This is a genomic window from Bacillus rhizoplanae, assembly GCF_917563915.1.
In the GTDB taxonomy this organism is placed as follows: Bacteria; Bacillota; Bacilli; order Bacillales; family Bacillaceae_G; genus Bacillus_A; species Bacillus_A rhizoplanae.
In genome coordinates this window covers 1-56149 of sequence record NZ_CAKJTI010000019.1, presented here as the reverse complement: position 1 = coordinate 56149, position 56149 = coordinate 1, and the positions used below count along the sequence as shown (strand labels likewise).

Annotated in this window: 71 protein-coding genes and 3 pseudogenes (1 of these 74 cut by a window edge); 18 read left to right on the top strand and 56 right to left on the bottom strand. The window is 36.6% G+C overall.

The genetic code is table 11. The features are described 5' to 3' along the window. Positions 1-207: the 5' portion of a sigma-54 interaction domain-containing protein gene (locus LRP84_RS15960; protein WP_230575982.1), read on the bottom strand. 1866 nt of this gene lie to the left of the window's left edge; the window shows 207 of its 2073 coding nt (coding positions 1-207); it begins with the start codon at positions 205-207; its stop codon lies off the left edge, out of view. Between the two features lie 138 nt (positions 208-345). Here LRP84_RS15960 and LRP84_RS15955 point away from each other — a divergent pair, with 138 nt between their 5' ends. Then, the gene (locus LRP84_RS15955) at positions 346-579 is read left to right on the top strand and encodes a DUF2627 domain-containing protein (protein ID WP_230575981.1); all 234 of its coding nucleotides are present in this window, start codon (positions 346-348) and stop codon (positions 577-579) included. A 219-nt stretch (positions 580-798) separates the two neighbouring features. On the opposite strand, the gene LRP84_RS15950 is transcribed toward LRP84_RS15955, so the two are convergent. Then, positions 799-1527 carry a glycerophosphodiester phosphodiesterase gene (locus LRP84_RS15950; protein WP_230575980.1) on the bottom strand — a complete coding sequence of 243 codons (729 nt, stop codon included), beginning with the start codon at positions 1525-1527 and terminating at the stop codon, positions 799-801. A gap of 143 nt (positions 1528-1670) precedes the next feature. On the opposite strand from LRP84_RS15950, the gene LRP84_RS15945 reads away from it, so the two are divergent. Beyond that, complete coding sequence (locus LRP84_RS15945; protein ID WP_230575979.1) at positions 1671-1817, top strand: YycC family protein; 147 nt, start codon at positions 1671-1673, stop codon at positions 1815-1817. A 208-nt stretch (positions 1818-2025) separates the two neighbouring features. On the opposite strand, the gene spo0A is transcribed toward LRP84_RS15945, so the two are convergent. From spo0A to accB, 14 genes are all read right to left on the bottom strand, one after another. Further along, positions 2026-2820: a sporulation transcription factor Spo0A gene (spo0A, locus tag LRP84_RS15940; RefSeq protein WP_230575978.1), complete on the bottom strand. Its 795-nt coding sequence runs from the start codon at positions 2818-2820 to the stop codon at positions 2026-2028. Positions 2821-3254: 434 nt separating this feature from the next. Further along, positions 3255-4556, bottom strand: a complete 1302-nt coding sequence (spoIVB, locus tag LRP84_RS15935) for a SpoIVB peptidase (protein WP_230575977.1) — start codon at positions 4554-4556, stop codon at positions 3255-3257. 140 nt (positions 4557-4696) lie between these two features. After that, positions 4697-6436: a DNA repair protein RecN gene (recN, locus tag LRP84_RS15930; RefSeq protein ID WP_230575976.1), complete on the bottom strand. Its 1740-nt coding sequence runs from the start codon at positions 6434-6436 to the stop codon at positions 4697-4699. 423 nt (positions 6437-6859) lie between these two features. After that, on the bottom strand, positions 6860-7309 hold the full coding sequence (gene argR / locus LRP84_RS15925; protein WP_154712129.1) for an arginine repressor ArgR: 450 nt from the start codon (positions 7307-7309) through the stop codon (positions 6860-6862). Between the two features lie 156 nt (positions 7310-7465). After that, positions 7466-8305 (bottom strand): TlyA family RNA methyltransferase, encoded by an 840-nt coding sequence (locus LRP84_RS15920; RefSeq protein ID WP_230575975.1) that lies wholly within the window; start codon positions 8303-8305, stop codon positions 7466-7468. A 3-nt stretch (positions 8306-8308) separates the two neighbouring features. Further along, the gene (dxs, locus tag LRP84_RS15915) at positions 8309-10201 is read right to left on the bottom strand and encodes a 1-deoxy-D-xylulose-5-phosphate synthase (protein ID WP_230575974.1); all 1893 of its coding nucleotides are present in this window, start codon (positions 10199-10201) and stop codon (positions 8309-8311) included. Between the two features lie 261 nt (positions 10202-10462). Continuing rightward, positions 10463-11356, bottom strand: a complete 894-nt coding sequence (locus tag LRP84_RS15910) for a polyprenyl synthetase family protein (RefSeq protein WP_230575973.1) — start codon at positions 11354-11356, stop codon at positions 10463-10465. Further along, positions 11356-11586, bottom strand: coding sequence for an exodeoxyribonuclease VII small subunit (locus LRP84_RS15905; RefSeq protein WP_230575972.1), 231 nt, complete (start codon positions 11584-11586; stop codon positions 11356-11358). Before LRP84_RS15905 ends, LRP84_RS15910 begins: the two co-directional genes overlap by 1 nt. Continuing rightward, complete coding sequence (xseA, locus tag LRP84_RS15900; protein WP_230575971.1) at positions 11576-12934, bottom strand: exodeoxyribonuclease VII large subunit; 1359 nt, start codon at positions 12932-12934, stop codon at positions 11576-11578. The genes LRP84_RS15905 and xseA overlap by 11 nt, the downstream gene beginning before the upstream one ends. Before the next feature lie 27 nt (positions 12935-12961). Beyond that, the gene (gene folD / locus LRP84_RS15895) at positions 12962-13822 is read right to left on the bottom strand and encodes a bifunctional methylenetetrahydrofolate dehydrogenase/methenyltetrahydrofolate cyclohydrolase FolD (RefSeq protein ID WP_230575970.1); all 861 of its coding nucleotides are present in this window, start codon (positions 13820-13822) and stop codon (positions 12962-12964) included. A 330-nt stretch (positions 13823-14152) separates the two neighbouring features. Then, a complete protein-coding gene (nusB, locus tag LRP84_RS15890) occupies positions 14153-14536 on the bottom strand; it encodes a transcription antitermination factor NusB (protein WP_230575969.1) in 384 nt (127 codons plus the stop codon). Positions 14537-14884: 348 nt separating this feature from the next. Further along, complete coding sequence (locus LRP84_RS15885) at positions 14885-15277, bottom strand: Asp23/Gls24 family envelope stress response protein (RefSeq protein WP_230575968.1); 393 nt, start codon at positions 15275-15277, stop codon at positions 14885-14887. 22 nt (positions 15278-15299) lie between these two features. After that, entirely contained in the window at positions 15300-16652 is a 1353-nt protein-coding gene (gene accC, locus LRP84_RS15880) for an acetyl-CoA carboxylase biotin carboxylase subunit (protein ID WP_230575967.1), read from the bottom strand. A gap of 17 nt (positions 16653-16669) precedes the next feature. Further along, the gene (accB, locus tag LRP84_RS15875; RefSeq protein ID WP_230575966.1) at positions 16670-17152 is read right to left on the bottom strand and encodes an acetyl-CoA carboxylase biotin carboxyl carrier protein; all 483 of its coding nucleotides are present in this window, start codon (positions 17150-17152) and stop codon (positions 16670-16672) included. A 458-nt stretch (positions 17153-17610) separates the two neighbouring features. On the opposite strand from accB, the gene LRP84_RS15870 reads away from it, so the two are divergent. Next, entirely contained in the window at positions 17611-17754 is a 144-nt protein-coding gene (locus tag LRP84_RS15870; RefSeq protein WP_230575965.1) for a DNA recombination protein RecO, read from the top strand. 224 nt (positions 17755-17978) lie between these two features. Here the strand turns inward: LRP84_RS15870 and LRP84_RS15865 are convergent, their stop codons facing one another. From LRP84_RS15865 to LRP84_RS15825, 9 genes are read right to left on the bottom strand one after another with little or no spacing between them, the layout of a single operon-like run. Continuing rightward, a complete protein-coding gene (locus LRP84_RS15865) occupies positions 17979-18521 on the bottom strand; it encodes a SpoIIIAH-like family protein (RefSeq protein ID WP_230575964.1) in 543 nt (180 codons plus the stop codon). Between the two features lie 12 nt (positions 18522-18533). Then, a complete protein-coding gene (spoIIIAG, locus tag LRP84_RS15860; protein WP_230575963.1) occupies positions 18534-19178 on the bottom strand; it encodes a stage III sporulation protein AG in 645 nt (214 codons plus the stop codon). Next, on the bottom strand, positions 19171-19800 hold the full coding sequence (gene spoIIIAF / locus LRP84_RS15855) for a stage III sporulation protein AF (protein WP_230575962.1): 630 nt from the start codon (positions 19798-19800) through the stop codon (positions 19171-19173). Before spoIIIAF ends, spoIIIAG begins: the two co-directional genes overlap by 8 nt. Before the next feature lie 12 nt (positions 19801-19812). Beyond that, positions 19813-20985: a stage III sporulation protein AE gene (gene spoIIIAE, locus LRP84_RS15850; protein ID WP_230575994.1), complete on the bottom strand. Its 1173-nt coding sequence runs from the start codon at positions 20983-20985 to the stop codon at positions 19813-19815. Positions 20986-20996: 11 nt separating this feature from the next. Next, positions 20997-21395, bottom strand: coding sequence for a stage III sporulation protein AD (gene spoIIIAD / locus LRP84_RS15845; RefSeq protein WP_230575993.1), 399 nt, complete (start codon positions 21393-21395; stop codon positions 20997-20999). A 9-nt stretch (positions 21396-21404) separates the two neighbouring features. Further along, a complete protein-coding gene (spoIIIAC, locus tag LRP84_RS15840) occupies positions 21405-21608 on the bottom strand; it encodes a stage III sporulation protein AC (protein WP_020061584.1) in 204 nt (67 codons plus the stop codon). A gap of 12 nt (positions 21609-21620) precedes the next feature. Continuing rightward, positions 21621-22136 carry a stage III sporulation protein SpoIIIAB gene (spoIIIAB, locus tag LRP84_RS15835; protein WP_230575961.1) on the bottom strand — a complete coding sequence of 172 codons (516 nt, stop codon included), beginning with the start codon at positions 22134-22136 and terminating at the stop codon, positions 21621-21623. Continuing rightward, entirely contained in the window at positions 22133-23056 is a 924-nt protein-coding gene (spoIIIAA, locus tag LRP84_RS15830; RefSeq protein WP_230575960.1) for a stage III sporulation protein AA, read from the bottom strand. Before spoIIIAA ends, spoIIIAB begins: the two co-directional genes overlap by 4 nt. 21 nt (positions 23057-23077) lie before the next feature. After that, positions 23078-23359: a YqhV family protein gene (locus LRP84_RS15825; protein WP_154712110.1), complete on the bottom strand. Its 282-nt coding sequence runs from the start codon at positions 23357-23359 to the stop codon at positions 23078-23080. Positions 23360-23562: 203 nt separating this feature from the next. On the opposite strand from LRP84_RS15825, the gene LRP84_RS15820 reads away from it, so the two are divergent. Then, a complete protein-coding gene (locus tag LRP84_RS15820) occupies positions 23563-23883 on the top strand; it encodes a hypothetical protein (protein WP_230575959.1) in 321 nt (106 codons plus the stop codon). Positions 23884-24074: 191 nt separating this feature from the next. Here LRP84_RS15820 and efp read toward each other — a convergent pair whose 3' ends face one another. The 4 genes from efp to LRP84_RS15800 are packed head-to-tail and all read right to left on the bottom strand — an operon-like array spanning position 24075 to position 26696. Continuing rightward, on the bottom strand, positions 24075-24632 hold the full coding sequence (efp, locus tag LRP84_RS15815; RefSeq protein ID WP_230575958.1) for an elongation factor P: 558 nt from the start codon (positions 24630-24632) through the stop codon (positions 24075-24077). A 20-nt stretch (positions 24633-24652) separates the two neighbouring features. Beyond that, entirely contained in the window at positions 24653-25714 is a 1062-nt protein-coding gene (pepQ, locus tag LRP84_RS15810; RefSeq protein ID WP_230575957.1) for a Xaa-Pro dipeptidase, read from the bottom strand. Between the two features lie 3 nt (positions 25715-25717). Beyond that, entirely contained in the window at positions 25718-26158 is a 441-nt protein-coding gene (aroQ, locus tag LRP84_RS15805) for a type II 3-dehydroquinate dehydratase (RefSeq protein ID WP_230575956.1), read from the bottom strand. A 52-nt stretch (positions 26159-26210) separates the two neighbouring features. Continuing rightward, complete coding sequence (locus LRP84_RS15800; protein ID WP_230575955.1) at positions 26211-26696, bottom strand: YqhR family membrane protein; 486 nt, start codon at positions 26694-26696, stop codon at positions 26211-26213. Positions 26697-26934: 238 nt separating this feature from the next. On the opposite strand from LRP84_RS15800, the gene LRP84_RS15795 reads away from it, so the two are divergent. Both LRP84_RS15795 and LRP84_RS15790 read left to right on the top strand, forming a co-directional pair. Then, on the top strand, positions 26935-27858 hold the full coding sequence (locus tag LRP84_RS15795; protein ID WP_230575954.1) for a DUF1385 domain-containing protein: 924 nt from the start codon (positions 26935-26937) through the stop codon (positions 27856-27858). Between the two features lie 81 nt (positions 27859-27939). Beyond that, positions 27940-28344: an SA1362 family protein gene (locus LRP84_RS15790; protein WP_230575953.1), complete on the top strand. Its 405-nt coding sequence runs from the start codon at positions 27940-27942 to the stop codon at positions 28342-28344. A 16-nt stretch (positions 28345-28360) separates the two neighbouring features. Here the strand turns inward: LRP84_RS15790 and LRP84_RS15785 are convergent, their stop codons facing one another. The 3 genes and pseudogenes from LRP84_RS15785 to LRP84_RS15775 form a co-directional block, all read right to left on the bottom strand. Then, positions 28361-29017: an HAD family hydrolase gene (locus tag LRP84_RS15785; RefSeq protein ID WP_230575952.1), complete on the bottom strand. Its 657-nt coding sequence runs from the start codon at positions 29015-29017 to the stop codon at positions 28361-28363. A 105-nt stretch (positions 29018-29122) separates the two neighbouring features. Further along, positions 29123-29551 (bottom strand): transcriptional regulator MntR, encoded by a 429-nt coding sequence (mntR, locus tag LRP84_RS15780; protein WP_230575951.1) that lies wholly within the window; start codon positions 29549-29551, stop codon positions 29123-29125. Between the two features lie 207 nt (positions 29552-29758). Next, positions 29759-29851 (bottom strand): annotated as a pseudogene (locus tag LRP84_RS15775) (spore photoproduct lyase family protein); the annotation flags it as partial. A gap of 240 nt (positions 29852-30091) precedes the next feature. Between LRP84_RS15775 and LRP84_RS15770 the strand changes: the two are divergent. Further along, positions 30092-30952 (top strand): RNA-guided endonuclease InsQ/TnpB family protein, encoded by an 861-nt coding sequence (locus LRP84_RS15770; protein WP_230575950.1) that lies wholly within the window; start codon positions 30092-30094, stop codon positions 30950-30952. Between the two features lie 183 nt (positions 30953-31135). On the opposite strand, the pseudogene LRP84_RS15765 reads toward LRP84_RS15770, so the two are convergent. Beyond that, positions 31136-31333: pseudogene (locus LRP84_RS15765) on the bottom strand (spore photoproduct lyase family protein); the annotation flags it as partial. 571 nt (positions 31334-31904) lie between these two features. On the opposite strand from LRP84_RS15765, the gene LRP84_RS15760 reads away from it, so the two are divergent. Beyond that, positions 31905-32747 carry a hypothetical protein gene (locus LRP84_RS15760; RefSeq protein ID WP_230575949.1) on the top strand — a complete coding sequence of 281 codons (843 nt, stop codon included), beginning with the start codon at positions 31905-31907 and terminating at the stop codon, positions 32745-32747. A gap of 28 nt (positions 32748-32775) precedes the next feature. On the opposite strand, the gene LRP84_RS15755 is transcribed toward LRP84_RS15760, so the two are convergent. Further along, positions 32776-33612, bottom strand: coding sequence for a lipoate--protein ligase family protein (locus tag LRP84_RS15755; protein WP_230575948.1), 837 nt, complete (start codon positions 33610-33612; stop codon positions 32776-32778). 168 nt (positions 33613-33780) lie between these two features. Between LRP84_RS15755 and LRP84_RS15750 the strand changes: the two genes are divergently transcribed. Beyond that, positions 33781-34170, top strand: coding sequence for a rhodanese-like domain-containing protein (locus tag LRP84_RS15750; RefSeq protein WP_230575947.1), 390 nt, complete (start codon positions 33781-33783; stop codon positions 34168-34170). Between the two features lie 35 nt (positions 34171-34205). Here LRP84_RS15750 and LRP84_RS15745 read toward each other — a convergent pair whose 3' ends face one another. Continuing rightward, entirely contained in the window at positions 34206-34790 is a 585-nt protein-coding gene (locus LRP84_RS15745; RefSeq protein ID WP_230575992.1) for a DNA polymerase III subunit delta, read from the bottom strand. A 265-nt stretch (positions 34791-35055) separates the two neighbouring features. On the opposite strand from LRP84_RS15745, the gene LRP84_RS15740 reads away from it, so the two are divergent. From LRP84_RS15740 to LRP84_RS15715, 6 genes are all read left to right on the top strand, one after another. Further along, positions 35056-36033 carry a LacI family DNA-binding transcriptional regulator gene (locus tag LRP84_RS15740; RefSeq protein WP_230575946.1) on the top strand — a complete coding sequence of 326 codons (978 nt, stop codon included), beginning with the start codon at positions 35056-35058 and terminating at the stop codon, positions 36031-36033. Between the two features lie 105 nt (positions 36034-36138). Then, positions 36139-36720 carry a TetR/AcrR family transcriptional regulator gene (locus LRP84_RS15735; protein ID WP_230575945.1) on the top strand — a complete coding sequence of 194 codons (582 nt, stop codon included), beginning with the start codon at positions 36139-36141 and terminating at the stop codon, positions 36718-36720. 68 nt (positions 36721-36788) lie between these two features. Next, complete coding sequence (locus LRP84_RS15730; protein WP_230575944.1) at positions 36789-37121, top strand: DMT family transporter; 333 nt, start codon at positions 36789-36791, stop codon at positions 37119-37121. Positions 37122-37123: 2 nt separating this feature from the next. Continuing rightward, the gene (locus tag LRP84_RS15725) at positions 37124-37438 is read left to right on the top strand and encodes a DMT family transporter (protein ID WP_098307688.1); all 315 of its coding nucleotides are present in this window, start codon (positions 37124-37126) and stop codon (positions 37436-37438) included. 39 nt (positions 37439-37477) lie between these two features. Next, complete coding sequence (locus LRP84_RS15720) at positions 37478-37708, top strand: DUF3975 family protein (RefSeq protein WP_230575943.1); 231 nt, start codon at positions 37478-37480, stop codon at positions 37706-37708. Positions 37709-37767: 59 nt separating this feature from the next. Next, positions 37768-37926, top strand: coding sequence for a hypothetical protein (locus LRP84_RS15715; protein ID WP_230575942.1), 159 nt, complete (start codon positions 37768-37770; stop codon positions 37924-37926). Between the two features lie 39 nt (positions 37927-37965). Here LRP84_RS15715 and LRP84_RS15710 read toward each other — a convergent pair whose 3' ends face one another. The 5 genes from LRP84_RS15710 to gcvT form a co-directional block, all read right to left on the bottom strand. Then, a complete protein-coding gene (locus LRP84_RS15710) occupies positions 37966-38157 on the bottom strand; it encodes a hypothetical protein (RefSeq protein ID WP_098307694.1) in 192 nt (63 codons plus the stop codon). A gap of 59 nt (positions 38158-38216) precedes the next feature. Continuing rightward, positions 38217-38441, bottom strand: a complete 225-nt coding sequence (locus tag LRP84_RS15705) for a DUF3929 family protein (protein ID WP_098307696.1) — start codon at positions 38439-38441, stop codon at positions 38217-38219. Between the two features lie 271 nt (positions 38442-38712). Beyond that, positions 38713-40188: an aminomethyl-transferring glycine dehydrogenase subunit 2 gene (gene gcvPB, locus LRP84_RS15700; protein ID WP_230575941.1), complete on the bottom strand. Its 1476-nt coding sequence runs from the start codon at positions 40186-40188 to the stop codon at positions 38713-38715. Next, entirely contained in the window at positions 40185-41528 is a 1344-nt protein-coding gene (gene gcvPA / locus LRP84_RS15695; RefSeq protein WP_230575940.1) for an aminomethyl-transferring glycine dehydrogenase subunit GcvPA, read from the bottom strand. Before gcvPA ends, gcvPB begins: the two co-directional genes overlap by 4 nt. Positions 41529-41548: 20 nt before the next feature. Beyond that, a complete protein-coding gene (gcvT, locus tag LRP84_RS15690) occupies positions 41549-42649 on the bottom strand; it encodes a glycine cleavage system aminomethyltransferase GcvT (RefSeq protein ID WP_230575939.1) in 1101 nt (366 codons plus the stop codon). Between the two features lie 260 nt (positions 42650-42909). Between gcvT and LRP84_RS15685 the strand changes: the two genes are divergently transcribed. Then, positions 42910-44592, top strand: coding sequence for a DEAD/DEAH box helicase (locus tag LRP84_RS15685; RefSeq protein ID WP_230575938.1), 1683 nt, complete (start codon positions 42910-42912; stop codon positions 44590-44592). Further along, positions 44579-45373, top strand: coding sequence for a YqhG family protein (locus LRP84_RS15680; RefSeq protein ID WP_230575937.1), 795 nt, complete (start codon positions 44579-44581; stop codon positions 45371-45373). Before LRP84_RS15685 ends, LRP84_RS15680 begins: the two co-directional genes overlap by 14 nt. Positions 45374-45550: 177 nt before the next feature. Here the strand turns inward: LRP84_RS15680 and LRP84_RS15675 are convergent, their stop codons facing one another. The 4 genes from LRP84_RS15675 to LRP84_RS15660 form a co-directional block, all read right to left on the bottom strand. Next, complete coding sequence (locus tag LRP84_RS15675; RefSeq protein ID WP_098308035.1) at positions 45551-45697, bottom strand: hypothetical protein; 147 nt, start codon at positions 45695-45697, stop codon at positions 45551-45553. Positions 45698-45789: 92 nt separating this feature from the next. Further along, a complete protein-coding gene (locus tag LRP84_RS15670) occupies positions 45790-46011 on the bottom strand; it encodes a hypothetical protein (protein WP_098307708.1) in 222 nt (73 codons plus the stop codon). Between the two features lie 305 nt (positions 46012-46316). Further along, complete coding sequence (locus LRP84_RS15665) at positions 46317-46760, bottom strand: TlpA family protein disulfide reductase (protein WP_230575936.1); 444 nt, start codon at positions 46758-46760, stop codon at positions 46317-46319. Positions 46761-46781: 21 nt separating this feature from the next. Continuing rightward, a complete protein-coding gene (locus tag LRP84_RS15660) occupies positions 46782-47324 on the bottom strand; it encodes a peroxiredoxin (protein ID WP_230575935.1) in 543 nt (180 codons plus the stop codon). 598 nt (positions 47325-47922) lie between these two features. Between LRP84_RS15660 and LRP84_RS22495 the strand changes: the two genes are divergently transcribed. Continuing rightward, a complete protein-coding gene (locus tag LRP84_RS22495; protein WP_302850608.1) occupies positions 47923-48048 on the top strand; it encodes a hypothetical protein in 126 nt (41 codons plus the stop codon). Positions 48049-48518: 470 nt separating this feature from the next. On the opposite strand, the gene LRP84_RS15655 is transcribed toward LRP84_RS22495, so the two are convergent. The 12 genes and pseudogenes from LRP84_RS15655 to LRP84_RS15605 form a co-directional block, all read right to left on the bottom strand. Further along, the gene (locus LRP84_RS15655; RefSeq protein ID WP_230575934.1) at positions 48519-48719 is read right to left on the bottom strand and encodes a YqzE family protein; all 201 of its coding nucleotides are present in this window, start codon (positions 48717-48719) and stop codon (positions 48519-48521) included. A gap of 36 nt (positions 48720-48755) precedes the next feature. Next, positions 48756-49253 (bottom strand): shikimate kinase, encoded by a 498-nt coding sequence (locus tag LRP84_RS15650; RefSeq protein ID WP_230575933.1) that lies wholly within the window; start codon positions 49251-49253, stop codon positions 48756-48758. Between the two features lies 1 nt (position 49254). Next, positions 49255-49632, bottom strand: a complete 378-nt coding sequence (gene comGG / locus LRP84_RS15645) for a competence type IV pilus minor pilin ComGG (protein ID WP_230575932.1) — start codon at positions 49630-49632, stop codon at positions 49255-49257. Further along, entirely contained in the window at positions 49629-50075 is a 447-nt protein-coding gene (comGF, locus tag LRP84_RS15640; RefSeq protein ID WP_230575931.1) for a competence type IV pilus minor pilin ComGF, read from the bottom strand. Before comGF ends, comGG begins: the two co-directional genes overlap by 4 nt. Continuing rightward, a complete protein-coding gene (gene comGE, locus LRP84_RS15635) occupies positions 50062-50379 on the bottom strand; it encodes a competence type IV pilus minor pilin ComGE (RefSeq protein WP_230575930.1) in 318 nt (105 codons plus the stop codon). The genes comGF and comGE overlap by 14 nt, the downstream gene beginning before the upstream one ends. After that, complete coding sequence (gene comGD, locus LRP84_RS15630) at positions 50369-50803, bottom strand: competence type IV pilus minor pilin ComGD (RefSeq protein ID WP_230575929.1); 435 nt, start codon at positions 50801-50803, stop codon at positions 50369-50371. The genes comGE and comGD overlap by 11 nt, the downstream gene beginning before the upstream one ends. Beyond that, positions 50800-51105, bottom strand: a complete 306-nt coding sequence (gene comGC / locus LRP84_RS15625) for a competence type IV pilus major pilin ComGC (RefSeq protein WP_230575928.1) — start codon at positions 51103-51105, stop codon at positions 50800-50802. The genes comGD and comGC overlap by 4 nt, the downstream gene beginning before the upstream one ends. Positions 51106-51117: 12 nt before the next feature. After that, the gene (comGB, locus tag LRP84_RS15620; RefSeq protein WP_302850607.1) at positions 51118-52158 is read right to left on the bottom strand and encodes a competence type IV pilus assembly protein ComGB; all 1041 of its coding nucleotides are present in this window, start codon (positions 52156-52158) and stop codon (positions 51118-51120) included. Then, positions 52145-52753, bottom strand: a pseudogene (locus LRP84_RS15615) (ATPase, T2SS/T4P/T4SS family); the annotation flags it as partial. The pseudogene LRP84_RS15615 and the gene comGB, both read right to left, overlap by 14 nt. Positions 52754-52796: 43 nt before the next feature. Further along, positions 52797-52928: a hypothetical protein gene (locus tag LRP84_RS22490; protein WP_302850606.1), complete on the bottom strand. Its 132-nt coding sequence runs from the start codon at positions 52926-52928 to the stop codon at positions 52797-52799. Between the two features lie 94 nt (positions 52929-53022). Then, complete coding sequence (locus LRP84_RS15610) at positions 53023-53262, bottom strand: chromosome segregation protein SMC (RefSeq protein ID WP_230575926.1); 240 nt, start codon at positions 53260-53262, stop codon at positions 53023-53025. A gap of 1013 nt (positions 53263-54275) precedes the next feature. After that, the gene (locus tag LRP84_RS15605; protein WP_302850610.1) at positions 54276-56066 is read right to left on the bottom strand and encodes an ATP-binding protein; all 1791 of its coding nucleotides are present in this window, start codon (positions 56064-56066) and stop codon (positions 54276-54278) included. Positions 56067-56149 lie beyond the last annotated feature (83 nt).

The window sequence follows — 56149 nt, the reverse complement described above, 5'->3', positions numbered from 1 at the left end:
ATCAAAGATGGCATCAATATCCTCTCGTATAAACGCTTCCCAATCACTTCCTGTAGAAATATAAAGACCCTTTGCAAGTTGTATACCTTTTGCCTTTTCATCAATATCCACAATCGCAACCACTTCAAATATATTCGATTTTTGCAGCAGACCTAGAATCGCACTACCTCCAGCACCTGCTCCAATAATTAATGCTCTTTGTCTCATATGCCACCAATCCTTCCGCAGCACCTCTGCAAAATTTTTCACACCTCTATCTTACTTGTTCCGAAACCTCTTGACAAACGAATACAAATTATAACATCATTTTGTATATACTAAATTGTCTGAAAAGGAGTTTTCCGCATGCAGCGTTACCTCGCTCTTCTTTTAGCTGTTATCCCTATTTTACTAGCTGTGGTAGGCATTAAACTGATGAGAGATACTGTCTTCGGTATTCTTTTCTCTCCAATCCCTGTATTATGGTTACAATTTTTAATTGGAGCACTCTGCTTTGCGATTGGTTTTTATATTTTTGGCGGCTTCGTTTTATATCGTGACCGAAAACGAAATAAAGTACAAGCTCGCTTTCGAAGATAAAGTGAAACTTCCATTCGAAGGCGCTTTCCCTTCGAATGGTTAGTTGAACCAATCGGGCGCATGCCAGCAGTTATCCCACACCTATCTTCTTCGCTTCTCTCTCCATCTTGAGGTGTGGATCTTACTGCTCGCGAATAACCGAATAGAATTCTTCACCTTGAAATATTCCACAATATCAAACGTTCATACGAAAAATGAGACCTTCTCTGAAGAAAGGTCTCATTTTTCACCTTGCAATAGCTTTTTCACGCGCTCTGGATAGTCTGTAATAATAGCGGTCACATTCATCCTCAAAAACTTTCTCATTACTTCTTCATCATTAATCGTATATGGACGCACCGCTACACCATTTATCATCGTTAATTCTATAATCCCATCCGAAATATAACGATAGTTCGGATGAATAGCACTGGCTCCCATCTTTTTCGCATAAGCCCACGGACTATGCAGCCCTTCTTTATATAAAATTGCTGTTTCAATATCAGGAGCCATCATATGACACTTTTTCATACTATAATGATTAAAAGAAGATAGAATAATTCGCTCCTCCATATTATATTTTCGAACGAGCGTAATCACCTCTTCTTCTAACCCTCGATACGGCACCTTATTATTCTTTAATTCGATATTAAGAAAAAGGTTGTTTGTTTCTAGCCATTCTAACACATCTTCTAATAAAGGAATGCGGCACGCACCGACCTTATCATAAAATGTATAACTGGCATCTAGCGCACGCAAATCTTCATATAAATAATTCCGAACTGCACCTTTTCCATTCGTCGTTCGATTTACTGTTTCATCATGAATAACAACAATTTTTCTATCTTTTGTCAACTGAACATCCAATTCAATTCCATCCGCTCCGAACTGCTCCGCCGCTTGAAAAGAAACCATTGTATTTTCTGGGTATGTTCCCGCAGCCCCGCGATGTCCAAAAATAAGCGTCATCTTCTCACCTCAAATCTTATCTGCTCTAACGGCTAGTAAGAAATCATTGCAGGTTACAAATCTTACGAGCTACTACCATTAGTGAATCTCCCGCCAATGGAGACTTCTCATTATGTTATACTATACAAAAAGGAGGTACTTTTATGAAACCATTACAACTTTCACCAGACACAGCTATTAAGTTATCTAAAGCTCTCGGTGTTCCACTTGAACAGCTTATGCATATGCCTCAGCATATTTTAATTCAAAAACTTGTTGAATTAGAAAAACAAAATCAAGATAAAGAATAAACAGTCCTGTTATGTACAGGACTTTTTTTATAAAATTTCAACCCGCTGAAACAATAAAAATGAACATTCCTTTCATGATGGTTATCTAAAACTACCATAAAAGGAATGTTCATCGATTTGTATATCAATGTTTTATTGATTAAAAAAGAAATTTATTGCTGAACTTACTTTTATAAACAAAACCTCTTCATCTATTGATATCGTTAATTCAGCTCGCCTTATGCTCAAGCCTTAATTTACCTGCAACCATCGCGATGAATTCACTGTTCGTAGGTTTCGCTTTTGACATGGACACAGTATAACCAAATAAAGAAGAAATAGATTCAATATTCCCTCGGCTCCATGCAACTTCAATCGCATGACGGATTGCACGTTCTACACGGCTTGCCGTTGTATTATATTTCTTTGCGATATCTGGATATAGTACTTTTGTAATTGACCCAAGCAACTCAATGTCGTTATATACCATTGAGATTGCTTCGCGCAAATACATATACCCTTTAATATGAGCTGGTACACCAATTTCATGAATGATACTTGTAATGCTCGCATCTAAATTTTTCGGTTTTCCATCAGACGTTGTTACAGAACGAAAAGCTGAAAATGGGCGTTTAATTGTTGTGCTTGATTTCCCACTCACTTGACGAATGTGACTTGTTAAGTTTTCCATATCAAATGGTTTTAATATAAAATATGATGCACCTAAATCAACAGCTTTTTTTGTCACATCCTCTTGTCCAAACGCTGTTAGCATAATAACATTTGGCTGTTTGGAACGGTCAATATGACGCATTTTTTCTAACACTGCGAGTCCATCTAAATGTGGCATAATAATATCAAGGACCAGTACATCCGGTTGTCTCTCTTTTAATAAATTTAAGCACTCTTGACCATTGTAAGCTACCCCAATCACTTCCATATCATCTTGAGCGGCAACATAACTCTCTAACATAGATACAAGTTCTTTATTATCATCCACGAGACACACTTTAATTTTCTCCACAGCTCTTCCTCCCTACTAATGATTTCTCCCGACATAAAGTATTAGCTTCTAGACTACATGAATTGTTCGACAATTATGTGAAAATCCCCTTTAAAACTTTCTTAAATTCCGAAAAAATCACAAAAAAACATCTTTATCGTTCATTTCTTAGTTTTCTTTTACATATTCCATCATATGATTACAACTGGATATACATACTTTACTTTTATTTTACAACAAAACACAACCATTGCGAAACTTTTGTAACTTTTCAACGACTTTATAAAGTGAAACCTCCTTTCATGAACGCTTTTTTCATGAAAGGTTAGTTGAACCAATCGGGCTTTTACGGGCAGTTATCCCCCATCTATCTTCTTCGCTTTTCTCTGCATCTTGAGGTGGGGGTTTACTGCCCGTTAATGCGGGATAGATCAAAAAAAGCAAGCTGAATAAATTCAGCTTGCTTTTTTCTGATCAGTATAAATATTAATACCCGCTTCATGCAGCATCCATTCAATATGAACACCATATCCAGATGTTGGATCATTGACAAATACATGTGTTACAGCTCCAACTAATTTCCCATCTTGTACAATAGGACTACCACTCATTCCTTGTACAATTCCACCTGTTTTTTCTAATAGACGTTTATCTGTAATCTTAACAACCATCCCTTTTGTTGCAGGGAATTTTTGCGGAACTGTACTTACGATTTCTATATCGAATGCTTCCACTTTATCTTGCTCAATAACCGTCAAAATTTTTGCGGGTCCCTCTTTTACTTGATAAGAAAGAGCAATTGGAATTGCTTCATCCATAATTCCATTTTTCATTCCTGTATTTAACTTACCAAAAATACCAAATGGACTATTCGTTGTAATATTACCAATAATTTCATGATCTGGTGAAAATCTTGCTAGTTTTTCACCCGGATCACCATTACTACCACGTTCAATGGATGTTACTGTCGAACGAACAATTTGTCCATCTTCAACTTGAATTGGTTTTTTCGTATCATTGTCAGAAATAACATGACCAAGTGCACCGTACTTCATTGATTCTGGATGAATAAAAGTCATTGTTCCAATACCTGCAGCTGAGTCACGAATATACAACCCAATTCGATATGACTGTTCTCCCCCATCTTTTTGCGGAGTTAATTTTGTTCGAATATATTTTCCATCTCGCAATAAAACAAGATTAAGCGATTCCCCTGTTTTCCCGCTATCATGAATAAATGGTGCAATATCACTCATTCGTTCAATCGTCTTACCATTTATTTCAGTAATCATATCCCCTACTTGCACACCTGCAAGTTCACCCGGAGATACTTTTCCTTTTTCTGTTTGGATTAAATGATGCCCTACAACAAGTACCCCTTTTGCATTTAACTTTACTCCTATTGATTGCCCGCCTGGAACCACCTTAAAATCTTTTAATACTTTTACATTTACTTTTTTCACCGGCAATCCTGCAAGCTCATAAACCATATCAGCTTCTCCGCTTTGATGCGGATTTACTGCAATTGTTTTTTCACCAGCATGTTGAGAAACAATTGTAAAAATCGTTTCATCTGTTGACTTTGTTTGAAATACAGGTAAAGAAGATACTTGTGAATCTTGATTTTGAAACATAACAAGTTGCTTCGGAAGTGAAATAAACTCGCGAAGCGGTTTATAACACCCAATAAAGACAAGCGAAACAAGGAGACAGATTCCTATGATTTTTCGAAATTGCTCTAATTTCAATCTTTTCACTCTCCTCGCTCCTAACCCACATTCAGCCAAGCGGCTTCACTTTTTAATCTCCCCTTGCTACCCTTTCTTTATAACCGGAAGAATTAAGAAATCATTGTTGTTACCTAAGAAATCATTGTTGTTACCAAAAAAGCTATCCATTATTGGATAGCCTCTGCTGCTTGTTTAAAACGATGCGCTTGCGAGAGTAACTCTCTTGCATGCTCTGTTGTTAAATCAGTAATTTCTACACCAGAGATCATGCGAGCAATTTCTGTTACTTTTTCGTCCTGACTTAGTACAGTAACAGATGTAACTGTTCGTTCATTGACAATTTGTTTACGAATAAACAAATGAGAATCTGCCATAGACGCGACTTGTGGTAAATGTGTAATACATAGCACTTGTGAATTGACGGAAACACGATAGATTTTTTCAGCAATTGCCTGTGCAACACGCCCGCTTACTCCAGTGTCTACCTCATCAAAAATAACAGAAGCAACACCTTGATGTTTAGAGAAAATACTCTTTAACGCTAATATAATACGGGATAATTCTCCTCCTGAAGCTACTTTAGAAAGCGGCTTTAACGGTTCTCCTGGATTTGTAGAAATATAAAATTCCACATAGTCATACCCACCTTGGGTCATTTTTACAGGAGCTCCTTCGACAAGAGGATCGTCAATTGTCCCTTCTTTTTTCTTTATCATTACTTCAAATTTTGTTTTTTCCATGTACAGCTCTTTTAATTCTTGATGAATTGCTGTTGTTAATCGGTTCGCAAGATTATGACGCATGTCACTTAATAATTTTGCTTCTTTTACTATAAGCTGTTCTACTTCTTTTAATTTTTTTCTCGTCGTTTCAATGTGTACATCTTTATTTTCAATAGTAAATATTTCTTGTTCAATTTCATCCGCATACGCTAAAATTTCTTCTACAGTATTTCCATATTTACGCTTTAACATACGAATTTCATTTAAACGCGTTTCAATTTCATCTAAACGATTAGGGTCATACTCCATCATATCTAACTTTTCACGCAGCTGATAAGCGACCTCTTCCAATAAATAATAACTATTTGCAATCGCATCATAGTTTTCTTGATATGCTATATCCAAATCCGTAATGCTCTCCATTTGATTCATTGCATTTCGTACATGATCTAAACCAGAACGGTCTTCAGTTAAAGAACGATACGAATCACCCAACGCCTTATAAATCTTTTCGAAGTTCGAAATCTTCAATCGTTCTTCTAATAAGTTTTGCTCTTCATCTATTTTCAAGTCTGCATTTCGAATCTCTTCATGTTGAAATTGAATCAAGTCTAAACGATGGGCCATTTGTTGCTCGTTCTCTGTTAAAGAGAGCAATTGTTTTTTTAATTGCTCGTATTCTCTATAAACATTTTGATACTTTTCTAACTGAACTAAAATATGGTCCCCATCAAAATGATCAAGCATAAATAAATGACGGTCTTCATTCATTAAATCTTGTGTTTCATGTTGCCCATGAATATCAACAAGCGTTTTCCCAATTTCCTTTAATACACTTAATGTAACCAGTTTTCCGTTTACGCGGCATACACTTTTCCCGTTCACAGAAATATCCCGTTTTAAAATCATCATGCCATCTTCAATTTCAATATCAAGTTCTTCTGCTTTCATAACGCAAGGATGATTTTCATCCTCAATATAAAATAACCCTTCAATTTCAGCTTTATCTGTCCCATAGCGCACAAATTCCGCAGAACCGCGTCCTCCAACAAGAAGACTAATCGCATCAATAATGATGGATTTCCCTGCACCCGTTTCACCACTTAAAACAGTCAGCCCTTTTTGAAAAGAAATATTTAATGATTCAATAATAGCAAAGTTTCTAATCGACAATTCTGATAACAATGCCTCATTCACCTCGTTATCTAATTCACACTCCATACTGGAGGCTTAAACTATTCTCACATACATTCTTCTATTAATTCTTTTCTTGATGAAGAATATATTATGTAATCTGCTTCATTGTACCAAACATTTGTTTTTACGGTCAATGTAACAATAATGATATTTCGATATGGAAATGTGTATTTTTACGTGCCATTTTGGATTTTTATCCCGCATTAACGGGCCCCCCGCCTGAAAATTTTGGGGAATCTGAAGAAGGATAGGCGGGGATAACTGCTGGCATGCGCCCGATTGGTTCAACTAACCATCAGTGGTGGATGAATCCCCCCACTGATGGAAGTTTCACTTTATATTTCTTCATAACAAAAATATCTTGCTTACTTTTCACTCTTCTGAGCAATAAAGCAAACAAGATTCTTTTTGTTACAGCATATTTAAAAAGCGATTCGATACAACTCCTGTATCTTCAGGTGTACGGCAAATAATTAAACACGTATCATCACCGCAAATTGTGCCAATAATTTCATCCCATTCTAAATGATCAATAAGTGCACCAAGAGCATGTGCGTTACCTGGCAATGTCTTTAACACGAGCATATGACCAGCTGAATCTAATTTAACAAACGAATCGATAAGATTGCGTTTTAATTTTTGAAGCGGATTAAATCGTTGATCGGCTGGTAAGCTATATTTATACCTTCCGTCATGAAGTGGCACCTTTACTAAATGTAATTCTTTAATGTCTCGTGATACTGTCGCTTGCGTTACATTAAAACCTTCATTACGCAAAATATCTACTAGTTCATCTTGTGTTTCAATTTCTTTATTCGCAATAATTTCTCGGATTTTAATATGGCGCTGCCCTTTATTCATATTTTTGCACCTCGCACTATCTCTTACCTTAGTTTTAACGTCGCTATACTTCACTTCTTTATGTTAACGTATAACTGGTTACTTGTACACCGTTGTTTTTACAATTGTGTTTACAATTCTAGCTTGCTGTATGTTAAAAAAAAGGAACAACAATTGTTATTCCTCTTTTCCTTTTTGTTTCAGGGCTTCGTGAGCTTCTGTCACAACTTCCTCTACTCGAATAGGAGAATGATTTTCCCCTTGCGCACGCTCACCATACCACTTTAAATGAATTAAAAATTCAATATTTCCATCTCCGCCTGTAATTGGGGAGAATGTTAAATTTTGAACATCATAACCCTCTTCTAATGCAAAATCGACAATCATTTCTATAACCGCTTCATGCACTTTACGGTCGCGAACAATTCCCTTTTTTCCCACTTGCTCTCGCCCAGCTTCAAATTGCGGCTTAATAAGCGCTGCAACGTCACCACCAGAAGTTAACATTGTTTTCAATACAGGTAAAATTAATTTTAAAGATATAAATGATACGTCAATGCTCGCAAATTGTGGTAATCCCTGCTGCAAATCAGCAGGTGTTACATAACGGAAATTCGTCCGTTCCATTACCACAACACGCTCGTCCTGACGCAGCTTCCATGCAAGCTGGTTATAACCTACGTCTAACGCATATGATAACTTCGCACCGTTTTGCAAAGCACAATCGGTAAACCCACCAGTTGAGGAACCAATATCTAACATAACCTTATCTTGCAAATCTATTTGAAATGTTTCTAATGCCTTCTCTAATTTGTATCCACCACGGCTTACATACCGCATCACTTGTCCTTTTACTGTAAGCTCTGTATCTTGCGGTATTTTTTCACCCGGCTTATCTAAACGCATTTCATTAGCATATACAAGACCGGCCATAACAGCCCGCTTTGCCTTTTCTCTTGTTTCCACAAGTCCTCGTTCTACTAATAGTACATCTACTCTTTCTTTTTTTCCGCTCATTCGTTACGCCCTTTTTTGTTTTAATGGAATCATTGTACAAATGCGTTCAACAACTGCATCTGTTGTTAAGCCAATTTCTTCAAGAAGTTTAGATACACTGCCATGCTCGATGAAATGATCGGGAATACCCATACGCTCAATTAGTGCATTATGGTACCCATGCTCACTAGCAAATTCTAACACACCAGAACCAAATCCTCCGATTAAACACGCTTCTTCAATCGTTAAAATCGGCATTTTCTTTCCTAATAACTCATGTAAATACTCTTCATCCATCGGTTTGATAAAGCGAGCATTAACAATTTTTACAGATATCCCCTTTTTCTCAAGAGATTCCGCTGCCTCTAAAGCCATTGGAATTGTCGTACCAAATGTTAAAATGGCTGCTTGTGAACCTTCACGAAGTGTTTCCCATGTACCGATTGGAATTTCTTTAAACTCCTCATCCATAGGTACACCAAGCCCATTTCCACGCGGATAGCGAAGCGCAATCGGCCCATCTTCGTAATTGATGGCTGTATATACCATATGTTGGCCTTCGTTTTCATCTTTTGGCATCATGAGAACGATATTCGGAAGATGGCGTAAAAATGCAATATCAAATATACCTTGATGCGTTTCTCCATCAGCTCCTACTAACCCTGCGCGATCAATCCCGAAAAAGACATTTAAATTTTGGCGGCACACATCGTGAACGACTTGATCATAAGCACGTTGTAAAAACGTAGAATAAATCGCTAAAAACGGCTTCATATCTTGCGTCGCTAAACCGGCTGCCATCGTTACCGCATGCTGCTCAGCAATCCCTACATCAAACATACGATTCGGAAATTCTTTTGCAAATTTTTCAAGTTTTGATCCGACCGGCATTGCTGGCGTCACAGTAACGATACGCGGGTCATCCTTCGCTAATTTACGAACTGCTTCGCTAACAACAGAACTCCATGCCGGGGCAACTTCCTTCGGTTTCACAAAATCACCAGATTCAATTTTGTATGGTCCTGTACCATGCCAAGTTCCAACTACATCACTTTCAGCTGGTTTATAGCCTTTTCCTTTTTTCGTAATCACATGAACAAGAACAGGGCCTTTCGTTTTCTTTGCATATTGAAGATTTTCAAATAAACTTTCATAATCATGACCATCAACAGGGCCTAGATATGTAAATCCTAATTCTTCAAAAAACACACCGGAAACGAGTAAATATTTCAAGCTATCTTTTACTTTTTCTGCTGTTGCAGCTACTTTACCGCCTACTGCCGGAATTTTCTTCAATAAGTATTCCAGTTCGTCTTTTACCCATTGATATTTCCCTGCTGTACGTAAACGTCCAAGTACGTTATGCAATGCACCAACGTTCGGTGCAATTGACATTTCATTATCATTTAAGATAACTGTCATATCTGTTTGCTCATGTCCAATATGGTTTAGTGCTTCTAGTGCCATTCCACCTGTTAACGCACCATCACCAATAATCGGAACAATATAATCTTTCGTTTTCTTTAAATCACGCGCAAGCGCCATTCCCATTGCAGCAGATAATGAAGTCGAACTATGTCCAGTTTCCCATACATCATGCTCACTTTCGCAACGCTTTGGAAAACCACATAATCCTTTATATTGTCTTAATGTCCCAAACTCCTTTGCACGCCCTGTTAAAATTTTATGTACATAGGATTGATGTCCTACATCCCATAAAAATTTATCTCTTGGACTATCAAATACTTTATGCAAAGCAATTGTGAGTTCTACTACACCTAGGTTCGGAGCAATATGTCCACCTGTTTGAGAAAGCTCTTCAATTAAAAACTTTCGAATATCTTCGCTTAATGCCTCTAGTTCGCCTATAGACATATCCTTCAAAAAACTAGGATTTTGAATTTGCGTCAGATCCACAAGGATCACTCACTTTCGTTTCATAATCTGTCATCATATCAACTAGTATACAAAATACCTGTAAAACATAGTTGTACTTAATTGTATTACAAAAATCAAGCATCTTTTTAGTTTTATACGATGAAAAAAGAGCCGCTAACACAAAGTGATAACGGCAATGTAATCTACATATATTTTTGCCAATAACAAGAAAAGAAAAACCTTTGTCTACATTTATACCATAAAATCCCCAATGGCTCAACAAATGCAAACGTTCTGATACTAGTGATTACGCTTTGCAATTAAATCACAAATTGTTAACAAATATTCATCTTGTAATTTTAAAGAAGAAATTGCGTCTTTTGCTTTTGTAATTGTTCCTTCTAAAATTTGCTTCGCTTCTTCTAGTGTAAACAACGTTGTATATGTACTTTTTTCATTTGTCATATCGCTTCCGACTGGTTTCCCAATTTCTTCTTCTGTTCCTTCTACATCTAGAATATCATCACGAATTTGAAAAGCAAGTCCAATATACTTCGCAAATGTAAGTAGTTTTTCTTGTTGCTCAGTCGTAGCCCCTGATAATAGCGCACCAGCTAATACTGCAAATTCTAATAAACGGCCAGTTTTATGCTTATGAATATATTCTAACTCGTGAAGCGTTAACTGTTTCCCTTCCGCTTCCATATCCGCAACTTGTCCTCCAACCATTCCTTCTGGTCCTGCTGCTTTTGCAAGTTCTAACGCAATGCGCATCTTTATTTCAGGAGTAATGTCTTTATGCTCTTGCCCTGTTACAACTTGGAATGCATACGTTAACAATCCATCACCAGCTAATACAGCCATCGCTTCACCAAATACTTTATGATTTGTCGGTTTTCCACGGCGTAAGTCATCATCATCCATACAAGGCAAATCATCATGAATTAAAGAATATGTATGAATCATTTCTAAGGCACAAGCTGTATCTATTCCTAAATCTCTATCTTTCCCAAACGCTTGTAGCGTCGCAAATAAAAGTAACGGCCGGAGACGCTTTCCGCCCGCTTCTAATGAATATGCCATTGCCTCGCGAAGCACATTCGGACATTGTAATGTATTTGCATAACGGACAAGCTGTTCTTCAACAAGTGCTTTGCTCTCTTTCATAAAGGCATCAAAAGCTATATACGCCATTATGCTTCATCTCCTAGGGCAGTAAAAGGACGAAGTTCACCGTTTTCACCAAGTATAACTGCCATTTGGTCTTGTACATCTTTTAATTTATCATCGCAAAGCTTAGAAAGCTCCATACCTTCTTTGAAATACGAAATTGCTTCTTCAAGCGGAACATCGCCTTGTTCAAGCTTAGAAACAATTTGCTCAAGCTTTGCAATCGCTTCTTCAAAGCTCACTTTATTTTTCATCGCCTAGTTCACGCTCCTCTATTCCCCATACATTACATTCTAACACACCATCTTGAAGCTGTACGGCAACCGTATCTCCAAGATCAATTTCTTTCACGCTTTTTAACACCTGTTTTTTATTGTTATAGACAAGACCGTAGCCTCGCATCATCACTTTAAGAGGACTTAACGTTTCTAACTTCTCTACTGCTCTTGTAAAAGCAAACTCTTTCGCTTGTAGAAGAGTTTGCATTTCGCGTTGCAGTTGTTTTTGCAATGCGTCCACCATAAGCTTTGTTTGTTCAATTTTTTGCGAAGGATGATGCTTTCCTAAATAAAATGACAGCTGCTGAAGCTGATTCGCCTTCTTCTCTATGTAACGTTCTTTCGTTTGCATCAGCTTATCAATTGTACGATCCAATTGTTCTTCCTTTTGCTCATACAGTTGTTTTGGATAACGAAACGCATATGATTTTTGTAATGCTTGCAGATGCTCCTGCTTATAGTTCATCATCTCACGCATCGCTCGCGTTAACCGAAGTGTACGTTGCATCACTTTTTCTTCTAATTCGAGAATGTGAGGCGCTGCCAATTCAGCTGCCGCTGTTGGCGTTGGCGCTCTTAAATCCGCAACAAAATCAGCAATTGTAAAATCTGTTTCATGACCAACTGCAGAAATAATCGGAACTTGACTCGTAAAGATTGCCCGAGCTACTGTTTCTTCATTAAACGCCCATAGTTCTTCAATTGAACCTCCGCCGCGACCAACAATTAGTACATCCATATCGTTCATTTCATTTGCTTTTTCAATAGCCTGTACAATCGAGGGAGCTGCGAACTCCCCTTGTACAAGTACTGGAAATACAATTACATTTCCAATAGGATAACGACGTGTAATCGTCGTTATAATATCCCGAATCGCCGCACCCGTTGGTGACGTAATAACACCAATCGTTGTTGGATAAGCAGGAATTGGTTGTTTATATACTTGTGAAAACAGCCCTTCCTCTTCTAAACGGGCCTTTAACTGTTCATATGCTAAATGAAGATCCCCTACTCCATCTGACTGCATATCATGAACATAAATTTGGTATGAACCACTTGCTTCATAAACAGAGATTTTCCCTTTTACAAGCACTGTCATCCCGTCTTCTGGTCTAAATTTCATATTACGATTATGACTTGCAAACATGACCGCAGCAATTCTTGCATTTTCATCTTTTAATGTGAAATACATATGACCGCGGCTATGATATTTAAAATTTGAAATTTCTCCTTTTAACCAAACAGACTGTAAATGAGGATCATACTCTATTTTTGTTTTCATATAACGAGTTAATGCTGTAACGGTTAAATATTGCTTTTCCATCTTTCTCTCCTCATAGCCGCTTTGCAATTACTTACAAACAACACCTGCGCGCTCTGCAGATAGTACCGTATTTTCTAGCAGCATTGTAATCGTCATTGGACCTACGCCTTTTGGTACTGGGGTAATATAGCCTGCAACGTTTAATACATCATCAAAGTCAACATCACCGCACAGTTTTCCTGTTTCTAAACGGTTTACTCCGACATCGATTACAACCGCACCTTCTTTTACATAGTCAGCTGTTACCATTTTTGCTCTTCCAACTGCAACAATTAAAATATCAGCTAGCTTCGTTAATTCTTTTATATTCGCTGTTTTTGAATGACAATAAGTAACTGTCGCATTTTCATTTAAAAACAGTTGTCCTACTGGTTTTCCAACAATATTGCTTCGTCCAATAACAACAACGTGTTTCCCTGTAATATCAAGGTTTGTTTCTTTTACTAATTCTAAAATGCCGTGCGGTGTACATGGAAGGAACGTATCTTGTCCTGTCATCATACGACCGATACTAATTGGGTGGAAACCATCCACATCTTTCTCAGGAGAAATTTTTTCAATGATAGCCTTTTCTTCAACGTGATTTGGCAAAGGTAATTGCACTAAAATACCGTGAATACGATTATCGTTATTTAAACGATCGATTTCTGCTAATAAACGATCTTGTGTAATTGTATCGGGAAATGTAATTAATTCAGAATAAATGCCAACTTGTTCGCATCCTTTTTCTTTCCCCTTTACATACGAATGAGAAGCTGGATCATCCCCAACTAAAATAACAGCTAGTCCTGGTACAATTCCTTGTTCTTTTAGTTCTGCAACTTTCTCTTTTAGCTGCGCTCGCTTTTTCTCTGCAACTTCATTTCCTTTGATGATTACTGCTACCATGTTAAAATTCCCCCTTAAAAAATTACAAAGCTACTTTTCTTCTACCCCGCTCTAACGAGCAGTAGGGCCCTCACCTTAAAGGTTTGAAAAATCAAAGAAGATAGGTGCGGGTTAACTGCTCGTAAAAGCTTAATTAGTTTTACTAATCATCTGTGGGAGTGAAGCTCCCCGCAGATGAAAATTTCACTTTATCCCGCACTAACAGGCAGTATGATCCCCACTTCAAGATTAAAAAGAAACAACAAAGATAGATGGGGAATAACTGCTGGCATGCGCCCGATTGATTCAACTAACCATCTGTGTGGGGGAAAGCTCCCCGCAGATGAGAGTTTACTTTATACTAGATAAAACGCCGTTAATAAAACGACGAGATTCCTCGTCCCCATATGCTTTTGCAATTTCAATTGCCTCGTTAATAGATACGCTATGCGGAATATCTTCCATATATTTTATTTCATACACAGCAAGTCGTAAAATACTGCGATCAACAATGCTAATGCGCTCTAATTTCCACTTTTTTAAATTTTGACGAATAAGCTCATCGATCACTTCTTTATGCTCTACACACCCGAAGACAAGTGTTTCTAAAAATTCATTTGTACTTTCGCCTTCTTCAAGTGTATTTTCTACTGCAGCTTTCGGATTATATTCTCCGGTAATATCCATTTGATAGAGTGCTTGCATTGCTCTTTCTCTAGCCGTCCTACGTTTCATTATAACTCTCCTTTATACTTCAAGTCTTCCTTATGTTTTGTTATATTATTATAATTTATAAGCCGTCGAATTACTTACTCTTTATAATTTCCGCTGAGTGTTCAACCTTATAATACAATGATAATACCACAATTTATCGTTTCATACACGAGTTCCCTAATGGAAAAATAATAAAAAGATTAACTCCAAGTTCCATATCATACCACAATGTACGTTTTTTTCAAAAATACGTATTTACCCTTATATATTTTTCATTTTTTTGAATAATATAACGTTTCCGGAACTTGAATAGAGGTATACAAAACGATAAAAAAAGGTGCCTGTATAACGAGGCACCTTTTTTTAGTATTATACTGGCTCAATTTCTGTCTTTGGTGTCTCAAATGTTACACCAACGATATGCACGTTTACTTCTTTCGGTTCAAGGCCTGTCATTGTAAGAAGCGCTTGACGAATATTATCTTGAATGTTTTGTGCAACAACTGGAATTGCTACACCAAAATACATTAATACATAAACATCAACGATAATGTCATCGTTTGCTAACTCTACTTTTACGCCCTTTCCGTGATTTTTCTTCCCTAACTTCTCAACAACATCTGTTGCAAAATTACCACGCATTGCCGCTACACCTTCTACTTCAGAAGCAGCAATACCTGCAATTACTTCAATTACTTCCGGTGCGATTTCTACTTTACCAAGAGTTGTGTCTTGCCCCATGTCTAACATATGTTCAGCCATGAAAAAACCTCCTTTAAATGTATCAGTGCGCCGTTAAATCATGCTGTTCTAGAAACTTAGTGTTAAATTCACCTTGTACAAACTCAGGATGGTCAAGAAGTTGTAAATGAAACGGAATCGTCGTATGTACACCTTCAATGACGAATTCACTTAGCGCTCGCTTCATTTTTGCAATTGCTTCTTCACGTGTTTTTCCGTAAACAATAAGCTTTGCAACCATCGAATCGTAATAAGGTGGAATCGTATATCCAGGATATACAGCTGAATCGACGCGAATACCAAATCCTCCTGGTGGTAAATACATTTCTACCTTTCCTGGAGATGGCATAAAGTTTTTGGCAGGGTTTTCCGCATTAATTCGACACTCAATTGCCCAACCGTTAAATTGTACTTCTTCTTGCTGCAGCGATAACTGCTCTCCTGACGCAACACGAATCTGCTCTTTAATAAGATCTACTCCCGTTACCATTTCAGTTACAGGATGTTCGACTTGAATCCGCGTATTCATTTCCATAAAATAGAAACTTTTCGTTTTATATTCGTAAATAAATTCAACTGTGCCAGCACCTGTATAATCTACTGCTGCCGCTGCTTTTACTGCTGCTTCTCCCATTTGTTGACGAACGGTAGCATCTAAAGCTGGAGAAGGCGACTCTTCTAACAGCTTTTGCAAACGACGCTGAATTGTACAATCACGCTCTCCTAAATGAATGACATTACCATGATTATCTGCCATCACTTGAATTTCAACATGACGGAAATCTTCAATGTACTTTTCTAAATATACACCAGGGTTTCCAAAAGCGGTACTTGCCTCTTGCTGTGTAATTTGAATCCCTTTCACAAGCTCTTCTTCAGTGCGTGCAACGCGAATACCCTTGCCGCCGCCGCCCGCTGTTGCTTTAATAATAACAGGATATCCAATTTTCTCTGCGAGTGCTACAGCTTCTTCGATATTTTTAATGATTCCTTGTGAACCCGGTACAATCGGAACCCCTGCTTCTTTCATTGTATCACGTGCAACGTCTTTTGTGCCCATTTTTGAAATAGCTTCTGGACTTGGACCAATAAAAATCAAATTACATTCACGACAAAGCTCTGCAAAATCAGCATTTTCTGCTAAAAATCCATATCCAGGGTGAATTGCATCACAGCCTGTTAATTTCGCAACACTAATAATGTTCGTTAAGTTTAAATAGCTCTCCTTTGATACAGTTGGACCAACGCAGTATGCTTCATCTGCCACTTGTACATGAAGCGCTTCTTTATCTGCCTCAGAATAAATCGCAACTGTTTCAATATTCATTTCTTTACAAGCACGAATAATTCGTACAGCAATTTCCCCGCGGTTCGCAATTAATACTTTTTTAATCATAATTCAAGACTCCCTTATTATGCTTTTACAAGAAATAGCGGTTGTCCATATTCAACAAGCTGACCGTTATTCACAAGGATTTCAACGATTTCTCCATTTACTTCTGCTTCAATTTCATTAAAGAGTTTCATTGCCTCTACAATACAAACAATTTTCCCTTCTGATACGCGATCTCCTACATTTACATATGCAGGCGTATCTGGTGATGGAGATCCATAGAACGTTCCAACCATTGGAGAAGTAATCTTTTGTAAGTTTTCCTCTTGTACTGCTGGTTTTTCCTCTTGTTTTGGCGTTTCAGCTTGAGCTGGCGCAGCAACCACTTCTGTTGCTATAGCTTGTACAGGTTTCTGCGCTGCAGGAGCAGATTGCACAGCAACTACTTCATTGCCACGCTTTTTCATCTTAATTGTAGTACCATCTTTTTTGTATTCAAATTCATCAATATTAGAATCATCAATCAACTTAATCAATTCACGAACTTCCTGAATTTTAAACATGTAAAATCCACTCCTATATACTTGTTTGTCATGCTGCAACAGCTCAGCTGCTTCTACAAACCATCAGTCATAAACGCCACTGATGAAAGTTTCACTAAATCCTGCTATAACAGCCAATAATAAATTACTTCACATACTCTTAATAAAAAAATACTATGAAGTTTCATACTATATCCATCTTACGATAAATATTTTCAACATTCCAATTTATTTTTCTTTATGATAAATAAAATCTTCTGTGAAAATAACAGTATGGTATATTTTATCACCTAGTAATAATACCAAGTTTCACTCAAAATTGGCAAGACCACTTCTGAAAAAACAACGTATCCTTCCTTATTATGTAAGTTTATATATTTTTTACTAAATATTCAAAGTTTATTTACCTCCTCTTCATATCCCCTTCATATAAAAGAAGTATCGTCAAAGTAGAATCATATACAGTGACGTGTGGAAACGTGAACATTTGGCTTATTCTCTTTCTACCAACTGTTATTATTTGGGATGTAGCTCTCGCTATTCAAATGAAATGCGGACAAAGTAATCACCTTCATCAAGAACCGATGATTTTTTGCTCACAACGAATTTCTCCTATAAAGTGAAACTTCCATCAGTGGGGGGGTTCTTCATCTCCCACTGATGGTTAGTTGAACCAATCGGGCTTTTACGGACAGTTATCCCCCGCCTATCTTCTTCGCTTGTCTCTGAATCTTGAGGTGGGGGTCTTACTGTCCGTTAATGCGGGATAAAAGGAAAAAAAACTGAACTACGATTGCTAGACTAACTTCTAGTAAACAAAAAAAGCTATCGAAAAATCGATAGCTTTTTACTTTGCTATTTCAAATCGAACATCTGCCATTAAGCCCGTTTCACTTTTTACAAGCTGCATAATTTTATTTGCTTCTTTTGCAGAGAGCTTCGCTGCTTGCACTGTTACTTTAATGTCATTTCCATCTGCACGTACAAGTGCGTCTTTATAGCCACCTTCTGTTTTAATTAATGTTTCTAATAACGTTTCTTTGGCTGCTAAATCACTTAATGCATTAAATTCATCTTTTGCTTTACTTCTCTCTTCAGCAGAAGCGTTTGTTGAGTTCATTACATCTTGCAATTTTTCTTTCATTTCACTGCGCTGATCCTCCATTTTTAAACGTAGTGCTGTGAAACTATCATCACTAGCAGAATGACTAGATACATTCCCTTCTTTTTTACTTGTTTCTTTTTCAGATCCTTGCTTCTCTTTCGTTACTTCTTCAAGAGATGTTGTAACAACCTTACTTTTATTATCTGGCGTCATTACATAATATACCGAAAGAACAACAACTAAACTTAACATCGTTAATAACCAAACTGTTTGTTTTTTTAGCACTTTATTTCCTCCCTAATTCTTTTTTGGCAAGACAGATACACGGTGGCTTGGGACATCAAGCATACGAGTAACAGCCTCTCTCACCATTTGTTTTACTTGTATATTATCCACTCCTTTTGCAACAACAAGAACACCGCGAACTTTCGGTTTCTCTGTTTTGAGTACAATAGGAGTTTCTTTATCCCCTTCACGTATAATTACCGTTTTATCATCAGTAGACTCATCTTCAACTTTTCGTGTTCCACCTTCTTTATCTGTTTCATCTGTGCTTTGCGATCGCTTCACCGTATTTTTGTCGAGTATTTTTTCTTCAGATGAATCAAGATTGACTGTAATTGATACATCTCTTACACCTGTAATACTTTCTAGCGCTTCTTTTAATTGTTGTTCATATTCTTTTTCATATTTGTCAATGATAGATTTGTTATCACTGCCTTTTTGTCCAAACGTCGGGACATCTTTTACTTGCTCTTGTCCTGTTTGCGATTTGAGAACTGGCACTTCTGGTTTTTTCGCTTGAAATAGATTGCCAGAAAACATAAGGAGCATACCAAGTATGAGTAAAATGATTAAAAACTTTGATGTTATTTTTTTCTCTTTCTCATCTTTTTCATTTCCTTTAAAAAGATTACGAAGAAATTGAAATTTGTTATTCATTTGCTTCTCCTGTCCCCCCTTCCATCTGAACTTTAATTTTGTTCTCTTCTAATTGCCATTTGGTTGAGAAGAATTGTTTCATTTCGGCTGTGTTTTGTTCTGATGTCTTTCGAGGTTCCTTCGAATTAATTTCTACCTTTTGAATTGTTTCAATAGCTCCTTCTCGATTGCGTTCCTTTTGTTGAAGCGTTACAACAACAGACTGAATATCTTGCTGAGACTTCACTTCCTTTTTCTCTTCTGGTACTTTTATCTGCAAACTCATAACGGCCATGCCATATTGCTCTTCCAGTTCTTTCCCAACTTGTTTTTTCATTTGGACAGCCATCTGTTCTAAAATATATGCACGTTGTGAAGCTTGTATTTCTTTTTTCTTTGTATCAATTTGATTTTCTATTAATCCGTTTGCCACATACTTATCTTGACTAACGTTTGCAATTACATCTTGAACGTCTGTTTGTAGCAATTTAAATAAGGGCGTTAAGATTAAAACAACTAGAAGCAAACTAACAACAAATTTGACATACTTTTGTAAATTTGAATTAGGAAGTAACATATGAAGCATCGTCGCTAATAGTAGAAACACAATAATATTCCGAATCCACTCTACTACAAATTGCAACCTGATCACCCCCTAACGCATCATTAACGTAATATTTCCAGCTGCGATAATAATAGTGATACTTAAAAAAAACATAAACGATACAATAGCCAAACAAGCAAACACGTATATAATGCTTCTCCCGATAATATCCAGGCATTGGATAATCGTTCCTCCACCAACAGGTTGCAACACCGCTGCTGCAAACTTATAAATGAAAGCAATGCAAAAAATTTGAATAGCAGGAAAAGCAACGATAAGTAATAAAATAACCATCCCAACAATTCCAATTGTATTTTTTAATAATGCAGATGCACTAAGTACTGTATCTGCCGCTTCGGTAAACATTCGCCCCACAACTGGAATAAAGTTTCCTGTTACAAATTTTGCTGTTTTAACAGCAATGCCATCCGCAACTGCTGTTGCCGTTCCTTGTACAGAGAGCACCCCGAGAAAGATTGTTAAGAAAATCCCAATGATGCTAACGCTAACATTTTGCAGCAGCTTGGACAATTTTGTAACTTTATATTGATCACTCATTGTACTTACAATACTTAAAATCGTTGCAAGCAGAAGAAGCGGTAAAACAATGAAATTCATGAGCATCCCGCTCGTATTCATAAGAAAAACAATAATTGGATGAAAGAAGGAAACAGATACAACACCGCCTCCAGTAGCAATGAGTGCCAACAAAATAGGGAGGAGCGCTAAAATAAAATCTATCATTGTTTGAATGGTGTCTCTTGCATATGTCATTACAACGTAAAAACTATTTAAAGCAAAAACGATAAGTACCATATATACAACAGCATCTGCTATTTTCCCAATACTGCTTTTTTCAAAAGCAGATTGAAGCGATTGAAGAAGTGCACTAAAAATAGTAAGCATAATCAGTGTCCCAAGTAGCTTTCCATTAGCCAGTAATTCATGAAATAAATATTTTAGTAATCCTATCATCCACTCTTTAATTGAAAAAATTTTTTCTCCTTTTACAAACTCCATAAAACTTCCCTTTTGGCTTTCCGGCAAATATCCCCCGTACTTTACAACAAGGTCATCCCAATATTTCTTTACATCTTCTATTCCAAGCTTTCCTAGCTGTTCATCCACAACATTTTGTTCTAAGGGAGAAGCTTGTACAATAATTGGTAAAGAAAAAAAGAGGAAAAAAGCAAACAAAAGCTTTATTCCAAACGATCGCACGATTCATCCCTCCTTTATCCGGTTGGCAAAAAACCGAGAATTGTTTCAATTACAACCGTTAATATTGGAATCGCCATCACTAAAATTAAAATTTTCCCTGCTAATTCGATTTTTGAAGCAATCGCTCCTTGTCCTGCATCTTTCGTAATTTGTGCGCCAAATTCTGCAATATAAGCAATTCCAATAATTTTCAGCAGCGTTTCCACATACACATTGCTCACTTTCGCTTCATTTGCAATACGTTCAATCATCGTTAAAATGGAGTGAATTTGATCGATTACAAGTAAAAACATAACGCTACTGACAAATACAACAAACAATGAAGTTATACTCGATTTATGCTGATTCAATACTGCCGCCAAAAAAGTCGCCACAAGCCCAAGTCCTACAATTTGTAATATTTCGATTCGAATCGCCCCCCTTTACTGAAAGAGAAAGACGCTTTTAATCTTGTCAAACAAATTGTTAATTAAAAACGCAACCTGGAATAAAATAACAACAAAACCAACGAGAATAACCCAATTGGCAATATCTTCTCGCTTTAGTTCTTTCAGCACAGTATGAATGAAAGCTAAAATAATACCAATACCTGCAATTTGAAAGATTAATCCAACATCGATCGACATTACCATTCCCCCTTACAACAATAAAATAACGATAAGTAATCCTGCTAATACCCCTAAACTTTTCAGCATTTTTTCGTACTGGATTTGCATTTCCTTTGCTTCGCCTTCTTCTCTCTCTAGATGTGTAATACATAAACGAATATGCTTTTGCTGTGATTCGCGATCGTGTTGTCCTAACGTTTCTCCAAATTGCTGTAAAATTTCATATTCTGTTTGCTTCAGTGCTGTGAGTTTCCAATTTTCTTGTAAGCTATCCATCCATGCTTCCCGCACAGTTTGCTCTCCCATTTGTAATCGCTCATGGAAGCTATGAAAAAACCAGTTCAAAGGCTTTGGCATTTGTTTCACAAGGCGTGCAGCTGCCTCAGATAACGGAGTATGTCCATACATAATTTCCGCTTCTAACGATTGCAGGGCAGCCTTTAACAATCGCAGTTGACGAGGGCGCTCACTATATTTTTTCGCATGTGAAAAACCAAAAAACGTTGATACCGCAACAATAAGTGCAGCGCCAAAGAATTTAATCATACGCTCAGCACCTTCTCACCTCGGCGCATTGGCCTTCCGTTACCATCTTTCATGTTCATAATAGTTCCTGGTCCTTTTATTTTTGAAAGTTCAATAAAACGTTCAAACACGCCCAGCTCTATGATTTTTCGCAGCGAAGGTCGTTTCAGTATGTCTTCGTATCCAAATCCATGTGCACTAATAAACAATTGAACACCAGCATGAACAGCTTCCATAATCGCTTCGCTATCCTCTTGCCGGCCAATTTCGTCAACGATTAATATATCGGGACTCATGGAACGAATCATCATCATCATACCTTCTGCTTTTGGGCATGCATCTAGCACATCTAATCTTGTTCCAAACTCATATTGCGGAACACCTTTCACACATCCAGCAATTTCTGATCTTTCATCTACGATACCAACTTTACAAGAAGGAACATGTTGCCCTGGAACACCGGCACTCATACAGCGCGCTACATCACGCAATAATGTTGTTTTCCCTGTTTGCGGCGGACCAATAATCATCGTATTTAGCCAACGCTTCTCGTATAAATACGGTAAGAGAGGCTCGGCAATCCCCATTTTCTGCCGAGCAATTCGAATATTAAATGACGCCACATCTCGAATCATTTTCACTGCACTCTTTTCCATAATTACCTTTCCTGCTAAGCCAACCCGGTGCCCCCCACGCAGCGTGACATACCCTCGCTTCAGCTCTTCTTCCATCGTATAAAGTGAATATTGACTCAATTTATTCAGTAAATATGCCGCGTCTTCTACCGTCACGATATAGTTATAAAAATGCGCTTCCCCGCGCGCAATACATTCAAGCGGCCGACCAATCCGAATCCGTATTTCTTCTAATGTGTCATATTCTTTGCAGTCTTGTATAAAACGTTCGATTTGCTTTGGCAACATCTCTAATACTTCTTTCATAGCTCTCTCCCCATCACATCGCTATTTCAGTACTGCAATAAAAATACAACTAATCCCAAGCACCAGAAAAAATAGTTTCAAAAATGAAATTTCGTTCGTAACACTCGCAATTCCAACTGACATCGTCACAATTAAAACAGTCGGTCCAACAAATGCAAGCATGCCATTTACGAACAATGCTTTTTTTACATCATTGAAATACAACATAAGCAAAGCGGCGAAAATCTCCATGCTTCCCGAGAAGAGCCTAAGAAGCGCCATCACGAGCACAGACGTTTCAAATGCCGCTAGCCACTGTTTCATCCTCTCACCTTCTCTCGTTATCCTTACACCGTTCTAACAGCATACATATATCCTGCTGAAACAAGATGAAAGAGTACGTTTGTACAACCATATGCAAGGGTTGTCTATTTCAGAAGTAGAAAAGTAATTTTTTAATTATCAAACGTAAATAAATAGAATTTTCTGTTAATTTATGGTATACTGAAAAAAAAAGGGAGAAAAGTATGAAAGTTTCTAAAATTATTCTTACTATCTCAGTAGAAGTAGTTGCTATTTTCTTATTTACAAAACTTATTGATTGGTCATTTATAGAAATTTTCTTTTTAGGGAGTTTAGCCATTTTCAGTATCACTTGGCTATTGCTTTTAAATATGAATCGCAACGCCAATATGGAGCGTGCTATCACAAAAAGCTGGACAGGAGTTGATACCGGGGAAGTAACACCTTTTCAAGTTCGTATGAATCCCTATATGATTGGAACCCTCCTTCTGCTTACGATTAGTCTTATTATTACCGTCATTTACTACATACCTTATTTCACATAAAGTGAAACTTCCGTCAGTGGGGGTTTTATTCATCCCCACTGACGGTTAGTTGAACCAATCGGGCTTTTACGGGCAGTTATCCCCCACCTATCTTCTTTGCTTCTCTCTGAATCTTGAGGTGGGGGTCTTACTGCCCGTTAATGCGGGATAAAAAGAGGCACTCATGGATGACCCACGAGTGCCTCTTTCAATTACGCACGAGAAACGTATTTTGATTCTCCTGTGTTGATAATAAGCATTTCACCTTCATTAATGAAGATTGGTACTTGTACAACTAGACCAGTTTCTAATGTAGCTGGTTTTGTTACGTTAGAAGCTGTGTCACCTTTAATACCTGGTTCTGTTTCAGCAACTTTTAACTCAACAGTGTTTGGAAGTTCCACACCAAGTACTTCGCCTTGATATGTCATGATTGATACTTCCATGTTTTCTTTCAAGAATTTTAATTCGTGCTCGATTTGCTTGTCAGCAAGTTCGATTTGCTCGTATGTTCCATTATCCATGAATACATGCGCTTCACCGCTTGCATATAAATATTGCATACGACGGTTTTCGATATGTGCTTTTTCTACTTTTTCACCAGCACGGAATGTTTTTTCTTGAACAGAACCTGTACGAAGGTTACGTAGTTTAGAACGAACGAACGCTGCACCTTTACCTGGTTTTACGTGTTGGAAATCTATAACCTGCCATAGGCTATTGTCCACCGCAATTGTTAAACCTGTACGAAAATCGTTTACTGAAATCATGCAAAAAATCCTCCTGTGTATTACAAAATAATGAGTTCTTTCGGAGATTTAGTTAACACTTCATTACCTTCAGCTGTTACTATAATATCATCCTCAATACGAACTCCGCCTACATTTGGAATATAAATTCCAGGTTCTACAGTCACAACCATTCCTGGCTCAAGTACCGTTTCAGAGCGGAATGCCAAACTTGGTCCCTCATGAATTTCAAGACCAATTCCATGACCTGTAGAATGCCCAAAATACTCACCGTATCCTTTTTCAGTTATGTAGTCACGTGTTAACGCATCAGCTTCACGGCCAGTTAAACCAACTTTAATGCCGTTTACACCGCGCAGCTGCGCTTCTAATACGATATTATAAATTTCCTTTAATTTGTCGGACGGCTCACCTACTGCAATTGTACGAGTAATATCAGAGCAATATCCTTTATAGTAAGCACCGAAGTCTAATGTAACAAAATCTCCATTTTCTATCAATTTTTCAGATGCCACGCCGTGCGGCAATGCTGAACGAAGTCCCGAAGCAACAATAATATCAAACGAAGAAGAAGTTGCTCCTTGCTTTCTCATGAAAAATTCAAGTTCATTTGACACTTCAATCTCAGATACTCCCGGGCGAATAAATGATAGAATATGTTCAAAGGCAGCATCTGCAATCTGTGCAGCTTCCTTTAATATCTTAATCTCTGAATCAGTCTTAATCAAGCGTAACTTTTCCACAATACCAGAAGTTGCAACAAATTCTGCATCAACTTCTTCTTTATATGCCGCATAAGAGCTGTATGTAAGGGTATCTTGCTCAAAACCAAGCTTTTGGATTCCTAGGTCTTTTACTTGTTTTGCAACTTCTTCAATAATCGGACCTGTATGTTGCACGATCTCATAGCCAACCGTTTGTTTTTGCGCTTGTTCAACGTAGCGAAAATCTGTAATGAACAAAGCGCGTTCATTTGAAATTAATACAACTCCTGCCGTTCCTGTAAAGTTTGTCATATATCTACGGCTATGTTGATTCGTTAATAAAATGCCATCAATACCAGCTTCTCCAAATGCACTTCTTAATTTTGTAAGTTTCTCCATTGATTATGCCTCCCCGATTTTCTCCAATAATGCAAGTAACGCTAAGTGATAGCCGTACAAACCAAATCCCACAATTTGTCCTGCTGTGACCGGTGCCGTAACAGATACATGACGAAACGATTCGCGCTGATGAATATTTGAAATATGCACCTCAACAACAGGAATCGAAACGCTCGCAATCGCATCACGAATTGCATAGCTATAATGCGTAAATGCTCCTGGATTTAGAATAATTCCTTTATATGTACCCTCAGCCTCATGAATGATATCAATAATGGCACCTTCATGATTGGATTGGAAACACTCTAGCTCCACTCCCAAATTTTCTGCTTGTTGTTTCATATCTGTTTCTAGCGATGCTAATGTTCCCGTACCATATACATTAACCTCTCTCACACCGAGGCGGTTTAAATTAGGCCCGTTAACGAGGAGCAATTTATTCATATACCTAACTCCTTAATAAAAAAAATGTCTATATAACATTTTACCATACCTCTCACTTATTTGAATAGTTTGTCTTTTCCTCATTCCCTATCCCTTTTTCGTTATTCACCTCAAACGAAACAGAGTATGCAATAAAAACACCATATAAAATAAAAATACATGCTGTCGTTACAATTGTTGCCCTAGGCATTTCTAACGCACTTCTTATGACAGGTGCAACAGATCCAATTACAAAAAATAATATTCCCCACCAAATAAGACCATATATAATGCCTGGAATCACGCCTTCAAACTTACTCAAAGCTACCTTATATACAAACGCCACAACAATTGAAAGAATCCCCATACACACAATTGCCGCTACGTTTCCCCATACACCTTCTTTCCAATTTCCAAGTGCAAACGGGAGCAACAAATAATTTGGACCCGCATCAGTAAAGGAAAAAATATGGAGAAAGTACCAAACAGCTCCCCAAAACAAACCTCCAAACACACCAATTTGGGCTATTTTTTTCGTGACAGATTGTTCTTGTTTCACATCCACACCTCCGCCTACTAGTATGTCCGAAACTTGTTTAAAGCATGTTTAAATACTGCAGAATTTGTCTATAAAAAGAATAGGAAATGTCTGACTAACCTGCTGATTTTTCTTGTCAGAAGTACACTTTTGTCGATAAAATAAAGGAAACTGTAGTGTTGTCATACAATATAATGACAACACCTAGAGTCGCTACCTCTTTTCTGATAAGAGAGAACAAATACAGGTTGGTGTTGACATGACAGAGAAGACAAAACAAATCTACGGCGGTCAAGCAGTAGTAGAAGGAGTTATGTTTGGCGGTAGAGAATATACTGTTACAGCGATTCGTCGCAAAGATAAATCTATCGAATTTTATCGATTACCTCGTGCTCGTAATAAAGTGTTATCGATGTTTAAAAAGATTCCATTTTTACGCGGCATCGCGGCAATTATTGATGCAAGTGCAAACGGGGCAAAGCATTTAAACTTCGCTTCAGAACGCTTTGATGTACATCCTGCAGATGATGAACAATTCGTACCAAAAAAAGAAGAACAATCGAAGCTAACGATGATACTTAGCGTTGCAGCAGTCGGGGTCTTATCCTTTATCTTTGGAAAAGTGATTTTCACTGCGGTTCCTGCACTTTTAGCAGAACTGACAAGACCCGTTTTCCCATCTCATGCTGGGCAAATCATTGTCGAAAGTATCATTAAGCTTGTATTATTACTTAGCTACATTTACTTTGTTTCATTGACTCCACTTATTAAACGTGTATTTCAATATCACGGGGCGGAACATAAAGTAATTAATGCTTATGAGAATAATCTTCCATTGACAGTAGAAAACGTACAAAAACAAACTCGTCTCCATTATCGTTGCGGTAGTAGCTTCATTTTATTTACTGTTATTATTGGGATGTTTGTATATTTTCTCGTTCCAACAGATCCTCTTTGGATTCGTCTTATGAATCGTATTTTGCTCATTCCTGTAGTGCTTGGTATTTCATTTGAAGTACTGCAATTTACAAACAGCTTACGAAGCGTTCCAGTACTCCGCGCATTAGGATATCCCGGTCTATGGCTTCAGCTGTTAACAACGAAAGAACCAACAGATGATCAAGTTGAAGTAGCAATTGCATCTTTTGAAGAACTATTGCGTCTAGAAGAGAGACAACAATAACTTTTTCATATTATTATTCAACTCCTTCGCCTTTCGTTAATAAACTAATTAAAATATCTTTCTTTTTAGGAGGTGTTCCTTATGAAGGCTCGCTCATTTACGTTCGCTCTATTTGTTGTAATTGTTGGGTTAGCAGTATTTGGCCTTGTATCATTCACAATTGAAAATCCAATGGGAGTTGTAAAAAACATTGCAATAGCGCTCATTGTTATCGGTGTCTTTTATTTACTTTATAAGATGCTTACGAGTTCAAGCGGTTCAGCTAATAACTCACACTCTTCCTACAAACGTGCTGCGAAACAATCGAACCGAAAATATGGAAAACAAAATGTAACACCCCTAAGTAAAAATTTGTTAAAGAAAAATGCTTCCGATGCTAAAGGAAAAAAAGGAAATACTTCCTTCCTAAAACGAAAACGAAAGCAATCTCACTTAACAGTTATTGAAGGAAAAAAAGGCAAAAAGAAAGACCGCGCTTCCTTTTAGAGAAGCGTGGTCTTTTTTACTTTTGCTTAATAAATTCAATAACCTCTGCTAAATTCTTATCTTTCATAGAGTTTAAACGTAAATGATGCGCTTCAAAAGACAAGGATTTCGTCACCTCATTTGGCACAATTACACATTTTAACCCGGCTGCAACTGCAGCCCTTGCTCCATTTACGGAATCTTCAAAAGCAATTACTTCAGAAGGATGTACGCCAAGTTCATTAACAGCACTCACGTATAGTGCTGGGTCCGGTTTTACTTGTAATACATCTTCTTTCGTTTTAATAACCTCAAAATATTTTTGTAATCCCAATTCCTTCAAAAAATTCGTCACCCATTTCCTTGAGGAACTAGAGGCCAAACCAATTTTCAAATTGAGTTTCTTTGCTTCTTCTAAATACTCGTTTACCCCTTCACGAGCCACAGGTAATTTCATTTTTTCACGATGCAATATTTCTACTTTTTCTTCTATATGCCCTTTATTCCATTTTTCTTTTAACTCACCTTGCAAAAATGTATGTAACACTTCATCTGTCGTTCCAATACATTTTGCAAACTCTTCAAGTGGCAATTCTCCTCCGTATTCACGTACAATTTCCTGATATGCTGCAAACCATACCGTTTCTGTATCTACAATGAGTCCATCAAAGTCAAACACAATCGCTTTCAACATATTCTCTCCCTACTCGTGTAATCAACATATATATTCTACGCTGTGCACCAATCTCCCTTTTTTACAAACAAAAAAGGAAACTGACCCTCAGTTCCCTCTCGTCTCTTACTGCGCCTGTTCTTCATTTGCCTTTTGAACACCACGAAGCTTCTCAACGCGAAGCTCATCTTGTTCAAAGTACTGCACTAAATCGCCAATACGATCGATAGCTTCCCAGCTTAAATGATGTTCAATTCCTTCTACATCATTATAAATCTTACTTTCATCTACACCGATAATACGCATAAACTGCTCTAACAATTCATGACGATAAACAAGGCGCTTACCAATCTTTTTCCCTTTTGATGTTAATACAAGCCCTCTATATTTTTCATAAATTAGATATTCATCTTTATCAAGTTTTTGTACCATTTTTGTTACAGAGGATGGATGTACATTAAGCGCTTCGGCAATATCAGATACACGGGCATATCCCTTCTCTTCAATTAACAAATAAATTTGTTCAATATAATCTTCCATACTAGGAGTAGGCATCGGTTTCCTCCATCCAATTCAGTTTATATATTCCGCACTAAGCAATCAATAAAATGATACACCAGAAAGGATATCGTGACAAGGGTGGAAACAAGCCCATTTTCCCAATACACAAAAGAACCCACATACATATCGCGGGTTCTATCATGTAAGATATTGAATTTCAGCATTTGGAAAATATTTATGAATATAACCTCTGATTGTTTATAAATAACAATAATGACAATGCCCCATGCACCCTGTTGCAAGCGGAATTGCATATTCAGCAGACGGCTTAGATGTATTAAATTTAACATACTTCCAAAAGAATTCCCCTTCCTCAAGGAATAAGAAGGGTGAAGCCCAATGAGTAGGGAGGGGATGAATTTTGGTTGGCGTAAGCCAACGGAATGAAAAAGGAATTTCCTCAAATGAGACAGAAATTATAGAAAGAATACTTTTGATCTCAAAGTTATTGTTTGCTGGCTGTAGGCAGTGCACCATTAGAAATTCTAAAACAATACCGAAGCACAAGGACAAAACGAATGGGAGGTGATGACAATGTTGTTGAATCAAAAATATGAAATCTTTCCAACAGAAGCGCAAAAAGAAGTGTTAGACCGTTGGCTACAATATTGTCGTCAAACCTATAATTCTGCCTTGCTAGACAAAGAACGGAAATATAAGCAAAATAAAGAAAATTACAATCGTTATGATATGCAAAGACAACTTACATTGGACAAGAATACGTATCCTTTTCTAAAAGAAATGCCTTCTCAGCCGCTACAAGAAGTTTTTGCGCGTCTGAAAAAAGCGTTTGATAATTTCTTTCGTAAAGATGCAAAGTATCCAAAACAGAAAAAGTATAAAGACTACACGAGTATGACATTTCCGCAATTTGGGTTCAAACGAAATGGAAAGCATCGCTATGCTATGTCTTTTTCTGATAATGGTAAATTATACAATACAAAGCTGGGAGAAATAGATATCATCCTTCACAGACCACTCGAAGGAACAATCAAGCAACTGATTCTCAAACGTCAAGGGAAAAGATGGTACGCTATTTTCTGTGTCGAAAGACAAGTGGTTCCATCTGGTATCGATACCAATTGTGCGATAGGAATTGACGTGGGATTACATAAGTATGCCGTTCTTTCTAATGGTTCAGAGTTTGAAAACCCTAGATTTCTCCGTGAAAAAGAAAAACAACTAAAGAAAGCACAGCGAAAACTTTCTAGGAAGAAAAAAGGTTCTGCTAACTTCATAAAGCAAGTCGAGCTTGTTCGCAAGCTACATGAAAAAGTAGCGAACCAGCGCAGAGATTTTCTTCATAAACTCAGTTACAATCTAGCGAAAGAGTATTCCGTTATCGTTGTAGAAAATCTAAACATTCGAAACATGCTTGCTTACAAAAAGGATTAGAAGAATTGTTTGCCACAAACTAAAGTCTACAAACTGTAGGGCAGGGTTATGTCCGAACAGTATAATCTTCGCCTGTGGAGACTGTGTAAGACGCAGTGGGACACCCCACTATGCAACAGTCTATGAAGCGGGAAGTCCCTTCTTCAATCAGACCGGAAGGTGGATAAGGAGGGGTTATTCACGCGTCCTCCTTATTCCAACAACAAGCGTTGATTTTGCATACCGATATTTTTGTAATTCATTATCTTCTGGTAAATCTCGAATTTGATTGTGCGATGTTGTTTCACGTATTTCTAACCCCATATTTGTAAACTTCCCATACAATTCTTTTCCAAGTGGATATTCTAATGCTTGTGTTTCAAAATATACAAGCTTTGGCATAAAGTGAAACTTCCATCAGTGGGGGTTTTTTCATCCCCCACTGATGGTTAGTTGAACCAATCGGGCTTTTACGGGCAGTTATCCCCCACCTATCTTCCTCGCTTCTCTCTCAAGCTTGAGGTGGGGGTCTTACTGCCCGCGAATAGCGGGATAAATGGTTCCAGAGTAATCTCCACCTTCTTTTCTTAGTATGAGCGAAAGACTAGATGAAAACGCGGTTCAAACTTTTCCACTTTTACTCATCTGTATTCTTAAATATTCAATTTTTAAAAAGAGTATCTATCCTATCACTTAACGATATGGCAAGGTGCCGTATTAGCCCTTTTCTTCTACGTTTTATATAAATTTTTATTTAAAACCTCAAGGTTTTAACAGCTCTTTTCAGGGCTGTTTTTCGTTTGTCTAAATTTACAAAAAGAAAAATAACATAAACAAAAAAGAAAAATACAAAATAATTAAAGTAAATTGTTGACGGGATGCTTTTATTATCGGTATCATATTTCTTCGTGAGCAATTATTTTTCGTTATACGATTTTTTTATTATTACTGAATTTTTGAGAGGGGAAATTTGATGTCACTTAAGAAGAAAACGCAAGTACGCACCGGCAAAATGGTACGTGAGCTAATGTTAGCAGACGAAGATGTAAATGCTTCGCTAATTATGGTATATAGTGAAAACGGTGTAAACGCAGAAATTAAAATCGAGGGCTTAACGCCGAAATGTAACGAAGAATTATTTTTGAGCGGAAACGTAGATTGGAACAAGAGCGTTATTTATAAAATTGTCGATTTTACTGGCAATGCTGAAGTTGGTAAAGTGACATTAAGCGCAATGAACAAAAACAATGTTTCACTGCAGATCGAACGCGTCATGTGGAGTAAAGGAACGAAAGAAGAAACGACAGAACTAGAAGACAATACACTATCAGTTGTCGAAACTCCAAACAAAGAGACAGCAGTTGAAACTTCAAAAGAAGTGACACCTGTAACAAAATCAGTTGTAAATGTTGCACCTACTCCAACATCAATTCCAAAGCCAGCGCGTCCAGAACCAGTAGTCAAATCTGCACCAACGCCTGTACAAAAAGAAGTAACTGTACCAACTACAGTGCAAAAAAAAGCAACTGTGTCAACTCCAGTACAACCAGTAGTTCCAGTTAAACAACCTGTAACAAATCAACCAAACTCTGAATTACAAGAAAAATATGTTCGTCTTGTAAAACAAGCTGTGGATGTATGTCAAGATTACGAACTTGGTGTGGATGTAGACGATTCTATCGAAAATTTAAAAAATGAATTACAAAAACAAGGAATATCGGTAGCATTTGATGCAGAAATTATGGATGTTGTAAACCGTTTACGTTCACTAAAGCAAAAGGGCATTAAAGTAGAAAAAGTATTGAACTTATTATAAAAAATAAGGAGATGGTTCACCCATCTCCTTATTTTTTATAATTCCATTCGTCACTTTCATATTTTTCTTTTGCTAATGTTTCAACTTCATGCAGTTGTTCTGCTGTTAACTGATACGGAACAAGTTCAACATTTAACCCTTTCTCGAATCCAATCTGAAATGCATCGATAAGTTGTTGAATTGTAAATGTACGATCTGTTAATTCATTAATTGCGATTGCTTTTGAAGAGAACATTTTTTTCATACGTTCTTTCACACGTTCATTTGAAAACAGAAACAAATCATACAGCGTATCTAGGTCAATTTCTAACGGAATTGAGCCGTGCTGTAAAATAACTCCCTTTTGACGCGTTTGTGCACTTCCAGCAATTTTGCGCCCTTCTACAACGATCTCATACCATGACGGAGCATCAAAACAAACTGCTGAACGCGGATTTTTCAAATTATCGCGCTCCTCCGCTGTTTTTGGTACTGCAAAATATGCTTCTAAACCTAGTCCTTTAAATCCATCTAACAAACCTTGTGAAATGACGCGATATGCTTCCGTCACTGTTTTAGGCATGCTTGGATGATCTTCAGATACAATTACACTATAGGTTAATTCATTATCATGAAGAACGCCCCGGCCACCCGTTTGACGGCGTACAAAGCCAAAACCATTTCTATTCACTGCATCCATATCAATTTCTTTTGAAGCACGTTGGAAATACCCCACTGTTAACGTCGGAACTTCCCACTCATAAAAACGAATTGTTGGAGGCATTTTCTTTTCACTTTGCCAATTTAATAAACATTCATCTAACGCCATATTAAACGCCGGAGAGCATTTACCAGAATTTATATAACACCATTTTTCCTTTTCCATCCCACACCTCATATAACTAATTTTTCTCACATTCTCTAGTCTATCAAATTCGACAAAATTTGTGAAAGAATACGAAATTTCTTCTAATACAAAATGAACTTGTTGCATAAATACATATGGGCATTATAATATTGAAAGTAGGATAAGAAAAAAGGGAGCGATACAATCGTGTCAACAAATGTTATTATTTTACTAGCCATAACCGTAGGATTCATCGGCTACTCTGTATGGATGTATTTCTATCAGAAAAAATTAGTTAAAACACTTCCAGAAGAAGAATTTCGCGCTGGATATCGTAAAGCACAACTTATCGATGTTCGTGAAGCGGACGAATATAATGCTGGTCATATTTTAGGAGCGCGCAATATCCCGATTTCACAAATACGTCTTCGTTACAAAGAACTTCGTACTGATCAACCGATTTATATGTATTGCCAAAACGGTTTCCGAACAGGCCGCGCAGCACAGTTTTTAAAGAAGCATGGTTACAAAGAATTTTATCAATTGCGAGGCGGCTTTAAAACTTGGTCTGGTAAAGTGAAAAAGAAGGATTCATAATAAATAGCTAGCTTGTTTATCACAAGCTAGCTATTTCATTCCATTTTACTAGCGATATACATTAAATTTTTCTTTACATCTTCACTACCTTGATCACGCACATTTCGGTAGAGCAACTGGTATTCTACTTTCTCTTCTTTCCAAGTGAGCGTCGCAATGTCTTCTCCATCCATTTCTCCGTCACCATTTTTAAAATAAGCTGTTATACCATTTGCAAGCTTTACTTGCTCCTGAAAATGATTTTGCTCTACAATAAAAGGAAAATTATACGAAAAATTGGCAACTGTTAATTCAATATAATCTTTCATGCTTTTTTCACGTCGTTCATATTTAATACCAAGAGCAATTCGCTTATCTCCCATTTTTCGAACTACTGCTTTTGGGTTATCTTTTGACTCATACGGTAAATATGATGGTGTTTGAAACGAAAACGGGAGAACGTTTTTTACAGCTTGTACCGATACTGGATCAGACATCATATCTTCACTTGCCTCTAAACTTGCTGCAAAATTTCTTTCCTCAATCATCGTTTGTTGAAAAGAACATGCAGTTAGCACCATACTAGAAAACACGAAACATATCATCCGTTTTTTCAATGTGTATCCGCCCTTTCTCAACATTCTCTTTTCTATCAAGATACAATTGAAGCTTTCGTATGTTATGTTCATATTCTCTTTTTCTTCCTGTTTCACCTCTGAAAACTTTCCTCGTTTATCTCACACAATTTGACAAAAATACTTTCCCTATTCTCACGCCAAGTATGATTGTTACGCGAATAGAGGAAAGCATTATTAACAAAATAGAGTATGAAAAGCTTTTCATGTCAAGTGTTTCATAAAATTCCCCTCATCCTTTTCCTGTATAATGAAAATAGAGGTGAAACATATGGTAAATATAAAACAAATTGCGAAAACGGCCGGAGTCTCTATTACGACTGTTTCACGCGTCTTAAATGAACATCCATATGTCAGTGCAGAAAAAAGAAAACGTGTCCTAGACGCTGTCGAAGAATTGAATTACGCCAAAAATGTAAATGCAGTTCATCTTCTAAAAGGAAAAACATATACGATTGGTGTTATGCTTCCTTTTATTAATCTGCCGTACTTTAGTACAATCATTGAAGGAATTGGAAACAAGGCGCTTGAAGCAGGATATCGCATTAATCTTTGTCAAACAAATTACGATAGTATTGAGGAAATACGTGTCCTCGAAATGATGAAGATGAAACAATTTGATGGAATGATTATTTGTTCTCGAACAAGTTCATGGGATGCAATTGAACCTTATGCAAAGTTCGCTCCTATCATTTCGTGTGAAAAACTGCTACATCCTCTTATATCTTCTGTGTTTGTCAATCATTATGACGGCTTCCGTATTGGGACAGAATATTTATTACAAAATGGACACGAACACATTGGATTTTGTTTAGCACGCGAAAAAAGTGTGAATACAAAACAGCGCGAGCAAGCATTCTTTGATGCGCTTCGTACAGCTGGAAAACGCGCACAGACAGACTGGCTATTTTATCATTGTTACAACATTCAAGACGGCGCAAACGTAATCAAAAATATACTAACTATGAAAAGTCGCCCCACCGCTCTTTTCGCTGCAAGCGACCAAGTGGCTGCTGGCTTATTAACAGAAGCAAAAAAACAAGGATTGCGAGTCCCAGAAGATTTGGCAATTCTTGGATTTGACAATCATCCCATTTCTGAGGCACTAGAAATAACCACCATTGAACATCCTGGACTAGCAATGGGGAACCGTGCTTTTTCACTATTTTATGAACAAGTACAACATGAGCAGATTATAGGGACTTCTGAAGAATTACCGTTTCGTTTAATTGAACGAGAAACAGTGTAAAGCTCCTATTATTAGAGCTTTACACTGTTCAATTTTGTATAATTGTCCTTCTTGACTATATATTTTTTTTATCTTATACTTTAACTAACGAACGGTAGGTAGGGGATGAACATGACAGCAAACCGCATAAAATCTGTAGCACTTTCACACTTTGCACGCTATGGCTATGAAGGAACTTCACTAGCAAACATTGCACAAGATGTTGGTATTAAGAAGCCGTCAATATATGCACATTTTAAAGGAAAAGAAGAGCTATATTTTATTTGCTTAGAAGAAGCCTTACAAAAGGATCTACAATTCTTTAAACAGTATGTTACGAATCCGGAAAACACACCGTTTGGAGACTTTTTATTCCGCCTTCTTAAAGATTACGGTCATCGCTTTCAAGAGGGCATTGAAACAATGTTTTGGCTTCGCACTTCATTTTTTCCACCCGATGCTTTTCGCGAGCAAATTGTAGAAAAAGCAAATGCATACATTGAAAACATCGGGCAGCTTCTAGTACCTATATTTGAACAAGCAAAAGAAAAAAAAGAACTTTGTAACATTGAAGTAGCAGAAGCTGTTACAGCTTATTTGTGTTTAATTGACGGATTAATGGTTGAATTTTTATTTGCTGGAATACACCCCTTTGAAAATCGATTACACGCATCTTGGAAAGTGTTTTGGCGCGGATTATCAAAATGACGGATTGCATACGCAATGCGTCATTTTCCGGTCCCAAACCTAACGACTGGTAGGAAGGAGAATGAATGATGGAATGGATTTATGTTATTTTAGCAGGAATCATTGAAATTATTTGGGTAATTGGTTTAAAGCATGCAACAACACCACTGGAATGGATCGGTGTAGCGATTGCAATCGCTATTAGCTTTTTCCTATTATTTAAAGCTTATGCAAAACTCCCTGTAGGGACTGTGTATGCTGTTTTCACAGGAATCGGAGCTGGAGGTATTGTGCTAACAGAAATTTTTGTTTTTGGCGAACCATTTTCGATTGTAAAAATCTTTTTTATCGGTTTAATTTTTGTTGGTGTTATTGGTTTAAAACGAGTAACAGGTGAACAAGTAGAGAAGGAGGCTGCATAAACATGGCATGGTTATTTTTAATTATTGCTGGTATATGTGAGATTACTGGTGTTATCTTTATGAAGATAGCCACTGAAAAAAAAGGATGGATGCCAAAACTCATTTTAGCTGCAAACTTCGGTGTAAGCTTCCTTTTCCTGTCTCTCGCAATGGATACACTGCCAATGGGAACGGCTTACGCAATCTGGACGGGAATCGGAACTGCAGGAAGCGCACTGCTTGGTATTATCATTTTCCGCGAATCTGCTGATTGGCGCCGCCTTGCTTTCTTAAGCTGCATCTTATGCGGTGCGGTTGGTTTAAAACTCATGAGTTAATGAAGTGAATGCTGTGTGGAAAAAAGAGGAAAACAAATTATGACAGGAATCGTACTTGCAATTGCACTCTTATTGCAATCTATATTCCATATTGTAGAATGGTTATTTCATAAAGCATTTTTAATCATCTCTTTTATTCCAAACATGGCTCTTGAAGTAACTTCCGTTGCTTGGTCGATTATCGCTTCAATTGGAATTATCATCATTTGGAGTATCGCGAAACTTTGTAATAAATTCTTTTTAAAAGACAGTTCTTCTGACAAGAAGTAGCTGTCTTTTTTCATATAATTCCCTCCTTTGCACATACTACCAAAAAAGGAGCTGATTATATGCAAACTTCTGTACATAAACATATTTTGCTACTATTTTTTGTCTTTATTGTATGTGTTGTATTTTTTAGTTTCGTACTACATACGTATAACGTGCCTGCCTATTCACCAAGCATGGTGTCAATTTATAAATTTGTTGTACATAATTTGTTGCATTAAAAAAGACCAACATTTCCCTGTTGGTCTTTCATATATGTATCACTTCTCAAAGCGATTTAACATCTCATCTCTCATACCAAAGCTCACAACCGCAATTCCGACATACATAAAAATAAGAACTGCTGGATGTACTGTATTGTACCAGTGACTATCAATAATTAAATATACCGTTAATACTGTAACAAGTAAAAAAGCAACAATAAACATGTAAAAATGTCTTTGACTACCCATAACGAACTCCTCTCTAAATTACTCATTTATTGTAACGAATTCTCCCCTATGACTCAAGACTAACTTTCCTGTAAATGGTCTAACTCAACTTTCACAATATCATGACAAGCGATTGGAATGAGTGTTCCTTTACTATCGATTGCGGTTACACTTTTATTATCTAATACGTGATGTTTCACTCTCTCTAACATTTTTTCTGTATCTTGGTAATAAAATTCTTTAATATCCTTAATCATCTCACCATTTTCTAAATGGTACACCATCCTATAACGCTTATAGCCCATCTTTTTCATCCCCTTGTTCATTTCTTCACATATGTATGAAAAATTGACATTTTTGCTTCTCATTTACTTTAATTTCATTAAAATTCTAACAAAAATACACAATTTTATCAAAGGGACTTTTTCAACAAAAATGTTGAGAAAGTATGACAATTCCACAATCTTACATAAAACCTGCAATTTTATAACATCTTTTTTAGGTAATAATACTTTCTTCGGCAATATATGAAAAGAACTCGCATATAGCGAGTTCTCTCCAACCTATTATTGATAATTAAACTTGTACCACAGCTGGTTTTTGATAACGTAAAATCGGCTTACGCGCTGCCATTGTTTCATCAAGGCGCTTAATTACTGTTGTATGCGGCGCTTCTTGAACCACTTCTGGGTTCTCTTCTACCTCTTTTGCGATTTGAATCATTGTATCGATAAATCCATCTAATGTTTCTTTTGACTCTGTTTCTGTCGGCTCAATCATGATACATTCTTCCACATTTAATGGGAAGTAAATTGTTGGCGGATGGTAGCCGAAATCAAGCAGACGTTTTGCAATATCAAGTGTACGTACGCCAAGTTTCTTTTGACGACGACCAGATAAAACAAATTCATGCTTACAATGTCTATCAAATGGAAGATCATAGAATGGAGCTAATCTTCTCATCATATAGTTAGCATTTAATACTGCATATTCTGTTACTGCACGAAGTCCGTCTGGACCCATAGAACGAATATACGTATAAGCACGAACATTGATACCGAAGTTTCCATAGAATGGTTTCACGCGTCCAATTGCTTGTGGACGATCGTAGTTAAAGTGATAACCATTTTCTGTTTTCTCTAAAATTGGTTTTGGTAAAAACGGAATTAAATCAGCTTTCACACCTACTGGACCAGAACCTGGACCACCGCCGCCGTGCGGACCTGTAAATGTTTTATGAAGGTTTAAATGCACAACGTCAAATCCCATATCTCCTGGGCGCGCTTGACTTAATACTGCATTTAAGTTTGCGCCATCATAATACAATTTACCACCTGCATTATGAACGATTTCCGCCATTTCTAAAATGTTTTCTTCAAATAAACCAAGTGTATTTGGATTTGTTAACATAAGTGCCGCTGTTTCTTCGTTCACAACACGTTTTAAATCTTCCAAATCAACAAGACCATTTTCATTTGATTTTACCGTAATTGTTTCAAATCCTGCTACTGTTGCAGATGCTGGATTTGTTCCGTGCGCAGAGTCAGGAACAATAACTTTTGTACGGTTATAGTCACCGTTTGCTTCATGGTATGCACGGATTAACATTAACCCTGTCCACTCTCCATGTGCACCAGCTGCTGGTTGAAGTGTAACAGTATCCATACCTGTGATTTCGATTAAATGTTCTTGTAAATCGTACATTAATTCCATTGCACCTTGCACTGTCTTTTCATCTTGAAGCGGATGAATATGCGCTAAACCAGGGAAACGTGCTACATTTTCATTGATCTTTGGATTGTACTTCATTGTACAAGATCCTAATGGATAGAACCCAGAATCAACACCATGGTTACGATTTGAAAGAGCTGTGTAATGGCGCATAATATCAAGCTCTGATACTTCTGGAAGCTCAGCATCTTCTACGCGGATATAATCGCTCTCAAACACATCCTCTAACTTTACTTCTTCTACATCTAATTGGGGTAAGCTATATCCTACGCGTCCTTCTCTACTCATTTCAAAAATAAGTGCTTGATCTTGATTCTTCATTGGATAGCCCCCATTTCGTTTACAAGTGTGTCAATTTCTTCTTTTGTGCGAAGCTCTGTTACAGCTAGAAGCATATGATTTGCAAGTTCTGCATAATCACGGCCAAGATCGTAACCACCGATAATATTTTTTTGTAATAATACATCGTTTACTTCTTGTACTGGACGTTTGCAATCTACAACAAATTCATTGAAGAACGGTCCAGCAAACGTTACCGTAAAGCCTTTTGCTTCAAGTTGACGTTTTGCGTATTGTGCTTTAGAAACATTTTGACGTGCCATTTCCTTCACACCTTGTTTTCCAAGTGCTGTCATTGCAACAGAAGCTGCTAATGCGTTTAACGCTTGGTTTGAGCAAATATTAGATGTCGCTTTATCACGGCGAATATGTTGTTCGCGTGCCTGCAGCGTTAATACGAAACCGCGTTGTCCTTCAGAATCTACTGTTTGTCCAACAAGGCGTCCTGGAATCTTACGCATAAACGCTTTTGTTGTTGCGAAATAACCGCAGTGAGGGCCACCAAACTGAGTTGGAATACCAAATGGCTGTGCATCGCCTACAACAACATCCACTCCAAATTTACCAGGTGGTGTTAACGCTCCTAATGCTAATGGGTTAGAAGAAACGATAAATAATGATTTTTGCTGATGAACGATTTTCTCAATATCAGCTAGTTTCTCTACTTGTCCGAAGAAGTTTGGATATTGAACGATTACGCAAGCTACTGTATCATCTACTTTGCTTTGTAATTCGTTTAAGTCTGTTATGCCATCTTTATAATCAATTTCAACAACCTCAAGGTGTTGACCTTTTGCATATGTTTCAAGAACTGCTCTTGATTCTGGATGAACTGCTTTAGAAACAAGAATTTTCTTTTTACGAGTATGACCTGCTGCTAGCATCGCCGCTTCTGCTAACGCTGTACCTCCGTCATACATAGAAGAGTTTGCTACATCCATTCCCGTTAATTCACAAATCATTGTTTGGAATTCAAAGATTGCCTGTAATTCCCCTTGTGAAATTTCCGGTTGGTATGGTGTATAAGCTGTATAAAATTCTGAACGAGAAAGAACATGATCAACAATTACTGGTGCATAATGATCATATACACCTGCTCCTAGGAAGGAAGCATAGTCTTTTAAATTTGCATTTTTACGAGCAAGCTCAGACAGTTCTTTTAAAAGTTCTGGTTCTGATTTTGCTTGTTTAATATTTAAATCCCCTTGAAAACGAACGCTTGTTGGAATATCAGAAAATAATTCATCAATCGATTGTACACCAATCGTTTGTAACATTTCTTTTTTGTCTTCTTCTGTCATTGGAAGATAACGATGCAACATGAAATCTACCCCTCTCCCCGTTACTTTGAACGTTTGTAAAATGGTGTTGGAACGACAATTGCTTTGACGCGTTTGTTACGAATTTCAATTTCGACTTCTGTATCAATTGCTGCATATTTTACATCAATTAGCGCTAAACCGATGCTTTTCTTTAACGTTGGAGATTGTGTACCACTTGTAACTTCCCCGATTTTTTCATCGCCTACATATACTGGATAATGAGTACGCGGGATACCACGCTCAATTACTTCGATGCCGACTAATTTACGAGGTGCACCGTTTTCTTTTTGTTCCTTTAAAGTTTCTTTTCCAAAGAAATCTACTTCTTTGTTTGGTTTTACCGCAAAGCCAATTCCAGCTTCGATTGGTGTAATATCTTTCGATAACTCTTGACCATAAAGCGGAAGTGTTGCTTCAAAGCGAAGTGTATCACGTGCTCCTAAGCCACATGGTTTTAAGCCGTCTTCTGCTCCTGCTTCAAGAAGTTTCTCCCAAAGTTTTGCAGCATCTTCACTCTTACAGTAAATTTCAAAGCCATCTTCACCTGTGTAACCTGTACGAGATACAAGCGCTTCTACACCATCTACAAGAACATGGTCTTTAAATTTAAAGAACTTTATTTCTTTCAAATCTTCTGACACAACTTTTTGTAAAATGCCTTCTGCTTTTGGTCCTTGAATTGCAAGCTGTGCAATTTCACTAGAAACGTTGACTACTTGCACATCACCGCTTACATGAGATGCTAACCATTCGTAATCTTTTTCAATATTTGATGCATTGATTACTAATAAATAGTCTTCTTCCCCGCGTTTGTAGATTAATAAATCATCTACTGTACCGCCATCTTCGTAACACATTGCCGTATATTGTGCTCCGCCTACCTTTAAGATAGAAACGTCGTTTGTAACTATACGTTGTAAAAATGCTAAACTATCTGCACCTTTTACTTCTACTTCTCCCATGTGAGACACATCAAAAAGACCTGCTGCTGTGCGAACAGCCTCGTGTTCTTCTTTAATGCTCGAAAATTGAACTGGCAATTCCCAACCACCAAAATCAATTGTCTTCCCACCATACTTCGCGTATACATCAAATAGCGGTGTACGTTGTAATGTAATCATGTTCTCTCCCCCTTACGCTGTCTATGACAAATCAATAAAAGTTGGCTTCCCATATCTAAACATTTTCAATTCTGAAAAGATGGGATATACGGAATCTCGCCCTATTTTTTTATGAAAGCGCAAATAAAAAAGTACTTTCTTGGATAAAATACGAAAGATTCCACACATTTCACACCATTATCCTAACATTTTTCGAGTCGTTTCATCAATATTCTAGCTAAAAAAATAATTTAGAATTTATAGAAGGTGAGATTTTATCCATGAATGTCGAAATTTCAATAGATCGTTCTTGGCAAGAAAACTTCTTAAAACGAATAGAAGAAGATGGTCCGTGGACAAATTGGGAACTATTTCATCTAGCATATCAAACAGAGAAGTCTCTTCTCATTCCAACATTTGACGGGCTACAAGCACCCAAGCATTTACCTAATTTCACGCCGCTTCCACACCAGTTAGAAGTAGCACAAACAGTCATTGAACAAATGAACGGAAAAGCAATCTTAGCAGATGAGGTTGGTCTTGGAAAGACAATTGAAGCTGGGCTTATTTTAAAAGAATATATGGTGCGCGGACTTGTGAAAAAAGTACTTATTCTTGTACCTGCTTCACTCGTTTCACAATGGGCATATGAATTGAATACGAAATTTTTCATTCCAGCTGTCGCACAAAGAAAAAGTTACTCCTGGGAGCAAGCTGATGTTATCGTTTCTTCCATCGATACAGCAAAGCGCTCTCCGCACCGTGATATTGTTTTAAATTTAGAATACGACCTCATTATTATCGATGAAGCACATAAACTAAAAAACAACAAAACGAAAAACTATGAATTTGCGCAACTATTAAAGAAAAAGTTTTGTTTATTACTTACAGCAACACCTGTTCAAAATCGCATTGATGAAATCTTTAATCTTGTCTCATTATTAAAACCTGGCCATCTCGGCAATCAATCCAACTTTGAAGAATATTATGCTTCTAAAAATCGCAGCGCTGAAACAGATGAACATTTAAAAGAACTCATCAATAAAGTAATGGTACGGAATCGCCGGCATGACACCGGCATTGAATGGCCAAAACGACATGTTCATACGCTCTTTCTAGATTTCAATGAACAAGAGAAAGCCTTATACGATGCGATTGAAGGGTGGAAAAGGCAAGAGGCATTTACTTCTGCATTTTCTGCTTTAACATTAAAGCGTGAGGCATGCAGCAGCCGAGAAGCTGTTTATTTCTCACTCAAAAAGCATGTAGAAAAACGGCAAAAAGAAGATGAACACTATACACTAGATCCATACATAGATGTGTTAATAGAAAAAATTAATTGTATTTCTTCCAATTCAAAAGCAAATAAAACATTAGAAATCATTAAAGAAATTAATGATAAAGTTGTAATCTTTACGGAATATCGTGCTTCTCAAATGTATTTACAATGGTTTTTAAAGCAGCATGGTATCTCGTCTGTACCATTTCGCGGCGGATTTAAACGTGGTAAAAAAGATTGGATGAAAGAATTATTTCAAAACCATGCACAAGTATTGATCGCGACAGAAGCAGGTGGTGAAGGGATTAATTTACAATTTTGCAATTATATGATTAACTATGACCTGCCTTGGAATCCGATGCGACTTGAACAAAGAATCGGACGTATTCATCGTCTTGGACAAAAACATGATGTTCATATTTATAATTTGGCAACGAAACATACAGTAGAAGAACATATTTTAAAATTGCTGTATGAAAAAATTAACTTATTTGAGCGTGTAATTGGCGATTTAGATGAAATTTTGACAAGAATTAATATGAAAAATATCGATGCGCACATTCAAGATATTTTTGCACATTCCAAAAGTGAAGGAGAAATCCGAATAAAAATGGAAAACTTGACGTCCATTATTGAATTTGCAAAACGAAATGAAACTGAGGTGCGTGGTTATGCAGCAACATGAAATTCATCATTATTTAAGTTGTTTTTTCGAGGCAAATAGCTGTGAAATTTTACAGCGTTTTCCGCATCTACTAGACGTACAATTAACAATTGATATGGACAAGCTGCTGATGAACCGTCCATTTTACTGGCATTATCTTGAGAAAACCGGCGGTACACCAAATCCGATGCGACTTACATTCATTACCGATCCAAAACATGAGGAGAAAGAAGGCGAGCTCATTCACTATGGTTCTCCGCGATTACATCAAATTTTCCAAGCTACAAAGGAATTAGGTGCTTACATCCGCTTATTTGAAGATGTTCATTCTAATGGGCACGCAAGCACTCCTCTTCATCCTTGGCTTGGCGTCAATATAAAAGTCTCCTATCAATGTGATCGAAAAAAAGATATGCTATATTCCGTCGGTATCCATCTTATTTCTGGTACGATGATTACAAATTTTCATGAGGCATTAGCAACACTTCATCTAACACCAAAAATCCCTGATTTTTGTTTTACATTAACACCTATTATTAAACCGCAAAGCGGGTTATCTAGAATTGAAGAAGCAATGAAAAATGTCATTGGGACAGACGATCACACATGGGCTGAAGAAGCAAAAGTGCGTTGGAATCACGATTTACAACTATTAAATCGCTTTTACGCGGAAAGTGATGAATTACCAGAAAGCTACGCGATAGAAAAACAAGCATTGCAAGAACAATATGAACCGCGAATTACCATGCAAATTATAAACGGCGGACTGTTTTATGTCACAGCAAATCATTTTCTAACATAAAAAAGCACCTTCTAGAAGGTGCTTTTTTTATCCCGCTACTTTTGGGCAGTAAGACCCCCACCTCAAGATTCAGAGAAAATCGAAGAAGATAGGTGGGGAATAACTGCCCGTAAAAGCCCGATTGGTTCAACTAACCATCAGCGGGGGATGAAGCCCCCTACTGATGAAAGTTTCACTTTATATTTTCCCATTATATTTTCGACCATCGTTATGTTCTTGTTGTTGAATCTTTGTCATTCGCTTTTGATATTCTCTCTGTTTTGCACTCACATGATTTGCATCTGTTTCTTTATTCTTCTTTGAACCGCCTGCTCCGTTACTCATTTTGTTCACCCCACTCACATATACTTCAACATTAGTTTTAGCAATCATAATTTTCCTTATGCAAAAAAGTAAGGAGAGGCACTGGCCTCTCCTTACACATACTTTTGAAACATATCATGCAGCCCTTGATTCACAAGAAAAGAAATCTGCTCATCAGACTTATGAGGATAACGATCACGTAGTCGAATTGATGCCTTTATAATTAAATTTTCTAATACAGAACGCCCACCTTTTCCATAAATCGTTTCCGCATATTCTACCAACTTTCCGTCCTCAACTCTTGCAGGGTTTTGATCAAAGAAAAATTTACTCATTTATACCACCTCTTTTTGATAACGTTTACATTTGTATAGATTCAATATGTTATTTATTTCACAATTAATGTATGCACGTATTAATGATTAGTTTCATTATAAAACAACATTGCCACAGTATTAATGTGTAATTTAGACAAATTTGTGAACAATCCCAAAAAATGAAAGCGTTTTAATTATTATATAACAAAAATGATTACCCTGCTAGAGGTAATCATTTTTTGTTTCTTATTCTTGCTTACTTTACAAACAGGAAACATAAAATATACACAATCAATCATCAATGAAACAAAAGATATTTGTTTCTATTCTTCGTTTAATACACGCTCAAGACGTTTGCGAAGCATTGGCATGCCGCTGCCACCTGCTTGGAAATGACGCAGTTTACCTTCTTTATCAAATACGTAATATGCAGGGACATATTTATTTTCAAATGCATCTGTAATTACATGCTTGCTGTCCACTAAAATCGGTTGAATAATATCATGGCTCTCTGCCATTTTTTCAATCACAACTAAATCTAAATCTTCTTCTGAACGAGGCATATGAACTGCAACAACATTTAAACGATCATCGTACTCATCGCGTAATTCATTTACTTCTGGCATTGCTTCTTTACATAGATAACAACTTACTGACCAAAAGTGAATAAGCGTTGGTTTATCGCCAATTAACTCTTCACGTGTGATTGTATCATTTAACATTTGTGTTGCGCCTTCTAATGATGGCATTTGCTCGCGTAATTTCATAACTTTAATTCCCCCTTTAAATTATAACGTTTCTTGCCCTGGTTTCCAGTTTGCTGGGCAAAGTCCACCTGTTTGTAGTGCTTGTAGAACACGTAATACTTCGTCTACTTCACGTCCGATATTGTTATGGTGTACGACTTGATACATTAATTCACCACCTGGATTTATAATGAATAATCCACGAAGTGCAATACCTTCTTCTTCTAATAACACACCATAGTCACTTGATACAGTGTGATTTGTATCCGCTGCTAATGGATAACGTAAATCACCTAAACCATTTTTCGTACGATCCGTATTAATCCACGCTAAATGTGTGTGCACTGTATCTGTAGAAACACCGATTACCTCTGCGTCTAAATCTTCAAATTCGTCATAACGATCAGAAAGGGCGATGATTTCAGTTGGACAAACGAAAGTGAAATCCATTGGATAGAAATATAGCACTGTCCATTTATCATTTTTCATGTTTTCTTCTAAACCAACTTTTTTAAATTCTTTATTTGGCATCACAGCATTCATCTCAAAACGCGGTGCTTGTTTTCCTACTAAACGTTTTGTCATATCCCTATTATTCCTCCTAAAAACTAATTAATATTTATTTTTACTTTATAATGATTATAATTAATATTATACATGTTATTAAATTGAAGTCAACATTAAATTAAAATTATTTTAATTTGAGTTTATTTATCAATTAAATAGATTTAATATTCAGAATTATTTTTCGTAAAATACAAGCCGTGGAGGACTTTGATGAAACAAAATTATATAGCTTTATATGATTTCTAAGTTTGGAGTAGATGGATGCGGAGAAATGAAAGAAATTATGACAGAAATTGGTTGGTTCGTTTCGATAGGCATCAGAGCTGGGTTTCCTTTGAATTGGTTATAAAATTAAGCAAGTGACAGAAGCAGAAATTTAACTTATAAAGTGAAACTTCCATCAGTGGGGGTTTTTTATTGGTTTAAAGTAGAGTGTTTCTTTTTCTTTGGCTCTGTTAAAGAAAATCAAATAGCATAGCCAACAAAAAAGAAAGCAAACTAAAATCGTGGATGCCAATAACGAAAAATATTACTCCAGTATTTTTATATAGTGTAATTTATAATAGTTGGCATCCTTGAAGGAATAACTAAATTAAACTACAAGGGCGGTGAAAAAATGGCTAAAAACAAGAATAACCAATTTAAAAATAATAAAAATGTTCAGCCAAAAGCAGATGTAGAATTTTCAGGAGAAAATGGACTTGAAAAAATAGCATTAAGAGCCCAAAAAAATCCAAAATAAGTAAACAATATGGGACAGTTAACCTGTCCCTCTGTACCTCAAATTTAATCTGATGTTTTTAGGGATACTAACAGTAGAACGTCATAAGGTAGTCTTTTTATTTTAAGGTAAATATATGGAACTAACGGGTGCATTAGTTAAGTGAGAAACAAACAAAAGGACCAAAATTAGCGGGATAAAGTGAAACTTCCATCAGTGTGGGCTTTCTTCATCCCCCACTGATGGAAAGCTCTCACCAATCGGGCTTTTACGGGCAGTTATTCCCCACCTATCTTCTTTGCTTTTCTCTGATTCTTGAGGTGAGGGTCTTACTGACCGTTAATGCGGGATAAACAAATAGCTCCACTGTTTGTAAACAGTGGAGCTACTCGTTTAGGTTATATTGTCGAATAAATGACGAGTACAACTCGCCGTAGAAATTGTACTATGACATACAATTCTTTTCTAGTTGTAAATTATTCCAAAAATCATTAACTTGATTTCTTTCGCTTTTTCTTCACTTGCCGGTAAAATAGTGCAGCACTTAATGGCAGCATACCAAACCAACGATTTAATAATGGCTCTCTCTCTTCACGGCGCTGTTGCCGTTTTTGTTTTCGGTCAGCTTTTGGAGCATCCATATAGGATACGAATTGTTGTGTCACATACCTTATATAATCATTTGTAGACATATCTCTCACCCCTACTAGATTAGTATGTCCACTTTTTTATTCCTTAATCTGCGTTTGAATTTCTTGCACAATTGTTTCAATGCTTTTATTTGTCGTTTCTATCTTCAATACCGCTTCTTCATAATAGGCTTGACGCTTTTCAAATTTCTCTATAAATGATGGTATGTTTTCTTTTTGAAATAATGGTCTTGTTGTATCCCCGGCAATTCGCTCTGCGATTACATATGGATCACAGTACAAGTAAATTAAAGTGCCATGTTCTTTCATCCATTGTCGATTCTCAGCTTTTTCGACTATTCCCCCTCCTGTTGTAATAATACAATCCTTTGTCGGCAGTAATTGCAGCACTTCACTTTCATACTTTCGAAAGACATCCTCCCCTTCTTCAGAAAAGATATCTCGAATGATTTTCTTTGTCTTTTCTTCAATACGTTGATCTGTATCAATGACCGGGATATGAAGTACACTGCTTAATGCTTTACCGATTGTCGTTTTCCCAGCTCCCATAAAACCTGTTATATATAATGCCCTCATACTATAACCTCTCCTCTTGCCAATTCGTAATCGCTTCGTTATTTGTATTATAACGAAAGCTCACTTTATATGTGAGCTTTCGTTTCGTTATACACTGCAAAGTAATAAAAGCATCCCCATCTACTATTGTGTAATCTCCCTTCGCTTCCCCTTTTTCATACGTATAAAAAAATGCCCTTTTTTCCATTCCAGTTTTTAACTCTTGTTTCAGTTCTGCAATAGCTTGATCCACTATTTCTTCTAATATAAATAATTCTTCTGCTTCTGCATAAAACTTTTGATCTGATAAGAATATATTTGTCTCATATACAAAGAAAGACATGAGCAACAATATGAGAATAATCGTTCCTGGCATTGTAAATCCACTTTCTGATCTCATCTATTCACCTCAATAGCAGAATAACGAGTAACAACACCATCATATACCTTACCACTTATATCCTGCACGCGTATTATCAATGTATGCGCTGTTAATTCATAAGAAATATTCTCTACTTTTTGCAAAAGAACTTCATGTCCCGCCCCATTTACTTTTCGAACAACATTATTTCCAGACATAACATACGTAATACGTTCTCCTGTCTTTGTTTTCAAAAATAATTTTCCGTCGCCATTATTTCCTTCCTCTACTTCTCGAAACTCAATTTGTACTTGCTCTAAAAAAATATTCCATTCCCAATTCGTAACTTGTTTAGAGTATGGAGTTTCTATAAATAATACGTGAAGACGAGGTAGAAGAAGAAAGAATACCGATAACAATAGAAAGCACATCATAACTTCTAACAACGTAAATCCCTTTTCTTTTTTGCTATTTTTTAACATAGCGACACCGTTCAATTTCTCGTCGTTTCATATCTTTCCATCGTACACATACCTTTTCATCCTGCCATTGAATTCTATACGTTACATTCTCATATTGTTTTTCTATTACTGGTGAAATTACATGATGATACATATATGCGGCCGCTGCTTCTTTTAAGAATAGCTGTGCTTTGTACCGAAGTTGAATATTTTTTCGTTCTTGCATAATGAGAAGTGTTTGCGGAAGCAAGAGTGAGACCGTCATCATTAGTAAACTAAGGGACACAAGAATCTCCAGCATAACAGAACCCTTTTCACACTTCATAATACGTAAATCTTCCTCTCCCAAGCTGAAATACGATATAATACGTTTTTGTTTTATAAGAAACAATAATTGTGCCGCCTCTATTAATATTTCCATCAGCACCGTAAGTCATTGGATTTGGAAACGTATTTAGGTTCACCTGTATGTCAGATGAATAGTAACGAACAAGAACAGGATCTGTTTCTCCTGAAGATGTAACGCTATACTTTGCCTGATTAGGAAACCATCGTAACATATGACGATTTCGATGGCTTATCGCTGCTTGCTGCATAAAAAGGATGTCTTGAGAAAATTGATTCATAAACTGATCAATTTTTTGTTTTTCATATATTGAGGATAGATTAAAGTATGTTACAACACTTAATATAGAGATAGCACTTAATACGATGAGCATTTCTAATAACGTAAAGCCATTTTTCTTCACGATTTCCCTGCAACTGTAACTTCCCCATCTGTCGCATTAATTGTAATACTCTCACCTTTTGGACAAGTTTTAGATGTAATATATTTACCATCGTATAACTCGTCTACTGTTGGGATTTTATTATATTCTAATTGATACGCTTGTACTTGCGCTTCAACAGACTTTACAAAGGCATCGCATCCCTTTCCTTGTACAGAAGAGCGCTGTTTTACTACATTTGGAATAATAAGAAGCAGCAAAACAGAAATCACAAGCATAACAAGCAACATTTCTAACAACGTAAAGCCTTTTTCGTTTTTCACAGAACAAGCCTCCTAAATAGAATCCATCATTTGAAACATCGGCATAATCATCGCCAAATACATAAGAATAACAACCATTCCGATACATGCAAATAAAAGAGGTTGCACAACAAATAAAATACGATTAATTTTCTCTTCCATCTTTTCTATTGTCATCTCACTATAATCGGCCAGCTCAGCTGCTAAATTCCCATTTGCTTGTCCATGTTTAATAATATAAGAAAGCTCCCGTTCGTAGTAAGGCCGATTCATCATAATGAAATCAAGATGTTCGCCTATCGTTAATAATTTCTGTATTTCGAGAGCTTCGCATTGAAAAAATGGATGATGCTTTTGTTCTTTCATTAATGTGAGCGCTTCTAGTATAGATAACCCGCCTTGCAAAAGGCCACTTAATTGGATTGCAAAATAGTGTGAGTTTGTTAACATAAAAAACTGTTTTATAAGAGGCATTCGTATAAAAATATTCATTCTCCTAACTGGGTGCAACCTCTTTACATACACCATGTATATAAGCACTGCAATACCAATTGCCAAAGCAACTCCACCCATCACATACGGAAGCACTTGAATAAACGTTAAAATATCGTCTGTAAACGAAGAAGAAGACCCGCGAAGTGAACCATATAAAGTTGAAAACTGCGGAAGAAGAACCATATTAAATACGAGAAGGATTCCTAATAGAAACAAGGAAAGAAAAAGTGGATAACGCAATACCTTCATCATATTTTTTTGATGTTTATCTTTTCTGCTGAGTAGTGAGCTTCCTTGTTGCAATGCAAAGGAAATGTCACCATGCTGCTCTGCATAAAATAAATAACTTAAAATGTCTGGGTGAAATGCAAGTTTATAAAACACATCATGCAGGCTACTTCCTTTTTTAAATTCTTCAGCAGCATCTTGAAGCTGTATTTGTTTATGGGGATTTAAGTGGAAATGAAGAAATTCTAATGCATGTAATAAAGAATACCCTTTCTCTAAGAGCTCGCCAAGCCTTCGCAGCAATAAAGCTTGTTCATGTAACCGCCATCTCTCATGTTTAAACATAGACATCTTCTTCAATAAACCCTAGTGCATATCCTTTTCTTAATTCATCTTGAAGCGTTGTATATTGGTACATCGCTTGTTTTCCATTCGCTTCTCGAATTACTTCTTTCAGTTCATAACCGTACAATAATTCATAAATGCTCGCTCGGTGTACATGACGCATTTCTTTACATAACGGTGAGCAATTTCCTTTGCAAAATGGACATTTCAATTCCACTAGTCGTTGTGCCGCTACTGCTAATAACGACTGTTCAATTTCTTGAAGGGTAATACCATAATCCATTAAGCGCAATACTGCACTCTTCGCATCATTTGTATGCAATGTCGTCATAACTAAATGGCCTGTTAAACTTGCTCGAACCGCCACCTTTGCCGTTTCTTCATCTCGAATTTCTCCTACTAAAATAATATCCGGGTCATGACGTAAAATTGCTTTTAATCCAGTTGCATACGTAATACCAGCTTTTTCATTAATTTGAATTTGTAATAACCCGTCCTTTTTCTTTTCAACTGGATCTTCAAGCGTAACAATCCGGCGAGTCTGTTCCTTCTTCGCTACTTCTAAAAGAGCATACATCGTTGTTGTTTTTCCTGACCCAGTTTGTTAAGTTTTTAGGTAGAATCTTTGAAATAAAAAAAGGACTCTAAGCAGAAGTGCCTAAAGTCCTTAAAATTTTTGCTGTATTTATGATTGCTTCTTTAGATGGTTCGTTTAAAACTTGTACGATTATTTTAACTGGTTTCTTTTTCTTAACTATCACTTTCTCCATTTTCATAAGTACCTCACTGAATTTGTCTTGTCAGTTAGGTACTTGCAAATAAGGACTGAAATAGGACATTTATTTTAAAAGTTTATTTTTAAAACTTGCTTTAACCCTTCCCAGTGATTCCCTCAACAATCTCCCTTGCAGATTTCCTATTGTTATTTAATTCAATGATTTCATCTAACTTATTACGCACATCACTAAAGCCCTGTTCGTATGTTTTTCTTAATCCTTTAAAACTACCCTCTAATTTCGTTACACTGTCCTCTAACTTAGTTACTTTCTTCTCCATTGCTGTTACCTTTTCATATATCTTCTCAATCATTTTCTTTTCATTTTCTGTCATTGTAGCTAGACCTCCTAAAATAAGTTTTATAACAATTATAGCAACACCAGTTGTGCCGAAAAGGGTTTCCGAAAAATCCCCCAATTTTTTTGAGGGGGTTCGAAATGGAAAGATCAGTACAAACAGTGAGGACACCCCTTTCCTAGATTGCAATACAGCAAAGAAAGTAAGGGCATTGTTCACAAATCAAAAGTTAATCGCCTCAGGGAACGCTATTAGAGTGATTGTGCATGAAACAGCTTTAAAATTTGGTGCGAATTTTTAGCAAGAGGTAGACAGCCATACTATAGGGGGTCGCCCCCATAGGGTACAGTATCTATATATAAGAATATTAAGGACGTCACAATGCACCGCATAACGTCCTCGCTGATCTCGTTTATTACTCATTCATTGATGACTTGTTCATCGTTCTTTCTTCATTCGTTTGTTTGTTCTTCTTTCGTTGTTCTTTCCTTGCTGTTGTCCTCGCCTCTTGTTGTGTGCTATGCTTGTCACTTACTACTGGTATTCTTGCCACTGATAGTAGGGTATATAGTACGGTCCAGTATTGGTATTATACAGTCCTTCCTTATCTACGTTCTAGCAATACGTTTTTGATTGACACATATGATTGAAGGGAATCCTGTGTCATTGCGGTGCTGTGTAGCCTCAATCAGTAGTGTTGAGTTTTGATTGAAAATATGTATAATTTAAAATCCATGTTAAATTATATATTTACTACAAGGGTACATACGCTTTTTTTATTTCAAATAAAAAAAATCCAACACCTTCAATTCAAGATGTTGGATGACTTATGTAAAATATTAAAGAGATTTGAACCCGTGTCCAAAAACTCTAGTACTCAAGTTTCTATGCATTTATCTTACTTATGTGGTTTCACACAGCATTATGCCAATACTACTGTAAGGACTCGAAATATATTCCATACTTCTATATTTAACGATTTTTTCTACTAGGTAGTATTACATATTCACGAACTTGGTTCGGAGATCTAGTTTTAGAATGGCTTAATCCTAAATCGTTTCAACAACTATACCGTTAACACATTGACTAATAAATAAAAGCCATTTTCCCTCAATGTCATTTTCAGTATCCATTTCTTTAATTTGTTCATATGTTAAGCGTCTAGCAACATGATTATTCAATTTCTTCTTTACGTTACTCTCCCCATATGGAGTTAGACCAGCCACCAAATTAGGCACATCATCATGGGGACCAAACATCAATTCAGTTAATCCATAAAACTCTTTTATTGCATCTGGATGAATATAGTTTTCAATCTCTCTTTTTGTCGTTAAATAAGCTACCGAACCATCATTTCTTTCCCTTACTTTTTTACACCACTTTTCATACTTCGGTTCTTTACCCTCTTCCACAATATCTCTATCATAAATGTGTATCTCGGGTACATTCAATTGTTTCAAATATTGATTTTCAACCCAACCTCTTAATGTATCCCCTCCACAAGGAATAATCACTACATCATCAGAAGTAGATAAATCTACAATTTGAGGATTTTCTCGGGCAATTATTGAACTTAATATTTTTAGTATACTTAAATCATTAGGTCCCTCAACAAAAACAGCCACTTTTACTCCTCTACTAATAGGTGATGCAAATACACCTAGAGTTTCAGCTATTTTTTCTAATACTGATTCATTAGTATTAGAACTTAAAATACTTTTACCTTGTTCCGTATTTACAATTAACCTTAAAGAATCTGTTGGTAATAAGCTGGAAAATGCAGGGACATGCGTTGTTAATATAACTTGTGTGTTTTCTTTTTTACTTAATTTCAATAATGCCTCTGCCAACATAATTTGATTAGACGGATGTTGTGCAGTTTCAGGTTCTTCGATTGCATAAATTATATTCCTGCCTGTACTACTATCTTGCTTTTCAGCAGCAGCCCTAAAGAAATTCAAAAGAATTAACCTTCTTACTCCACTTCCTCGTTTATTTATAGGAATCCCCTCATCCCCTTCTAGTGTTAATTTAAATACATTCGACCATTTTGGGGTTTCCGAGATACTAGGTGTTAATTCATTTGCTAATAAAGGGTCCATTTCTTTTAATTTTTCTAATGTTAAGTTAGCAACATTCATCGCTTTTTCTTGAACCATTTTCTCAATATCTTCTAATTGTTCCCGAACATCTTCCAAGGCTTCCTTTATAGCCACTTTCATAGGGTCTTGAACTTCCGAATCTCCATCTAAACTTGGTCTATCTGATTGGAACAAAGTAAAAATAGGTAACGTTGGATTTATTTTTTCCCAAACTGTACCACTATCTCCCTTATTTAAGGCTATAAGACGAATAGCTAAATTCGTTAAGTCTATCGAACTAAAAATATCTTTTCTCATTAAATGATTTGTCCGTAAATCTGTAGGTCCATTTTCTAAATCTATAGACTTTACTTTTCGTTGCAATTCGGTTTGTGTTAACTGAATTAAAGCTTTATCCTTCTCTATAGCCTCATTAGGATACAATGCTTTTAAATAAATTTCTGGTTTAATTGTTTTTTTAGAACAATCATATATTTTATGAACTTCTAACATTCCGTATTCGTTAAGTAAAAATTCATCTTTAAAAGTTGTAGGTGCAGTCTCATCTAAAATAATTTCTTCTGCAAATCCAGAAAAAACACATCCAATCAATACATTAGGATTACCTGTTTTTACACAATAATCTTTTGCATCAATTTTTACTGTACTATTATTAAAGAAAATCTCTAAAGCTTCCAAAACAGTTGATTTACCTACGTCATTTTTTCCCACAATAGTCGTTAAATCATCAAATTTTATCTCTGTATATGTGTCATACTAACGAAAGTTTTTTATAATCACTTTTTCTAACTTCACACAACTCACTCCTTTAAGATTATAAG

Bases quoted from the DNA above. Each gene is read 5' to 3' on its own strand.
- LRP84_RS15920 (WP_230575975.1), bottom strand. From the start codon at position 8,305: ATGAGCGGAAAAAAAGAAAGAGTAGATGTACTATTAGTAGAACGAGGA.
- LRP84_RS15715 (WP_230575942.1), top strand. From the start codon at position 37,768: ATGCAAACTTCTGTACATAAACATATTTTGCTACTATTTTTTGTCTTT.
- folD (WP_230575970.1), bottom strand. From the start codon at position 13,822: ATGGTAGCAGTAATCATCAAAGGAAATGAAGTTGCAGAGAAAAAGCGA.
- LRP84_RS15610 (WP_230575926.1), bottom strand. From the start codon at position 53,262: ATGACAGAAAATGAAAAGAAAATGATTGAGAAGATATATGAAAAGGTA.
- LRP84_RS15885 (WP_230575968.1), bottom strand. From the start codon at position 15,277: ATGGCTGAACATATGTTAGACATGGGGCAAGACACAACTCTTGGTAAA.
- mntR (WP_230575951.1), bottom strand. From the start codon at position 29,551: ATGCCTACTCCTAGTATGGAAGATTATATTGAACAAATTTATTTGTTA.
- LRP84_RS15720 (WP_230575943.1), top strand. From the start codon at position 37,478: ATGACAGGAATCGTACTTGCAATTGCACTCTTATTGCAATCTATATTC.
- LRP84_RS15755 (WP_230575948.1), bottom strand. From the start codon at position 33,612: ATGGAAAAGGAAAAATGGTGTTATATAAATTCTGGTAAATGCTCTCCG.
- gcvPA (WP_230575940.1), bottom strand. From the start codon at position 41,528: ATGTTGCATCGTTATCTTCCAATGACAGAAGAAGACAAAAAAGAAATG.
- accC (WP_230575967.1), bottom strand. From the start codon at position 16,652: ATGATTAAAAAAGTATTAATTGCGAACCGCGGGGAAATTGCTGTACGA.
- LRP84_RS15680 (WP_230575937.1), top strand. From the start codon at position 44,579: ATGCAGCAACATGAAATTCATCATTATTTAAGTTGTTTTTTCGAGGCA.
- LRP84_RS15790 (WP_230575953.1), top strand. From the start codon at position 27,940: ATGAAGGCTCGCTCATTTACGTTCGCTCTATTTGTTGTAATTGTTGGG.
- nusB (WP_230575969.1), bottom strand. From the start codon at position 14,536: ATGAAACGTAGGACGGCTAGAGAAAGAGCAATGCAAGCACTCTATCAA.
- LRP84_RS15730 (WP_230575944.1), top strand. From the start codon at position 36,789: ATGGAATGGATTTATGTTATTTTAGCAGGAATCATTGAAATTATTTGG.
- LRP84_RS15910 (WP_230575973.1), bottom strand. From the start codon at position 11,356: ATGGCGTATATAGCTTTTGATGCCTTTATGAAAGAGAGCAAAGCACTT.
- LRP84_RS15675 (WP_098308035.1), bottom strand. From the start codon at position 45,697: ATGAGTAACGGAGCAGGCGGTTCAAAGAAGAATAAAGAAACAGATGCA.
- spoIIIAA (WP_230575960.1), bottom strand. From the start codon at position 23,056: ATGAAAGAAGTATTAGAGATGTTGCCAAAGCAAATCGAACGTTTTATA.
- LRP84_RS15955 (WP_230575981.1), top strand. From the start codon at position 346: ATGCAGCGTTACCTCGCTCTTCTTTTAGCTGTTATCCCTATTTTACTA.
- LRP84_RS15770 (WP_230575950.1), top strand. From the start codon at position 30,092: ATGTTGTTGAATCAAAAATATGAAATCTTTCCAACAGAAGCGCAAAAA.
- LRP84_RS15705 (WP_098307696.1), bottom strand. From the start codon at position 38,441: ATGGGCTATAAGCGTTATAGGATGGTGTACCATTTAGAAAATGGTGAG.
- LRP84_RS15725 (WP_098307688.1), top strand. From the start codon at position 37,124: ATGGCATGGTTATTTTTAATTATTGCTGGTATATGTGAGATTACTGGT.
- LRP84_RS15795 (WP_230575954.1), top strand. From the start codon at position 26,935: ATGACAGAGAAGACAAAACAAATCTACGGCGGTCAAGCAGTAGTAGAA.
- LRP84_RS15735 (WP_230575945.1), top strand. From the start codon at position 36,139: ATGAACATGACAGCAAACCGCATAAAATCTGTAGCACTTTCACACTTT.
- gcvT (WP_230575939.1), bottom strand. From the start codon at position 42,649: ATGATTACATTACAACGTACACCGCTATTTGATGTATACGCGAAGTAT.
- pepQ (WP_230575957.1), bottom strand. From the start codon at position 25,714: ATGGAGAAACTTACAAAATTAAGAAGTGCATTTGGAGAAGCTGGTATT.
- aroQ (WP_230575956.1), bottom strand. From the start codon at position 26,158: ATGAATAAATTGCTCCTCGTTAACGGGCCTAATTTAAACCGCCTCGGT.
- LRP84_RS15820 (WP_230575959.1), top strand. From the start codon at position 23,563: ATGAAAGTTTCTAAAATTATTCTTACTATCTCAGTAGAAGTAGTTGCT.
- LRP84_RS15745 (WP_230575992.1), bottom strand. From the start codon at position 34,790: ATGTTGAGAAAGGGCGGATACACATTGAAAAAACGGATGATATGTTTC.
- LRP84_RS15655 (WP_230575934.1), bottom strand. From the start codon at position 48,719: ATGTCTACAAATGATTATATAAGGTATGTGACACAACAATTCGTATCC.
- LRP84_RS15710 (WP_098307694.1), bottom strand. From the start codon at position 38,157: ATGGGTAGTCAAAGACATTTTTACATGTTTATTGTTGCTTTTTTACTT.
- gcvPB (WP_230575941.1), bottom strand. From the start codon at position 40,188: ATGAAGAATCAAGATCAAGCACTTATTTTTGAAATGAGTAGAGAAGGA.
- LRP84_RS15740 (WP_230575946.1), top strand. From the start codon at position 35,056: ATGGTAAATATAAAACAAATTGCGAAAACGGCCGGAGTCTCTATTACG.
- LRP84_RS15905 (WP_230575972.1), bottom strand. From the start codon at position 11,586: ATGAAAAATAAAGTGAGCTTTGAAGAAGCGATTGCAAAGCTTGAGCAA.
- accB (WP_230575966.1), bottom strand. From the start codon at position 17,152: ATGTTTAAAATTCAGGAAGTTCGTGAATTGATTAAGTTGATTGATGAT.
- LRP84_RS15945 (WP_230575979.1), top strand. From the start codon at position 1,671: ATGAAACCATTACAACTTTCACCAGACACAGCTATTAAGTTATCTAAA.
- efp (WP_230575958.1), bottom strand. From the start codon at position 24,632: ATGATTTCAGTAAACGATTTTCGTACAGGTTTAACAATTGCGGTGGAC.
- LRP84_RS15760 (WP_230575949.1), top strand. From the start codon at position 31,905: ATGTCACTTAAGAAGAAAACGCAAGTACGCACCGGCAAAATGGTACGT.
- LRP84_RS15685 (WP_230575938.1), top strand. From the start codon at position 42,910: ATGAATGTCGAAATTTCAATAGATCGTTCTTGGCAAGAAAACTTCTTA.
- LRP84_RS15785 (WP_230575952.1), bottom strand. From the start codon at position 29,017: ATGTTGAAAGCGATTGTGTTTGACTTTGATGGACTCATTGTAGATACA.
- LRP84_RS15825 (WP_154712110.1), bottom strand. From the start codon at position 23,359: ATGAAACAGTGGCTAGCGGCATTTGAAACGTCTGTGCTCGTGATGGCG.
- LRP84_RS15670 (WP_098307708.1), bottom strand. From the start codon at position 46,011: ATGAGTAAATTTTTCTTTGATCAAAACCCTGCAAGAGTTGAGGACGGA.
- LRP84_RS22490 (WP_302850606.1), bottom strand. From the start codon at position 52,928: ATGAAAATGGAGAAAGTGATAGTTAAGAAAAAGAAACCAGTTAAAATA.
- comGE (WP_230575930.1), bottom strand. From the start codon at position 50,379: ATGAAGTGTGAAAAGGGTTCTGTTATGCTGGAGATTCTTGTGTCCCTT.
- spoIIIAC (WP_020061584.1), bottom strand. From the start codon at position 21,608: ATGTCGATCGATGTTGGATTAATCTTTCAAATTGCAGGTATTGGTATT.
- comGB (WP_302850607.1), bottom strand. From the start codon at position 52,158: ATGTCTATGTTTAAACATGAGAGATGGCGGTTACATGAACAAGCTTTA.
- LRP84_RS15665 (WP_230575936.1), bottom strand. From the start codon at position 46,760: ATGAAATTACGCGAGCAAATGCCATCATTAGAAGGCGCAACACAAATG.
- LRP84_RS15950 (WP_230575980.1), bottom strand. From the start codon at position 1,527: ATGACGCTTATTTTTGGACATCGCGGGGCTGCGGGAACATACCCAGAA.
- LRP84_RS15650 (WP_230575933.1), bottom strand. From the start codon at position 49,253: ATGAGGGCATTATATATAACAGGTTTTATGGGAGCTGGGAAAACGACA.
- xseA (WP_230575971.1), bottom strand. From the start codon at position 12,934: ATGGAAAAGCAATATTTAACCGTTACAGCATTAACTCGTTATATGAAA.
- LRP84_RS15660 (WP_230575935.1), bottom strand. From the start codon at position 47,324: ATGACAAAACGTTTAGTAGGAAAACAAGCACCGCGTTTTGAGATGAAT.
- spoIIIAG (WP_230575963.1), bottom strand. From the start codon at position 19,178: ATGAATAACAAATTTCAATTTCTTCGTAATCTTTTTAAAGGAAATGAA.
- spoIIIAB (WP_230575961.1), bottom strand. From the start codon at position 22,136: ATGATTAAATTCTTTGGCGCTGCACTTATTGTTGCGGTATCAACGTTT.
- LRP84_RS22495 (WP_302850608.1), top strand. From the start codon at position 47,923: ATGGCTAAAAACAAGAATAACCAATTTAAAAATAATAAAAATGTTCAG.
- comGG (WP_230575932.1), bottom strand. From the start codon at position 49,632: ATGAGATCAGAAAGTGGATTTACAATGCCAGGAACGATTATTCTCATA.
- comGF (WP_230575931.1), bottom strand. From the start codon at position 50,075: ATGTTAAAAAATAGCAAAAAAGAAAAGGGATTTACGTTGTTAGAAGTT.
- argR (WP_154712129.1), bottom strand. From the start codon at position 7,309: ATGAATAAAGGGCAGCGCCATATTAAAATCCGAGAAATTATTGCGAAT.